The organism is Paenibacillus faecalis, from assembly GCF_900289175.1.
Taxonomy (GTDB): domain Bacteria; phylum Bacillota; class Bacilli; order Paenibacillales; family Paenibacillaceae; genus Paenibacillus_AQ; species Paenibacillus_AQ faecalis.
This window is the reverse complement of sequence record NZ_LT985747.1, coordinates 1167193-1224863: the sequence shown is the minus strand read 5'-3', so window position 1 is coordinate 1224863 and position 57671 is coordinate 1167193. Positions and strand designations below refer to the sequence as shown.

54 protein-coding genes and 2 pseudogenes (1 of these 56 running past the window's edge) are annotated in these 57671 nt (G+C 46.6%); 49 read left to right on the top strand and 7 right to left on the bottom strand.

Going from position 1 to position 57671, the window contains the following annotated elements; genetic code table 11:
* The 13 genes from C8268_RS05940 to C8268_RS22905 all read left to right on the top strand — a co-directional run.
* On the top strand, positions 1-773 hold the 3' portion of the coding sequence (locus C8268_RS05940; protein WP_106766827.1) for a hypothetical protein. The gene continues 994 nt to the left of window position 1, outside the view; only the last 773 of its 1767 coding nucleotides appear in the window; its start codon lies off the left edge, out of view; the stop codon is at positions 771-773.
* Positions 774-794: 21 nt separating this feature from the next.
* Positions 795-1433: a LysM peptidoglycan-binding domain-containing protein gene (locus C8268_RS05935; RefSeq protein ID WP_106766826.1), complete on the top strand. Its 639-nt coding sequence runs from the start codon at positions 795-797 to the stop codon at positions 1431-1433.
* The gene (locus C8268_RS05930) at positions 1430-2407 is read left to right on the top strand and encodes an XkdQ/YqbQ family protein (RefSeq protein ID WP_106766825.1); all 978 of its coding nucleotides are present in this window, start codon (positions 1430-1432) and stop codon (positions 2405-2407) included. The genes C8268_RS05935 and C8268_RS05930 overlap by 4 nt, the downstream gene beginning before the upstream one ends.
* Positions 2400-2789 carry a hypothetical protein gene (locus C8268_RS05925; RefSeq protein WP_106766824.1) on the top strand — a complete coding sequence of 130 codons (390 nt, stop codon included), beginning with the start codon at positions 2400-2402 and terminating at the stop codon, positions 2787-2789. The genes C8268_RS05930 and C8268_RS05925 overlap by 8 nt, the downstream gene beginning before the upstream one ends.
* A complete protein-coding gene (locus C8268_RS05920) occupies positions 2782-3240 on the top strand; it encodes a DUF2634 domain-containing protein (RefSeq protein WP_106766823.1) in 459 nt (152 codons plus the stop codon). The genes C8268_RS05925 and C8268_RS05920 overlap by 8 nt, the downstream gene beginning before the upstream one ends.
* Positions 3240-4394 carry a baseplate J/gp47 family protein gene (locus C8268_RS05915; RefSeq protein ID WP_106766822.1) on the top strand — a complete coding sequence of 385 codons (1155 nt, stop codon included), beginning with the start codon at positions 3240-3242 and terminating at the stop codon, positions 4392-4394. The genes C8268_RS05920 and C8268_RS05915 overlap by 1 nt, the downstream gene beginning before the upstream one ends.
* Positions 4395-4401: 7 nt before the next feature.
* Positions 4402-4953, top strand: coding sequence for a YmfQ family protein (locus tag C8268_RS05910; RefSeq protein WP_106769855.1), 552 nt, complete (start codon positions 4402-4404; stop codon positions 4951-4953).
* Position 4954: 1 nt separating this feature from the next.
* Complete coding sequence (locus C8268_RS05905) at positions 4955-6487, top strand: phage tail protein (protein WP_106766821.1); 1533 nt, start codon at positions 4955-4957, stop codon at positions 6485-6487.
* Between the two features lie 15 nt (positions 6488-6502).
* Positions 6503-6898, top strand: coding sequence for a hypothetical protein (locus C8268_RS05900; protein ID WP_106766820.1), 396 nt, complete (start codon positions 6503-6505; stop codon positions 6896-6898).
* Positions 6898-7074 (top strand): hypothetical protein, encoded by a 177-nt coding sequence (locus C8268_RS22630; RefSeq protein ID WP_158702689.1) that lies wholly within the window; start codon positions 6898-6900, stop codon positions 7072-7074. Before C8268_RS05900 ends, C8268_RS22630 begins: the two co-directional genes overlap by 1 nt.
* A 72-nt stretch (positions 7075-7146) precedes the next feature.
* A complete protein-coding gene (locus C8268_RS05895; protein ID WP_106766819.1) occupies positions 7147-7953 on the top strand; it encodes a hypothetical protein in 807 nt (268 codons plus the stop codon).
* Positions 7954-7967: 14 nt separating this feature from the next.
* Complete coding sequence (locus C8268_RS05890) at positions 7968-8285, top strand: hypothetical protein (protein ID WP_106766818.1); 318 nt, start codon at positions 7968-7970, stop codon at positions 8283-8285.
* Positions 8286-8389: 104 nt separating this feature from the next.
* Entirely contained in the window at positions 8390-8527 is a 138-nt protein-coding gene (locus C8268_RS22905) for a hypothetical protein (RefSeq protein WP_199794815.1), read from the top strand.
* Between the two features lie 94 nt (positions 8528-8621).
* Here C8268_RS22905 and C8268_RS05885 read toward each other — a convergent pair whose 3' ends face one another.
* Positions 8622-9137 (bottom strand): stalk domain-containing protein, encoded by a 516-nt coding sequence (locus C8268_RS05885; RefSeq protein ID WP_106766817.1) that lies wholly within the window; start codon positions 9135-9137, stop codon positions 8622-8624.
* 150 nt (positions 9138-9287) lie between these two features.
* Between C8268_RS05885 and C8268_RS05880 the strand changes: the two genes are divergently transcribed.
* The 6 genes and pseudogenes from C8268_RS05880 (at position 9288) to C8268_RS05860 (ending at position 13997) form a co-directional block, all read left to right on the top strand.
* Complete coding sequence (locus C8268_RS05880; protein WP_106766816.1) at positions 9288-9737, top strand: phage holin family protein; 450 nt, start codon at positions 9288-9290, stop codon at positions 9735-9737.
* Complete coding sequence (locus C8268_RS05875) at positions 9724-10512, top strand: glucosaminidase domain-containing protein (RefSeq protein WP_106766815.1); 789 nt, start codon at positions 9724-9726, stop codon at positions 10510-10512. Before C8268_RS05880 ends, C8268_RS05875 begins: the two co-directional genes overlap by 14 nt.
* Before the next feature lie 118 nt (positions 10513-10630).
* The gene (locus tag C8268_RS05870; protein ID WP_199794814.1) at positions 10631-12055 is read left to right on the top strand and encodes a deoxyguanosinetriphosphate triphosphohydrolase family protein; all 1425 of its coding nucleotides are present in this window, start codon (positions 10631-10633) and stop codon (positions 12053-12055) included.
* Positions 12056-12078: 23 nt separating this feature from the next.
* Positions 12079-12539: pseudogene (locus tag C8268_RS23505) on the top strand (MsnO8 family LLM class oxidoreductase).
* Entirely contained in the window at positions 12536-12970 is a 435-nt protein-coding gene (locus tag C8268_RS23395; protein ID WP_337441781.1) for an LLM class flavin-dependent oxidoreductase, read from the top strand. Before C8268_RS23505 ends, C8268_RS23395 begins: the two are co-directional and overlap by 4 nt.
* A 61-nt stretch (positions 12971-13031) precedes the next feature.
* On the top strand, positions 13032-13997 hold the full coding sequence (locus C8268_RS05860) for a TRM11 family SAM-dependent methyltransferase (protein WP_106769853.1): 966 nt from the start codon (positions 13032-13034) through the stop codon (positions 13995-13997).
* Between the two features lie 575 nt (positions 13998-14572).
* On the opposite strand, the gene C8268_RS05855 is transcribed toward C8268_RS05860, so the two are convergent.
* Positions 14573-15526, bottom strand: a complete 954-nt coding sequence (locus C8268_RS05855; protein ID WP_106766814.1) for a D-2-hydroxyacid dehydrogenase — start codon at positions 15524-15526, stop codon at positions 14573-14575.
* Between the two features lie 319 nt (positions 15527-15845).
* Here C8268_RS05855 and thpR point away from each other — a divergent pair, with 319 nt between their 5' ends.
* From thpR to C8268_RS05840, 3 genes are all read left to right on the top strand, one after another.
* On the top strand, positions 15846-16427 hold the full coding sequence (gene thpR, locus C8268_RS05850) for an RNA 2',3'-cyclic phosphodiesterase (protein ID WP_234032679.1): 582 nt from the start codon (positions 15846-15848) through the stop codon (positions 16425-16427).
* Positions 16428-16522: 95 nt separating this feature from the next.
* Positions 16523-17437, top strand: a complete 915-nt coding sequence (locus C8268_RS05845) for a cell wall hydrolase (RefSeq protein WP_106766813.1) — start codon at positions 16523-16525, stop codon at positions 17435-17437.
* A 44-nt stretch (positions 17438-17481) separates the two neighbouring features.
* Positions 17482-18165, top strand: a complete 684-nt coding sequence (locus C8268_RS05840) for a metal-dependent hydrolase (protein ID WP_106766812.1) — start codon at positions 17482-17484, stop codon at positions 18163-18165.
* Between the two features lie 88 nt (positions 18166-18253).
* Here C8268_RS05840 and C8268_RS05835 read toward each other — a convergent pair whose 3' ends face one another.
* Positions 18254-19423 (bottom strand): MGDG synthase family glycosyltransferase, encoded by a 1170-nt coding sequence (locus tag C8268_RS05835; protein ID WP_106766811.1) that lies wholly within the window; start codon positions 19421-19423, stop codon positions 18254-18256.
* 583 nt (positions 19424-20006) lie between these two features.
* Between C8268_RS05835 and gltB the strand changes: the two genes are divergently transcribed.
* Positions 20007-24605, top strand: coding sequence for a glutamate synthase large subunit (gene gltB, locus C8268_RS05830; protein ID WP_106766810.1), 4599 nt, complete (start codon positions 20007-20009; stop codon positions 24603-24605).
* A 396-nt stretch (positions 24606-25001) separates the two neighbouring features.
* The gene (locus C8268_RS22625) at positions 25002-25154 is read left to right on the top strand and encodes a hypothetical protein (RefSeq protein ID WP_158702688.1); all 153 of its coding nucleotides are present in this window, start codon (positions 25002-25004) and stop codon (positions 25152-25154) included.
* Positions 25155-25221: 67 nt separating this feature from the next.
* Here C8268_RS22625 and C8268_RS05825 read toward each other — a convergent pair whose 3' ends face one another.
* Positions 25222-25590, bottom strand: a complete 369-nt coding sequence (locus tag C8268_RS05825; protein ID WP_106766809.1) for a helix-turn-helix domain-containing protein — start codon at positions 25588-25590, stop codon at positions 25222-25224.
* A 216-nt stretch (positions 25591-25806) separates the two neighbouring features.
* Between C8268_RS05825 and C8268_RS05820 the strand changes: the two genes are divergently transcribed.
* From C8268_RS05820 to C8268_RS05805, 4 genes are all read left to right on the top strand, one after another.
* Positions 25807-26241: a hypothetical protein gene (locus tag C8268_RS05820; RefSeq protein WP_158702687.1), complete on the top strand. Its 435-nt coding sequence runs from the start codon at positions 25807-25809 to the stop codon at positions 26239-26241.
* A gap of 273 nt (positions 26242-26514) precedes the next feature.
* Positions 26515-27408 carry a UTP--glucose-1-phosphate uridylyltransferase GalU gene (galU, locus tag C8268_RS05815; protein ID WP_106766807.1) on the top strand — a complete coding sequence of 298 codons (894 nt, stop codon included), beginning with the start codon at positions 26515-26517 and terminating at the stop codon, positions 27406-27408.
* 10 nt (positions 27409-27418) lie between these two features.
* Positions 27419-28117: a sugar transferase gene (locus C8268_RS05810; protein ID WP_106766806.1), complete on the top strand. Its 699-nt coding sequence runs from the start codon at positions 27419-27421 to the stop codon at positions 28115-28117.
* A 42-nt stretch (positions 28118-28159) separates the two neighbouring features.
* A complete protein-coding gene (locus C8268_RS05805; protein ID WP_106766805.1) occupies positions 28160-29104 on the top strand; it encodes an LCP family glycopolymer transferase in 945 nt (314 codons plus the stop codon).
* Positions 29105-29219: 115 nt separating this feature from the next.
* Here C8268_RS05805 and C8268_RS05800 read toward each other — a convergent pair.
* Positions 29220-29447: pseudogene (locus C8268_RS05800) on the bottom strand (helix-turn-helix domain-containing protein); the annotation flags it as partial.
* 221 nt (positions 29448-29668) lie between these two features.
* Here C8268_RS05800 and C8268_RS05795 point away from each other — a divergent pair.
* From C8268_RS05795 to C8268_RS05695, 20 genes are all read left to right on the top strand, one after another.
* Positions 29669-30430, top strand: a complete 762-nt coding sequence (locus C8268_RS05795) for a tyrosine-protein phosphatase (RefSeq protein ID WP_106766803.1) — start codon at positions 29669-29671, stop codon at positions 30428-30430.
* 23 nt (positions 30431-30453) lie between these two features.
* Positions 30454-31227 carry a YveK family protein gene (locus C8268_RS05790; protein ID WP_158702686.1) on the top strand — a complete coding sequence of 258 codons (774 nt, stop codon included), beginning with the start codon at positions 30454-30456 and terminating at the stop codon, positions 31225-31227.
* Positions 31184-31873, top strand: a complete 690-nt coding sequence (locus tag C8268_RS05785; protein ID WP_106766801.1) for a CpsD/CapB family tyrosine-protein kinase — start codon at positions 31184-31186, stop codon at positions 31871-31873. The genes C8268_RS05790 and C8268_RS05785 overlap by 44 nt, the downstream gene beginning before the upstream one ends.
* 231 nt (positions 31874-32104) lie before the next feature.
* A complete protein-coding gene (wecC, locus tag C8268_RS05780; RefSeq protein WP_106766800.1) occupies positions 32105-33346 on the top strand; it encodes a UDP-N-acetyl-D-mannosamine dehydrogenase in 1242 nt (413 codons plus the stop codon).
* 34 nt (positions 33347-33380) lie between these two features.
* On the top strand, positions 33381-35474 hold the full coding sequence (locus tag C8268_RS05775; protein WP_106766799.1) for an alginate lyase family protein: 2094 nt from the start codon (positions 33381-33383) through the stop codon (positions 35472-35474).
* The gene (locus tag C8268_RS05770) at positions 35413-36762 is read left to right on the top strand and encodes a phenylacetate--CoA ligase family protein (protein WP_106766798.1); all 1350 of its coding nucleotides are present in this window, start codon (positions 35413-35415) and stop codon (positions 36760-36762) included. The genes C8268_RS05775 and C8268_RS05770 overlap by 62 nt, the downstream gene beginning before the upstream one ends.
* A complete protein-coding gene (locus C8268_RS05765; RefSeq protein WP_106766797.1) occupies positions 36759-37877 on the top strand; it encodes a glycosyltransferase family 4 protein in 1119 nt (372 codons plus the stop codon). The genes C8268_RS05770 and C8268_RS05765 overlap by 4 nt, the downstream gene beginning before the upstream one ends.
* The gene (locus tag C8268_RS05760) at positions 37867-39351 is read left to right on the top strand and encodes a lipopolysaccharide biosynthesis protein (protein ID WP_106766796.1); all 1485 of its coding nucleotides are present in this window, start codon (positions 37867-37869) and stop codon (positions 39349-39351) included. Before C8268_RS05765 ends, C8268_RS05760 begins: the two co-directional genes overlap by 11 nt.
* Complete coding sequence (locus tag C8268_RS05755) at positions 39348-40478, top strand: GNAT family N-acetyltransferase (protein ID WP_158702685.1); 1131 nt, start codon at positions 39348-39350, stop codon at positions 40476-40478. Before C8268_RS05760 ends, C8268_RS05755 begins: the two co-directional genes overlap by 4 nt.
* A 3-nt stretch (positions 40479-40481) precedes the next feature.
* On the top strand, positions 40482-41600 hold the full coding sequence (locus C8268_RS05750; RefSeq protein WP_106766794.1) for a GNAT family N-acetyltransferase: 1119 nt from the start codon (positions 40482-40484) through the stop codon (positions 41598-41600).
* Positions 41590-42804: a hypothetical protein gene (locus C8268_RS05745; protein WP_106766793.1), complete on the top strand. Its 1215-nt coding sequence runs from the start codon at positions 41590-41592 to the stop codon at positions 42802-42804. The genes C8268_RS05750 and C8268_RS05745 overlap by 11 nt, the downstream gene beginning before the upstream one ends.
* The gene (locus C8268_RS05740) at positions 42805-44073 is read left to right on the top strand and encodes a glycosyltransferase family protein (RefSeq protein ID WP_106766792.1); all 1269 of its coding nucleotides are present in this window, start codon (positions 42805-42807) and stop codon (positions 44071-44073) included.
* Between the two features lies 1 nt (position 44074).
* Positions 44075-45271, top strand: a complete 1197-nt coding sequence (locus tag C8268_RS05735) for an O-antigen ligase family protein (RefSeq protein ID WP_106766791.1) — start codon at positions 44075-44077, stop codon at positions 45269-45271.
* Between the two features lie 25 nt (positions 45272-45296).
* Positions 45297-46685: a glycosyltransferase gene (locus C8268_RS05730; protein WP_106766790.1), complete on the top strand. Its 1389-nt coding sequence runs from the start codon at positions 45297-45299 to the stop codon at positions 46683-46685.
* A complete protein-coding gene (gene cps2T, locus C8268_RS05725) occupies positions 46682-47914 on the top strand; it encodes a beta 1-4 rhamnosyltransferase Cps2T (protein ID WP_106766789.1) in 1233 nt (410 codons plus the stop codon). Before C8268_RS05730 ends, cps2T begins: the two co-directional genes overlap by 4 nt.
* The gene (gene rfbA / locus C8268_RS05720) at positions 47847-48734 is read left to right on the top strand and encodes a glucose-1-phosphate thymidylyltransferase RfbA (protein ID WP_106766788.1); all 888 of its coding nucleotides are present in this window, start codon (positions 47847-47849) and stop codon (positions 48732-48734) included. Before cps2T ends, rfbA begins: the two co-directional genes overlap by 68 nt.
* A gap of 145 nt (positions 48735-48879) precedes the next feature.
* Entirely contained in the window at positions 48880-51045 is a 2166-nt protein-coding gene (locus C8268_RS05715; protein WP_106766787.1) for a right-handed parallel beta-helix repeat-containing protein, read from the top strand.
* A gap of 102 nt (positions 51046-51147) precedes the next feature.
* Complete coding sequence (gene tdh / locus C8268_RS05710) at positions 51148-52245, top strand: L-threonine 3-dehydrogenase (protein WP_106766786.1); 1098 nt, start codon at positions 51148-51150, stop codon at positions 52243-52245.
* A gap of 442 nt (positions 52246-52687) precedes the next feature.
* Complete coding sequence (locus tag C8268_RS05700; protein WP_106766784.1) at positions 52688-53599, top strand: ABC transporter ATP-binding protein; 912 nt, start codon at positions 52688-52690, stop codon at positions 53597-53599.
* Entirely contained in the window at positions 53592-54359 is a 768-nt protein-coding gene (locus tag C8268_RS05695; RefSeq protein ID WP_106766783.1) for an ABC transporter permease, read from the top strand. Before C8268_RS05700 ends, C8268_RS05695 begins: the two co-directional genes overlap by 8 nt.
* A gap of 143 nt (positions 54360-54502) precedes the next feature.
* Here the strand turns inward: C8268_RS05695 and C8268_RS05690 are convergent, their stop codons facing one another.
* Positions 54503-54916 (bottom strand): bactofilin family protein, encoded by a 414-nt coding sequence (locus tag C8268_RS05690; protein ID WP_106766782.1) that lies wholly within the window; start codon positions 54914-54916, stop codon positions 54503-54505.
* A 21-nt stretch (positions 54917-54937) separates the two neighbouring features.
* Positions 54938-55912, bottom strand: a complete 975-nt coding sequence (locus C8268_RS05685) for a M23 family metallopeptidase (RefSeq protein ID WP_106766781.1) — start codon at positions 55910-55912, stop codon at positions 54938-54940.
* Between the two features lie 221 nt (positions 55913-56133).
* Here C8268_RS05685 and cls point away from each other — a divergent pair, with 221 nt between their 5' ends.
* Entirely contained in the window at positions 56134-57564 is a 1431-nt protein-coding gene (gene cls, locus C8268_RS05680; RefSeq protein WP_106766780.1) for a cardiolipin synthase, read from the top strand.
* The last annotated feature ends 107 nt before the right edge of the window (positions 57565-57671 follow it).

Here is a 57671-nt window from a genome sequence, read left to right as displayed (position 1 = left end):
AAGAGCGGGCCAAGGCAATCGGCTCTACGGTGCTGGGAGGTGCCGGTGCTGCCGTCGGCGGCTTCTTTGGATCGATCATTCCAGGTGCAGGGACGTTGGTAGGGTCTACTTTAGGCGGAGCGGCAGGCAGCTGGATTGGTGAAAAGGCAGGTGCCTTGGTTGCAGACGCTGGCAACAAGATCAAAGAAGGGGTATCCAAAGTATCGGATTGGTTCTCAAGTAAATTTTCTTTTGGCAAAAAGAAGAAGCCTGCCGAGGAGCCTGCTGTTACCCCGACACTTGCTAGAAAACCTGCGTCTGTTGCTGTCCCTCCCGCAGTACCAGGCATATCGAAAGGTGCTGCGGCTGCTGCATCTGTTCCATATATTCCGCAGTCGGTTCCTCCAGCAGGTTTTGTCCCGCCACCTTATCATGGACCTGTTGTTCCATACGGACCGATCTCTCCTGCGATGATGGCTACGCCTCCAAGCGGCGGCACCAGAATGGGCCCGGCCGTCAACGGAAGTCCGAATGCTGATGGGAAAAACAAAATGACACCGCAGATCGTCCAGATCAGTCCGGAGCAGATGACAGCCTTGTCAGGCTATTTGAAGGATTTTAAGACGGAAACGACGATGAACTACAATCTTCCGCCGGGAGCGGTGCAGGTGACGGTGCATGAGGAGTATCCGGTCGATGTAGAAGGGCTGATTTTGCAGATCGGACAGCGTTTGAGAGCCGAATTTGCCAGAGCGGCACAAAACCGGAAGCCCGTCCCTAGGGCGTATGTGTAAACAGAAAGGAGGGAGGCGGCGGTGGAGTTTATTTTAATAAACGGTAAGGGCAAAAAATTTACATTCCCGGTCAATCCGGAAGAGGTGACGATCTCACGGCAAAAGGGCTTGGACACGGCCATGATTTTGTCGCGCGGGGAGTTTGATTTTCCACAAGGGAACAAGATTAAGGAGATATCTTTTTCATCTTTTTTTCCAATGGAGTATGACGAATCCTTCTGCAAGGGGACAGAGGGCAGCTTGCCCGATCCGCAAACCGCGATGAACCAGCTGAATGAATTTCTCGTATCGAAAACCCCGCTGCGCTTTATTATTACCGAGACAGCAGTCAATGTGCCCGTGTTCGTATCCTCCCATCAGTCGATTTTTCGGGGCGGGGAACCGGGGGATGTGCATTTTGACATTACGCTCCGGACCTGGAGTGAGATGAAGGTGGCGAAAAAGAGCAGCAAGGGCGCAGCAGCGAATAAGAGACCTCGGACAGATATGAAGGAAAAGAAAAAGACCTATACCGTCAAGCCGGGTGACTCGCTTTCCAAAATCGCCAAGCTGGAGCTGGGGGACAGCTCTAAATGGAATCAGATTTACAAGCTGAATCAGAAGGTGATCGGGAAAAATCCGAACGCCATCAAGCCCGGACAGAAGCTGGTGCTGCCATGAGCTACAAGGTGATTTTGCAGGATAAGTATGATTTGTCGCCCTTGGTGGAATCGATTCAATTGCGGGATTCTTTGGAGCAGATCGCGTATCAGGGAACGGTCGATCTCGTAGTGACGCCGGACATGCCCCCTGTTTCGCCGGGAATGGCGATTCGGGTCAGCGGTATACCTTACGGGAAGAAGGATTATGTTTATCTTCTCCATCCGGCTGTCATCTGGGAGGTGTCTACCTCTAATAACGGGGTCAAGCGAATGAGCTTGACGCTGTACGACCGCACGGTGTACCTGGATAAATCCGAGGAAGAATATTTGTTTCCGGCCAAGCAGACTGCAACGCAGCGTTTTAAAAAATATGCCGCTGACTGGAATTTGAAAGTGGCTGCTTTGCCCGATACAGAGAAGAAGCTCGGTCGCAGTGTATACCGGACGCAGTCTATTTATGCCAGTATGCTTGCCGATCTGCGCGAGACGGCCAAAGCCGGAGGAAAGCTGTATCATCCCCGGATGATCCCATCCGGTCTGGAGCTGTATGAGATTGGGAGCAACAAGGATGTGTATGTGCTTGAGGCGCTGACAGATACGACGCAATCGCGAACCCTTGAAGGCGCTGCTACGCTGGTTAAGGTGTTGGCAACAACGGCAAGCGAAAGCGGGAAAGAAGTTCCTTCCAAGGTTTTGGCGATAGAGAAGAAGGATATTGAGAAATATGGACAGCTGCAGGCGATTATCCAGGACGATGAGGTCAAGTCAAGTGCGGCAGCCCGCCAGCTGGCCAAGAGCAAGCTCCGCGGTATTCAGGAGACCATTTCTTTGAACGCGCCGGATATCAATACCATTCGGGCCGGAGATGCTGTCATGCTGGGCTCGATGAAGCTGATCGTCATTTCGGTCAGTCGAGAGCTGGGCAACCCGGGAAGCATGTCGCTGGAGCTGGGGACCTATGGCGATGTAAAAAGGAGGTTTTACCTTGAATAATGACCCCTACGGACAATTGGCGTCTTCCCTCTATTCTTCGCTGAATAAGCAGACGAGGCAAGCTTTGGGCGGTGTTGGGGCGGTGCTGGGAACAGTCACTTCGACCGGACTGAAGCTGGATGATTTCAAGCATGAGTTTCAGGATTATATGGTTGCAGAACTACCCGGCTTGTTATCTCTGCCCCGGCGGACAGTGACGGGGCAGACGACGTGGGAAGGCAAGCAGGTGGAACTGTCGTTTGATTTTGAAGAAAGTGAAGTGGAAGAAGCGCGCCTTGAGCCAGGAAAAGGACTGAAGCCCGGAGATCGCGTGCTGGCGATTCGGGTGAACGGCGGCAATGACGTTGTTGTCGTCAGCAAGGTGGTGAATGCTCATGGCTAGTTTGTTTCCTGAAACGGAAGATATGGTTTGGGCGGAACAATATGAACCGGAGATGGAAGAGGAAAGCGGGGCTGTCTTCGGACGGAGCTGGCGTTTTGATTTTGAAGCTGGGGAGTTTGTCATGTCCCCTACTCGTAAAGTGGCGGCTGTAGATGAGAAGGAAGCTTGGGTCATCTGGTGTGAGAAAGCGATCCGTACCCCGCGCTACCGCCACCTGATCTATTCCCGCGATTATGGCAGTGAGCTGGAGGAATTGATCGGCAGCGATGACGACCATGCGCTGCTGGAAAGCGAGATCCGGCGCATGGTAACGGAGACGCTGATGGCCGATGCACGTACGGAGAGCGTGGATCAGTTTCTTTTTACATGGGAAGGGGAAGCGTGCCGCTTCAGCTGTCAAATTACAAGTGTCCGGGATGAGACAGAAATGATTGAAGGGGTGGTGATGTAATGGCACAATTGCCTCAATATTTGCTGGACCAGACGGAAGAGAGCATCATGAACCGTATGCTCGAGAGAGTTCCTTCGGATATCGACAAGTCGGAGGGCTCTTTTATTTGGGATGCGCAGGCGCCGGTTGCGTTTATGCTGTCCGAGGCGGCCCTTTGGGCGCAGGAGCTGCTGCGCCGGGGGTTCGCCAGTACAGCGGCGAGCGATAACCCGGATTTTCGTTCGGCCGAGCTCGATCTGAGGGCCGCTGAGCATGGGATTACAAGGCGGCAGGCGGTTGCCTCGACCGGGAGCGTTTTATTTACAGGGAAACCGGGCACTGCGGTTCCGGCAGGAACTTATGTGGCGACGCCTGCGGATGAAGGCTCCGGGGAGTCCTCGGTAGAGTATGTGACAACAATGGCAGTTACGCTCAGTGATCTTGGCACAGGTACAGCGCCCATTAGGGCGGTTACCCCCGGCAAGAACGGCAACGTTCCCGCAGGCGTGATCCAGCTTATGTCGACATCCGTTAGCGGCGTATCGTCAGTTACGAATCCCGAGCCCACGAAAAGCGGGACGGATATCGAGACGGATCAATCGCTGTTGGAGCGTTTTTTTGCCAAGGTTCGCAGTCAGGGGACGAGCGGCAACAAAGCGCAGTATATGCAGTGGGCCAATGAGATTGCCGGTGTTGGGGGTGTCGAGGTCGTTCCTTTGTGGAAAGGAGCGGGCAGTGTAGGATTGTATTTGCTGGACACGGACAAGCGTGCGGCAAGTCAGGATATCGTGGATGCCGTTCAGCGGCACATCGACCCGACTCAGGACGGGCAGGGAGAAGGCGTAGCCCCGGCAGGCCCGGTGATTACTGCGATGCCCGCAGAGGAAGTGGCGATTAACATCTCGGTGAAAGTGCAGCGCACGCAGGAACAGCCTTCAACGATGGATGAAATCCGGCAGCTGATCGAGGAAGGGGTGCGCACTTACTTGCAGCAGATTGCTTTTAACCGGAAAGATCCTTTGGTGCGTTATACGAGGATCGCCGCCGTTCTGCTGGATATCCCGATTATTGTGGACTATGCAGATCTGACCATCAACGGCAACACCTCACAGCAAAACATCGAGATCGGCCTCGGTCAGGTCGCGGTACTGGGGACGGTGAGCGTTAGTGAATAATGCGAAAATGAACAGCTTGCGTGGTCGCGAGCTGTTTTCTTATCTTCCGGCCTATTATGAAATGTCCCGCGTTATGCAAGCGGATATGGACGCCAAGGGAAGCGAGTTGGACAGCTTCTACCAGGCGCTGAACTCAGTGGCAGATCAATTCTTTGTGCGTACAGCTACCTGGGGGTTAGATCGCTGGGAAACGGAGCTGGGCATTCCTATTGATCGCACCAAGCCGATCGAGCAGCGGCGGGCCGTGATTGAATCGAAGCTGCGCGGAGCGGGTACTTTTTCAGGCCAACTCGTTAAAAATGTGGCAGAAGCTTATGACGGAGGTGCGGTCGAGGTATCCTTCCAGCCGCAGGAGTGGAGCTTTACCATAAAATTTATGGATACTTTGGGGATTCCGCCAAATTTAGACGATTTGAAGGCCGCGATTGAAGAGATTAAGCCAGCGCATCTGGCGGTAGTGTATGAATTCAATTATTTGCTCATTCGTGACATTCATGATGTGGTGACGCTACATGAAATGGAACAAATTCCATTAAATAAATTTGCAGGAGGTGCTTGAGTTGTCAAGTAACACACCGAATTTAGGACTGCTAAAGAAAGACCCGATGGTGGATGGCAGTGAGACGTTTAATATCAAAACGATGCTGAACGACAACTGGGATAAGATTGATGAGGCGGTGGGGAATATATACATCCCAGACGCTTCTCTAACAACAAAAGGTATCGTACAACTCTCTAATGCTACAGATGGAAATAGGGAGGATGTAGCCGTTACGGAGAAGGCCGTAAAGGATGCTGCTCTTCAGGCAAAGTCATACACCGACCAACAGATCAGCCTAGTTACGGAAACAGGCATCCCGAAGCTGGTCAGCTACCCGCTATTGGTGACGGCTACAGCCGATAATCAGAAGGTGTTCGATATTCCGCTTGATCTTTTTGACGCAAACACTGACACCTTGCTAGTAGCAATTAACCGGGCAGTATTGGATTCAACTCAGTACACCGTGACCAACACGGTTCGGAACGAAGCCGGAGAAGTCACGCAGCGGGCGAAGATCATCCTTCTATCTGGTGTAGCCGCAACATCTGAGGTGACGATGGTAGTCCTGAAAAATGTCCCGATCGGACCGGAGGGCGCGATCAATGGTGCAGTGTTGGCGGCTAATAGCGTGCCTATTAACAGGGTGAGTGGGCTGCAAGATCAATTAGACGAGGCTTTTCAAGCTGCAGTTACGGGGTGCTACGGGGAAAGTACCAACAGCGGTAACGCATACAGCGTAACCCCATCACCTGTGCCTTCAGCTCTTGAGTCCGGATTAAGGGTTACTGTAAAAATCAATGCAGCCAACACCGGATCAGCAACACTGAATGTAAATGGACTTGGAGCCAAAACGATTAAGAAAAGCAATGGAAAGACTCTATCATCAGGTAATCTCAAAAAAGATTCTATTTATACATTCGTTTACGATGGGGTATCGTCTTTTATCTTACAGGGTGAAGGGGGTGAGTACGGGACAGCTACCGCCGCCGATGTAGCCGATGGCAAAACTATTGGTACCGAAAATGGGATTGTGACGGGAACGTTAATACTGCCGACTAGGACTATCGTAAACAAAACCGTTCCAAAACAGAACTTACCAGGCGAATCTAACTCGTTTTTAGTTCAAGATATTTTCCAGATTCCAGCGAGCCCAAAATTTGTCGATGTGTACACGGCGCCGTTATCAACAACACAGCTTAAACTTGACGCTGCTATTTGGTCGGAGTTTTATACCATTGAGTCAGGATCGAGTGTGGCAACTCTGGAGCTAATTGATAGTGAAGGCGTGGCGTATCCCATCTTAGAGAGGTCAGTGGTTGGGTGGTATAGTATGTTTAGTCTTGGGTTGTCTAGTTTTAGTATTGATCGTCAGGTTAAGAAAATAACATATGTTGTTAAGCCATTGGATGCGCCGATTTCAGCCGACCTGCCCTCAAATTTTAATGCTACTGGCGTAATACGACTTGCGGCGAGGCTGGTCAAAACCAACTCAGGGGGTACTGGGCCAAGTATAAAATCTGAGGTTCAAAACGCATTCATCATAACGATTTAAGGAGGTTTAAATAATATGCACATAGTGTACCAACCTGAGAACGTCAAAATCGGCAGGGTGACTGAGATTCTTTCACGCCGCGATGCTGATCGGGAATACAAGCACATTGTTGATATGGGCGACGACGCTCTAATGATCTACCCTGACAATATTCCAGGAATGACTTCTGTTCTAAAAGTTGATTTAACTAAAAAAACTTTATTTTATGATTATTATGCTCCTGAGACACTGGAAACAAAAATTCAAGCTTTAGAAAAAGAGAACGCCGATCTAAAAGCTCAACTAACCGAGGCGCAATCTGCAACACTGGAACTACACGAAGGCCAAACGCAGCAAGACGCTAAGATTCAAGAGGCTAACAACGCAACGCTGGAACTTTACGAATTAATCGCAAAGGGAGGAACAGTATAATGGCAGAGATAAAAGTTATGTACATTCACCGAGTCTACGCTACTGTGATCATTGACGGAGGACGGACATATAACAGTGTGATGGAGAGAGATAAGGAACCGGTTAAGCTTGCTCTTGGGGAAAAAGGATATAACGTAGACGATGCGGGGGATATTCACCCGATACAAACGGTATAACAAACACGCTTTCTTATGGGAGTGTGTTTTTTAATGCCCGACGATATTTTGTAACAAAGGAGATGAACATATATGGCAAAGGGAATAACAGCGCAGGAGATGGATTCAGCGACGGCATCGGGCCTTGTCCCACACCTTGGCACAACAACCAATAGTGGCAATGCGTACAGCATAGCAACAAGCGCAGAGGTCAAGCCGAACACCAAATTCACGCTTAAGATCAATGCAGCAAGCACAGGAGCGCCTACGCTAAAAGTCAATGAGAGATCAGCAGCACCTATCAAGAGAGCTGGCGATAAGGACGCCAAGTTACTCGCTAGTGTGTACACTCTATTCTGGGATGGAACGGTTTTTACCTTACAGGGTGAAGGAGGTGAGTATGGAACGGCGGTAGCAAGTGATGTTAGATCTGGGAAAACCATTGTCACGGAAAACGGGTTGGTAACAGGTAATCTACCAGTAAGAGCAACTGGACCGACAACAGTAAACCCAACTTCATCTAATCAAACTTTATATTCCGGTATTTATGATGGTTCCATCACAATTAAAGCGGGCGGAAGAAAGGCTAGTGGCTATATAGGTAGCTATAACGACAATCTAATACAGGTTACAGGATTGGAGTTTCAGCCGAGTTTAGTAGTTATCCAGTTTATTTCTATTGGTAGGTATCGCACTGTTTATTTAAATAGTAGCTCAGGTCCTGTCGGGTCTAAAATGGGAATGGTCGCAGGTGCTTATTGTGATGCTACAGGCGCTGAAGCAATCGGTAGATTGGCAGATGATGATTACTCCGACAGAAAAGGGGCCGTATCTGGAAACTCTTTTCGGCTTAGATTTTATGGCGACAAGACTGATCTCAGATGGTATGCCTATGAATAGCAAGGAGGATAATAATGGCTGGAATTAAACGTAAGAGGAAGCTCTTTTATAACTTAGCTGATGGAGCTGCAATCCAAATAGTAGATGGCGATATTGTTTATGCAGGTGCAAGAGAAACGACAATCGAAGAAGCATTCACCTACTATAAGTCATTAGCAGAGCGTGTACCAGAAACAGTGGGATTGTTGGAATTGGAGTATGATGACTATTTACAAGATTTCAACGAAGGGGTATGGACAGGCGTTGATCTAGGGACACTCAAACCACTGTTTACCTATCCTGATCCCACAAGTCCGGAAACACCACCAGATCCACAACCAGCTTTATCTTAACAGGTAGCTGTGCTAAAATCCGAAAACGGAGCGCTCAAACAAGCAGTAGCAGAACTAACAATGTTGGTGGCTACTCCAAAACCCTAGAAAGGAGGTGATGCACGATGACATTTACAAAAGACAGTGGTTTGGTAAAGGTATGGGTTAGCTTGGTTATGATAGGGACATATTCACTTCATGAAGTACCGCAATTATATAATCTTAAAGTAGTTGTCACAGAAGTAGTAAACGGAACAATATAAAAACAGCTAGCGCCGCTAAGGCGTTTTTATTTTGCCCTCAGTTACCTGGGGCCTAAATTCAAAGGGACTGTCCAATGAACAGTCCCTTCACTAATTACAACAAGCCAGCGGCCTTTAAATCTTCTGTGTTTAACATCAGTGAACCTTTAATTTTGGTAGAGTAAATGACAATGCCGCTTTGAGAGGCCACGCCTCTTTCTTCATTTTCGTTTAAATCCCGTGCGTTGAGCGTGAGAATGGTATCTTTACCTTTGATAACATGGTAGACGTCCTTTTTCTCTTTATCGGCTTCAACCTTTAAATTTGAGATTTCAGAAAATTCCGCTAGAGAGATCCATTCCTGATCTTGATGAGTAAAATGAATGGTCTTATTCGGGCCATCAAATTTGGTCTTGTACCCGAAAAGTGAAGCAGCTTCACGTAACTGTATATATGTATTCCCTTTATAAGATAGCTGATTCGAGGAAACGGATTTCGGTTCCCCGTTAACCATCATCTTATATTTTACAAGCGTAGCCTTAACGGTAGGGGAAGTCGCTGCAAATGCGACAGTTGAAGAACTAATTAACATGCCGAGTGTAAGACCAATCACCATCTTTTTCATTTTCATTATCGCACCATCTCCTTGTTAAATGAACTGATATAAAGATTAATACCTTAAAATTCTACTTTTGGCAATACGTTCACAAGATTATATCTTTTCAGGACCTCCGGAATTCCGGGGGTCTTTTTATATCACAATACCAAAGGAGGAAAACTTATGCATGAGCACATCGGTCAGTGGTTCAAGATGTTTATGGCGGGTGTGGGGGCCGTGACCGGGTATTTCTGGGGCGGTTGGTCGCTGCTGCTTCATCTGCTGCTATGGTTTGTCGTTATTGACTGGCTGACCGGATGGGCGGCTGCCTGGATGAATGGTGAGCTTCGGAGCCGGATTGGTTATATCGGCATCGCCAGAAAAATAACTATCTTTATAATTATCGCGATTACGCACCTGATCGATAAGGTGCTTGGAGAGATGAATTATGTTCAAAATACGGTAACCTTCTTCTATTTAGCCAATGAGCTTTTGTCGATTATTGAGAACGTCGGGCGGATGGGGGTTCCGATTCCGCAATCATTGCGTAAAGTCGTCAAAGTCTTCCACACGAAATCAGAGGAGGATCGCTACACGGAAAGGAAGGAGGAGAACAAAGATGAAGCCTCATGAATTTATTGCAAAAATAGTACCTGCTGCTGTAGAAGACATGCGCCGCCACGGTGTGCCAGCCTCTTTGACGATCGCTCAGGCGATTTTGGAATCGAACTGGGGAAAGAGCGGTCTGACGCAAAAAGCGAACAATCTGTTTGGCATCAAAGGCACTGGCCCAGCCGGGAGCATTACCATGCCCACGGTCGAATACAGGGGGCAAACACGTTACACAACGAACGCCAAATTTCGAAAATACCATTCCTGGGACGAATCGATCGAAGACCACACCCGTTTGATTTTAAACGGAACACGTGACAACCCGAAACGCTATCATGGCGTGCTATGGGCTGACTATAAAACAGCTGCTACAGAAATATGGAAGGGCGGTTATGCAACCGATCCAGGCTATCCGCAAAAACTCATTTCGATTATAGAGAAATATGATCTGGATCAATATGATCGGCAGGGACGAGAAGAGGAGGAGGATATGATGAAAATCGAGACGTTAACGGCTGAGGTGAAGAAGCTGCAGGAGCAGGTGCGTTTGCTCACGGATCAACAGTCCAAACAAGGGAAACTTGTAGATAAGCAGGAGTCTCAGATCAAGAAGCTGCAAAAAACGGTGGATTCATTACAGAAGCGGCATACGTATGAATCTGTACCAGTCTGGGCGGAGCTTGGGGTAGAAGCTGCGTTAAAAGCTGGCGTTATTCAGGACAAAGAAGGCAGTTATGACTTTTACCGGGTGATCACCGTTCTTTACCGACTGGGCCTTTTGAACAACACAAAATAAGGTTGATCGCGCCCATTTCATTTCCTTATTTTCGTTTCCATGCTGTGATGACTTATAATGGATGAAACAAAAATTGAAGGTTAATGGAAGGAAACAGATAAATAGGGGTGGAGACAGCATGGAAACGATCAAATTGAAGGAGCTAAGAGAACATCGTCAATACCCGGAGCAGACGAAGGTGGACGCATCCCGGGCAGTATATGAGCGGGATTATTCCCGTCTCATTCATTCCCCGACCTTTCGGCGTTTGCAGGGGAAATCCCAAGTGTTCGGGGCTGGGACGGGAGACTACTACCGCACCCGTCTTACCCATTCCCTGGAAGTCGCGCAGATCGCCCGCGAAGCGGCCCGAAGTCTGGCCCGAGCATACCCCGAGGTGCTTCCGGAAGCCGCGGATAATGCGGGGCTTATAATCGATTCCGAGGTCGTGGAATGCGCTGCGATTGCGCATGATTTCGGTCATCCTCCGTTTGGTCATAAAGGCGAGGAGGTGCTGCAGGGTATTTTGGAACGGCTGATTGATCAAAGAACGGAAGAGGAACTGATCGAGTTGCCGGGTGTGCCTACTGCGGAACAGGTCGCGAGCGTTCGGGAGCCTATTCGCCGGAAGTATGAGCATTTTGAAGGCAATGCGCACAATTTTCGCCTGATCATGTTTTTGGAAAAAAGGGAGGATGTCAACGGGCTCAACCTGTCTGACGCGGTGCTGCTCGGCATTAATAAATATCCGTTTTCCGGGCTTGAAAATCCGAAAGGGATGTACCGTCACGAATGGGAATATATTTCTCATATTCGCCGGGAATGGGGCATTCCGAATCGAAAAAGGACGTTGGAAGCCCAGCTGATGGATCTTTGCGATGACATTGCATATTCGGCACATGATCTGGAGGACGGTATCAAGGCTGGAAAAATCGAGGTTCATGAGCATTTTTTGCGTGATGGGCATTTGAATCGGCTCATTGTGGAGAAGATTATGACCTTGGAGGACGAGTTTTGGAAGGGCTGGACCAGGGAGCAAGTTGAGTTAAAGGTGGGGCAGGTGCTCGATTCTTTTTTGCGGATATGGAATGAGAAAATGCCGGTATGTGAGAACGATTATTCCCGTACCCGGCGTGAGGTAAAGGCTTATTGGGTCAGTCTTTTTGTCGGGAGCCTTGGCGTTATTTCGGACGGGGACTGGAAGAAGGTCACCTTTGTGAGAGAGGGTGTGGAGGATGAGGATATGCTGCGCACCGTGAGCGTGTTGAAAAGCTTTGCCTGGGTCACGATGATCCGTGATCTGAGAGTCCAGCGTTTGCAGAAACGAAGTGAGTGGATCATCAAGCGGCTGTGGGAGGCCTTCATGGACCCGATTGCTTCCAAAGCCATTATTCCGCCGGATTGGCTCCGCCGTTATGAAGCTGACCAGCGGCGACCGAATCCGATCTGGACCTGGGAGCATATGGTTATCGATTACATTGCCGGGATGACCGATGCCTATGCGGAGAAAATCTATAATGAATTGTACGGTCTTAAGGTAGGCTCTATTTATGAGCTGGATTAGGAGATCAGCGAAAAGGAGAATACATGATGAGCGAGATCAGACTAAGTGTACTGGACCTAGTCCCGCGGTTTGGGGACACCCCTTTTGAAGAGGCGCTGGAGCAAGCGGCAAATCTGGCAGTTCATGCGGAAAAATGGGGCTACGGGCGCTACTGGGCAGCCGAGCATCATGATATGAAGGATCTATCCTGCGCCTCGCCCGAGGTGCTGCTGGCACATATCGGTGCCCGTACCCGCAGCATCCGCCTCGGCTCAGGTGCGGTTCTTTGCCCCATTACAGTCCTCTTAAGGTAGCCGAAAATTTTCACATGCTGGCATGTTTGTATCCGGGGCGGGTTGACCTCGGCATTGGCCGTGCGCCTGGCGGGTCTGCACATGCATCGAAGGCGCTGAGCGGGAACTTTTTAAGCCATGTTGCCAACATGCCCAACAAGGTGCACCATCTGATCGAGCTGCTGGAGGACAGCTATCACTACGAAGTATGAGTGACAAGAACGGCGCAGAGGTGCTTGAAGCTTACCGGGAGGCATTCCGGCCTTCGTCTCTTATGGACAAGCCGAGAAGCATCGTGGCGATAGGAGTCATTTGTGCGGAGACTTCGGAGGAAGCTTTGCGTCTGGCCAAACAGGTAGCGAAGCCTGATCATGGGTTCAAGGCAGCGGTTCAAAGCAGCAGTGATGCTGGGTCACAGCCTAAGAAAGCAGATGATGACAGCAACAACCGTTCCGAAGCAAGGGAAGAGCTTGAGAGTGACGGCGATAATCGTCTTCTTGTCGGCACACCAGAACAGGTGTGGGACAAGCTAAAGCGTATGGCGGCGCAATATTCCTGTGATGAATTTTTGATATTCTCCCCTATAAATGATTATAAGAAGCGGTTGGAATCTTACCGTCTGCTGGCGAAAGGTCATGTCTAAAGTAATCTTGGGGCAAGAGCGATCGTAAGAATAAATTGACGAAAGAATGATGACAGACATGATAAACAATGAAATTTTAAACCTTACACCCGATCGCCGTTATCGTTATCTATATACCTTTGCATGTCATGAAACCGAGCGGGAACTGTGCTTGCTGGAGATGCGTGAACTGTTGGGGGAGAAAGCCGAAGTCGGAAACTCATGGGTTTTCAGTGAACAAAGGATTGACCCTGACCGCAGCCCGTTTCTTTCTGCGAGGGTGGATGTGCTGTATACCGGCGATACGATTGAAGAAATTGCTGAGCAAGCATCCAATATTCGGCTTGAGGATTCCAGCTTTAAAGTCGTTTATATTAAGGCAGGGGACAAGCTCAGCTACGATGAACAGCGGTCAGTGGAGCGTTTTGTAGGGGGATGCATAACCGGAAAGGCAGATATGAAGCAGCCGGATATGACGTTCGGAATAGGGTCCCTTGGCGGAAGCTGGCTATTTGGCGTATGTCATTATCCGCAGCGTGCCTGGCTGGTCCATAAACAGAAACCGCAAAATTACTCCACCGGGCTCAGCTCCCGGGTTGCACGCGCTCTTGTGAATATTGCCGCTCCCGAGACGGAAGGCGTTTCGATGCTGGACCCCTGCTGCGGTATGGGAAATGTGCTGATTGAAGCTTTATCTATGGGACTGAGCATACAAGGTTGTGATATGAATCCGCTCGCCGTCCGGGGAGCCAGAGTAAATCTGCGGCATTATGGATATTCCGATACGCTCGTTACGCTCGGAGATATGAACGATCTACAGGGAAGGTACACCACCGCATTGCTGGATCTTCCTTATAATGTGTGCTCTGTGTTTCCGCTGGAAGACAAGCTTCGGATGCTTGGCAGCTTGCGGAAGCTGGCGAAGCGAGCGGCCATTGTGAGCACCGAGCCTTTGAAAGACGTATTGAAACAGACGGGATGGCAGGTCATCGGACAAGCACAGGTCACAAAAGGGACCTTCGTGCGTGATGTATGGCTATGTAATTAATGCACTCGTAATTGAAGTGAAGTGAGAGGAAATGTAGGGGGAGAAGCGAAAAGGGGGGGAAATGGAAGTGAACAGGGGTTGCTATTAAAAGTGTCTCGTTAGTTGAAATTACTCTAATGGAGAAGGGAACATCCAAAAATTAAATTTAAAGTTACGCCAACGAAGAGTGTAGTACCTAGAAAAATTTTATATCAATGGAGAAGGGAGTGCCCAGAAATTTGAAATTACTTCAATGGGGAAGGCAGTATCCAGAAATATTGAAGTTACACCAATTGAGAAGGAAGTATCTAGAAGATATTGAAGTTACTCCAATAGAGAGGGTTGTATTTAGAAAATCGTAAAATTGCGACAACGGAGAAGGCGGAATTATTTTGGAGAAGCGAAGCGTTCGCCCGAAAGCTTTCCGAAGGAAAGCTCGCATCGGAAGCATAAGCTGTCCCCAGATTTCATCGAATGTAAAATACTTAAAAAGAAATCTGGGGGCAAGAGCGATCGTAAGAATAATCCGCATTCGTAGTGATGCTTAGGCAAAGGATCTTTTCATCTTTTAATATGTAACTTCTTCTAACTACAACTTAATACGCCTTCTCATAATCAATCACATTGCGAGGCAAAGGCTTGCCTTGACGATAAGCCTTCAAATTTTCCAGGAAAATTTCCAGTACACGTTCGGCGTAATGAATCGTGTCACCGGCCGTATGCGGTGTAATGATCACATTGTCCATTTTCCATAACGGATGATCGCTTGGCAGCGGCTCCTGTTCGAAGACGTCCAGTCCCGCGCCGGCGAGCTTGCCGGATGTTAACGCCTCAACAAGTGCCTCTGTATTGACGCTCGGACCTCTGCCCATATTGATAAAAAATGCCCCGTCTTTCATCGCCTCAAAACGCTCCCGATCATATAAACCTTTCGTTTCATCCGTAAGCGGCAGGATGTTGATCACAAAATCGCCCTCAGCTAAAGCCTTGTCCAGCTCATCCAATGAATACATGATGTCGATATTCGGGTCGGGTTTACCGGACTTCCGAACTCCAACGGTCTTCATGCCAAAGGCTTTGGCCGCCTTGGCTGTGGCGCTGCCGATTTGTCCGACACCAACGATGACAGCGGTTGCACCGAAAAGCTCGCGGAATGTCCCGGATCTGTCCCATCGGCTTTGGGATTGCTGCCGGATCGCATGATGCAGGTTTCGGGTATAGGCCAGAAGCATCGAAAAGATTTGCTCTGTAATCGGTATCGCGTGCACGCCGCTGGCGTTGGTTAGCGCAATATTTTTTTGGTTCAGCTCTTTAAGCGGCATTCTATCAACACCGGCGGACCAGATTTGAATCCAGCGGACCTGGCTGTTATCTCCAAGCGCTTCTTCCGTGGCGGCAGAGGTCCATCCAAGCACGATGTCGGCCTGGGCCAGGGTGCCGGAAGGCAGCTCTTTATACTTGCCCATAATAAGCTCATAATCTGGAGCGATATCGTTAATTTTTTTCATTTGTTCGGTTGTGAGTTCATGAAGAGCAACAATTTTTTTCATGAAAAATAGCCTCCTGTCGGTGTATTGAAAAAAATGCCAAGCTTTCACCATCATCTTATCAGATTTAAAAGGGATGCGCATGTCCGAAAAATGACTGAAATGGCTGATCTAAAGCGATGGAAGATGGAATGATCGGCATGTTTTTTGGACCTGAAAAGTTTGCAGAAAAATACATTTTCCTCATAAAACCTAAGATGAAAATTTGATTAATGTCATTTTTTTGCATTCACTTTTATCGATTTTATGGTATCATGTTAAACTTAGTGCGGGTTTTGTACAAACTAAAGGCATCAAATCCATTGCATAAGCAGGAAGAAGGGTGTATTTATTGGTGGCCACAGATACAGAATCAGTTATGCGCTTGTTTATCGCGGTCCCTCTGCCGGAAGTGGTGTCAAACCGCATTGCACGGTGGGCGGAAGCGCTTCGGACAGATGTTTCTTTTCGAAAATGGGTTCATCCGCAGGATTATCACATTACGCTCCAGTTTCTTGGGGACACGAAAACAGAACGTGTGGAATCCGTGTTAACATCGCTGCGCAGGATTGCTGACGAACAAGAGGCTGTTCAATTAAGGCTTCAGGGCGCGGGCGTTTTTGGGCCGGCATCTGCTCCGCGCATATTATGGGCAGGCATTTCAGGGGAGCTGGAAAAGCTAGGACTTTTGCAGCAACGGGTATCCTCTGTGATGGCTCCGTTAGGCTTTACAGTGGAAGACAGGCCTTACAAACCGCATATTACAACAGCGAGAAAATATACCGGCGGTAACATCACCGCCGACCTGGTTAGAACAGGGCCAGAGCCGGTAAGCTGGAAAGCCGATCGCTTGGTGCTGTTTCGAACCAAGATGCATTCTAATCCTATGTACGAAAGACTGGGCAGCATGGAGTTTAAACGGTAAGCCGATTTATTTATCGATTTGGCATAGCCGTGTTTTCATCTCCTGGATTTCTGGTTACATAGTGTAGGAATGTGCCGACATATAGGAGGAACAATATGGGGATCAAAATGTTACGACAAAACCGCTGGGTGGCCCTGTTGGTTGGGGCCCTCTTTGTGAGTTTGTCTTTAATAAGTCTGCTTGGGATGCAGACGAAAGAAAGTCAAGGGGAGAAGGAGCAGCATACACAACATAACGTTGCTGCAGCTATGCCGAAGGCTGAAGAAGTGAATCATGCAGGACAATGGATCATTGAGAATCATGAGAAGATTTTGTCATCTTTTTTAACTTCAAATCAATTCCAAGAGTGGAAAGTGAAAGAAGACATGATGTTGTCCTTTCCAGAATCAGGGCTAAAGGAAAAACAGTTCGCGGTGAATACCGCAAGCCAGACTTCCAAGAGCAAGTCCGAGGCTGAGGCAAAGTCAGTGCCTGTAAAAAAAGACAAGCCCAAGACCAAACAAGCGAAGCCCAAGAAGAAACAAGAGGGGACAACAGCTGTAAATTCTCAGGCTAAGAGCCTACAACCCCCCACAACATTATTCTTCACGAGAACGGAGACATTGACTCAGGCAGAAAAAGAAAAAGCGACCTGGGAATATGCTTTGTCAGCTGAAGAACTGCTGCTGCTCCAGAAGATTGTGATGGCAGAAGCAGAAGGCGAACCGTACGAAGGCAAAGTGGCAGTTGCCAATGTTGTCTTAAACCGGCTGCGGTCAGCCAATTTTCCCGATACGATTACAGATGTTATTTATCAAAAGCATCAATTTAGTCCGGTAGGAAACGGGCGTCTTGAGCGTGTCCATCCCAATGAGGAAACCGTTCAAGCTGTTAATGCTGCCCTACACGGCGATAAAGCAGTAAGTGATGACACTTATTTTTTCCTGTCTTTACAGCTTGCACAGGATCTTACGGTGCATCATTCAAGAACTTTTGTGAAGAAGATTGGTAACCACTCCTTTTACAAGTAGCCCAAGTTTTGGGTAAACTATAGTCAGGAGGTGTGTTTCGATCTATGAAAATTACGTATTACGGCCATTCAAGCATGTTGGTGGAGGAAAACGGGGTACGCGTCATTATCGATCCGTTTCTTTCAGGTAATGCCAATTCGGGGATATCGCCTGATGATATCCAGGTTGATGCTGTCATTCTTACCCACGGACATGATGATCATTTTGGAGACAGCATTCAGATTGCCAAGAGGAATGATTGCCCGGTCATTGCTGTTTTTGAGCTTGCCAATTATTGTGCAAGCCAAGGTGTGAAATCCCATGGAATGAATATTGGCGGAAGCCTTGCTTTCAATGGGTTCAAGGTTAAATTTACGCAGGCTTTTCATTCATCATCGATCTCTGTGGGAGATACATGGTTCTATGCCGGACTGCCGGCAGGCGTGCTGTTAACGATGGGTGACAAGACATTCTATCATGCAGGGGATACAAGTCTGTTTGGAGACATGCGCCTCATTGGAGAAATGAATAACATTACGTGTGCGGCACTGCCGATCGGTGACGCATTTACAATGGGTCCTGATGATGCTTTGCTGGCTGCTCAGTGGTTGTGTACCAAGAAGGTCATTCCGGTACATTACGACACATTTCCGCCAATTAAGCAGGATGCGGCGCTTTTCTGTGACCGGCTTTTGAAATCAGGTATAGAGGGATACCCTCTTAAGCCAGGAGAAAGTATAGATATATGATTTTGTATAACAAATGGCGGTGCTCAGGATGTGATCCTTGCACCGCCATTTTCTTTTTTTCGGTCCGTTAAATATGTTAATGATTGCACTAATTCGAATCGGCCAGCAGATGGACAAACTCGGTATAATCTTCTTCAATAAGAGATAGCATTTCAAGGACCTGAATCGCACAGTTGTCCGGGTCGAGGTAAGGCAGTCGCCTTCGAAGCAATTCATGTCGATAGTTTTTAACATCGTCATAGCGGCTGGATAGAAGGTCGAGCCATTTATCCACAACCTCAGGAGATTCCAGTATTTCTCCGAATCCTTCATTTACGAAAAAAAGACAGTTCTCTTCTTCCTGACCGGGAATTGGCTCATAGAAGAGCATAGGGAGCGCTTTGGCGGCTCCTTCGGTACAAGTCATTCCGCCGGGCTTGGTAATCAGAAGATCTGAAACGTCCATCAGCTTGTGAATGTCCTGACGATAACCGAACACATGAATGTTCGGGTGCTGGAACAATGGATCTTCACGCATGCTGGATACCAACTTCTCGTTTTGCCCCATGACGAATACAAGTTGTACATCATTCGCCCGGGCTGCCAGCTTGCCAAGGAAGTCTTGATTGAACACGAGTCCCCAGCCTCCGCCCATAATAAGAACGGTAGGCATATGGCTGAGCTTCAATTCAGCTCGAAGTTCATCCTTGTTCTCCTGATCCCAAAACTTGGGGTGAACTGGAATGCCGGTTACATGTATGTACTCCGGTGGTATTTCACGTTGGATCAACAATTGTTTGACCTGCGGAGTAGGTACAAGATATTCATCGACCTCATCATTCACCCAGGTGCCGTGTGCATCGTAATCTGTAATGAGCGTATATAATGGAACATTCAGCCCCTGGCGCTTTAACCGGGAAACGACAGCGTTTGGAAACGGATGAGTACATATAATGATATCCGGCTTTAAATGATTAATGACATGTTCGGCCTGCGCATAAAAGATACGATGTAGCGCCAGGCGTGTAATCCGGTTCAGCGATTTTTTATATTGTGAACGGTAGAGCTTGCCCACCAGCCGTGGACTTGTGCTGACTGTTTTACGATATGCCGATACAATCAGCGGGCCTACTGTCGGGTTCAGGAAATTACCGAGCTCAATGACGCGGCACTTGATGTTGGGGTTTTTTCGCATCAGCCCCTCACCTAAAGCATACGCCGCCTGCGTATGACCTGTGCCGAATCCCTCCGAAAAAAGGAGCACCCTGGTTTTTCGCATAATTTCACCTACTTCTTTCTCCCTCTATCTTACAAAATAGGAATCATTTTTTGAAGAGCGGCGGTAAAAAACACATGTATAGTAATATACGTTCCAATTCCTAAAGCATTTCATTTTTTCATCTATATCTATTTATTAGACGAATCATCTAATCAGTCCCCCTGCATATAAAAGAATACTTCTTTTAAAAGGTATATTGCAATGTAGCTGGTATATCCTGATTCAGGTTTTCTTGGATTTTTTTATCTGCTAAGTTCCTGATCTTGAAAGATCGGAATGTCTTTTTTGACATCTTTTTTGCATTATAATACATAAATTTTTTCGGGTTTTAGAGAGCCGAGTGACAAAAACAATTCTTATCACATTTATAAAAAGATTGAATTATGCAGATATCATGCACGGTGATAAAATAATTCCACAAAATTAATTCGTTATATTTATGAATGATCCTCAGATTTTGTTTGCATAAAATTGCATTACATTGTCTATGTCCTTCCGATTGAACAGCTGAAACAGCCTGATTCTCCTCATGCTGTCCTATCCAGGCACGGCACTACTCTATAACAGGAAAGGTTGCATATGTATGAAACATACCGAATTTCCTCGACAACAAGGGCTTTATGATCCTAAGTTCGAAAAAGACGCTTGTGGAATGGGTTTTATTGCTCACATTAAAGGAAGGAGGTCCCACCAAATTGTAAGTCAAGCCCTTGCGATGCTTGGCCGAATGGAGCACCGGGGCGGTCAAGGAAGTGAACCGGAATCGGGTGACGGTGCGGGCATCATGATCCAAATTCCGCATGCTTTTTTCTCAGCAGAGGGGAAGCGTCTCGGATTTGCACTGCCGGAGCAGGGATGCTATGGAGCGGGGATGTTATTTCTGTCTCATGACCCGATTGTTCGGGAGAATCACGAGAAGCAGCTGGCTGATATCATTGCCGAGGAAGGCCAGAAGTTGCTTGGATTCCGCGATGTGCCGACAAACGATGAGATGCTTGGTAAATCCGCGAGGGCAGCCAAGCCGTATGTCCGTCAAGTGTTTATCGGACGCAGCAAGGATATTCAGGATGATCTCAGCTTCGAACGAAAGCTTTATGTCATCCGCAGAAGAGCGGAACACGCCATTCGTTACAGCGGTACACCGGAGGGGGAAACCTTCTACGTATCCAGTCTGTCCTCCCGCAAAATTGTATATAAAGGTATGCTGACGACCTTCCAGTTGGGACCGTTTTATGTGGATCTGCAGGATTCACGCGTTGAATCGGCGATTGCCCTGGTTCACTCCCGTTTTAGCACGAATACTTTTCCTAGCTGGGAGCGTGCGCACCCCTATCGCTTTATGATTCACAACGGTGAAATCAATACGCTTCGGGGGAATGTGAACTGGATGCATGCCCGTCAGTCTCTCTTTGAGAGCGAGCTGTTCGGAAGCGATCTGGACAAAGTAAAACCGATCATTAACCCGGACGGCTCCGATACAGGGATGTTTGATAATACGTTTGAATTTCTGTATTTGAGCGGACGTTCTCTGCCCCATGTTGCCATGATGATGGTACCGGAGCCGTGGAACAACCACGAAAGCATGGATGAGACGAAAAAATCATTTTATGAATATCACAGCATGCTGATGGAGCCGTGGGACGGGCCGGCGGCGATGGCGTTTACCGATGGCATTCAGATCGGCGCTACACTGGATCGTAACGGGCTTCGTCCATCCCGTTACTATGTTACCAAGGACGATTTGATTGTTCTGTCTTCTGAAGCGGGTGTACTCGATATTCCTGCTGAAAATGTGCTGTATAAGGACCGTCTTCGTCCCGGACGGATGCTTTTGGTTGACACGGAGGAAGGACGTATTATATCTGATGAAGAGGTGAAGGCCAGTATTGCCGCCGAGCTGCCTTACCGGGATTGGCTTAACGAGCATCTTGTGAATTTGGAAGATCTTCCGGAAGCGAAGGAATTGCCGAACCCGAAGCATGAAAATGTGCGCCAGCTGCAGCAGGCATTTGGCTATACATTCGAGGAGCTGCGCAAGGTTATTGAGCCGATGGCTCTGACTGGAGCCGAAGCGATCGCATCCATGGGATATGATGCGCCGCTTGCTGTGCTGTCGGATCGTCCGCAGCGTCTGTTTAATTATTTCAAGCAGATGTTTGCACAGGTGACGAATCCGCCGATCGATGCGATCCGTGAGGAGCTGATTACATCTACGGCTACCACCATCGGACCAGAGCGAAATTTGCTGGAACCGGAGCCTGAGAGCTGCCGTCATATCCGGCTGGATTGCCCGGTGCTCTCCAACGAGGATTTTGCTAAAATCCGTCACGTTCATCGTCCCGGTTTCAAGGCCATGACCATTCCGATTTTCTTCACAGCAGCTGATGGCGCAAGGGGGCTTCGTCAAGCTTTAAACGTATTGTGCGAGGCAGCGGATCGGGTGATTGCGAAAGGGCATAACATTCTGATCCTGTCTGACCGCGGTGTTGATAAGGAAAATGCGGCGATTCCCTCGCTCCTTGCAGTATCAGCGCTTCATCACCATCTGATCCGTCAGGGCACACGGACGAAGGTCAGCCTTTTGCTGGAGTCCGGCGAGCCTCGTGAAGTACATCATTTCGCACTCCTGCTCGGATACGGTGCCAGTTCGGTGAATCCATACCTGGCATTTGAAACGTTGGACGATATGATTCAAGAGAAGATGCTGCGCGGCATTTCCCGTGAGAAGGCCATTAAAAATTACATGAAAGCGGCAAGCAAGGGCGTTGTCAAAGTGTTGTCCAAAATGGGAATCTCCACAATTCAATCGTATCGGGGCGCACAGATTTTTGAAGCTGTCGGTCTTAACTCGGAGTTTGTCGACAGCTACTTTACGTGGACTCCGTCGCGGATCGGCGGGATTGGTCTGGAAGAGGTCGCTGCTGAGACGCTGGCACATCATGAGCGGGCATTTTCCGATAAGGACGGCAATGACAAGGTGCTTGATTCCGCCGGGGAATATCAGTGGAGAAGCGGCGGGGAAGAGCATCTGTTTCACCCGAGAACGATCCATCTGCTTCAGCAGGCGGTCCGCACGAATGATTACGAACTATATAAGCAGTATGCCAAGCTGGTGCAAGGTGAGAGTAAGCGGCATCTGACCTTGCGCGCATTGCTGAAGATCAAGCCGGCAGGAGCGCCTGTGCCGCTTGAGGAAGTGGAGCCAATCGAGAGCATTATGCGCCGCTTCAAAACCGGCGCGATGTCATTTGGCTCCATCAGTAAAGAGGCCCACGAAAGCCTCGCGATCGCGATGAACCGAATCGGAGGCAAGAGCAACACGGGTGAGGGCGGTGAAGATCCGGGGCGATATGCTCCGGATGCGAGCGGCGATTCGCGCCGCAGTGCAATCAAGCAGGTCGCTTCTGGACGGTTCGGCGTAACCTCCAACTATTTGGTGAATGCCGATGAAATCCAGATCAAGATGGCACAAGGAGCCAAGCCGGGTGAGGGTGGACAGCTGCCCGGACGGAAGGTATACCCTTGGGTCGCGGAAGTTCGCGGCTCAACGACGGGAGTCGGGTTGATCTCGCCTCCGCCCCATCACGATATTTACTCCATTGAGGATTTGGCGGAGCTGATCTATGACTTGAAAAATGCGAACCCGCGCGCGGATATCAACGTCAAACTGGTGTCAGAGGCTGGCGTAGGAACCATTGCGGCTGGTGTAGCCAAGGGACGGGCCGACATTATTCTGGTCAGCGGTTACGATGGAGGCACGGGAGCTTCTCCGCAAGGCTCTATCCGCCACGCCGGCATGCCGTGGGAGATCGGGCTTGCCGAAACCCACCAGACGCTCATTCTGAACAACCTCCGCGACCGTGTCGTGCTGGAGACCGACGGGAAGATGCTGAGCGGACGTGATCTGATCGTTGCTGCTATGCTGGGAGCCGAGGAGTACGGCTTCTCCACAGCTCCGCTTGTCGCAATCGGCTGTGTTATGATGCGTGTCTGTCAGATGGACACCTGCCCGGTTGGGGTCGCGACCCAAAATCCGGAACTTCGGAAGAACTTTACCGGCGATCCGGCACATGTCGTCAACTTCATGACTTTTATCGCACGAGAGCTGCGCGAGCTGATGGCTTCGCTTGGCTTCCGAACGGTGGAGGAAATGGTTGGCCGCACCGATTGCCTGGATGCAGTGAAGGCGGATGATCATTGGAAGAAGAGAGGGATCGACATCTCAGCTCTTCTGCATTCGCCGCAGCTCCCCGAAGGCAGCTCCAGATTCCGCACTAAACGTCAAAACCACGCTTTGGAGGAAACGCTGGATATGCGCTGCCTGCTCGTTCATGCGGCTCCTGCGCTGGAATCGGGAGCTAGAGTTCAAGGCCGATTCCCGATTGCGAATGTAGATCGCGCAACAGGCACGATCTTGGGCAGTGAAGTTACTCGTAAATACGGAGCGGATGGATTGCCTGAGGATACGATTCAGTTTACTTTTGATGGCTCGGCAGGTCAGAGCTTTGGAGCGTTTGTACCGAAAGGAATAACGCTTATCGTGGAGGGGGACAGCAACGATTACATCGGAAAAGGACTTTCCGGAGGCAAGATCATTGTCAAGCCATCTTCAAAATCAACCTTCGCGGCGGAAGAGAATATTATCGCTGGAAACACGGCGTTTTACGGGGCAACGAGCGGAGAAGCTTTTATACGCGGTATCGCCGGAGAACGTTTTGCGGTTCGAAACTCGGGCGCTCACATCGTGGTAGAAGGCGTAGGGGATCACGGCTGCGAATATATGACAGGCGGGCGGGTTGTCGTTCTGGGAGAGACAGGGCGCAACTTTGCAGCTGGAATGTCAGGCGGCATTGCTTACGTATATGACCCGAGGGGCTTGTTGGTAAACCGTTGCAACCTGGAAATGGTGCTTCTGGAACGGATGGAAGATCCGAAGGAAGCTGCAGCTTTATTCGCAATGATTCAGCGGCACTCGATCTATACGGATAGCAGTTTGGCTCAGCGCATATTGGCAAATTGGGATCAGGTGCTTAAACAATTCGTTCGCGTGATTCCGAAGGATTACAAGCGGATGATGCTACTGATCCAAAAGGCTCATCAGCAGGGGCTAGAGGGAGATGCTGCACTGCTGGCGGCCTTTGAGGCGAACATGCGTGAGCCGGCCCGAACAGGCGGCAGATAAATATAATCGGGGCGTTATCATACGGACAGGTTCACTTGAATAAAATATGATCATAAAAGGGCGGTATCAGAAGCTACTTCTGTACCGCCATTTTGCATTTCATGTTATTTTCAACCATTCGATTTCTCGCGGGGAGAATACAATGAATCATGCTTTTGTGATTCTTATAACAGAGAGATGGTGATATCCCGAATGAAAGGACTTTTTAAGACAATCTGATATATTGTTTCGACAAAAATAGAACCTAACGCTTAGGACAATGGTTCCAACAGACGACAGTACTATGGATGTTGATCAGGTATAATATCCATTAGTAAGATAAAAGTTTAAAAATATCAGCTGAGTAATTACATTAGGGATGGATAACTAAAAGTTGACGATAAGCGAGGTTAGGGAATGATGAATGTGGAGAAAGAGACCGGATCAGGAGAATTTGAAAGACAATTGCAGCAGACTAAAACGGACTTGGACATCTACAAGCTCCTGAACCAGATGGGAATCCATCCCGATAAATGGTTAGAGTTTCAAGCGAAAAAAGAAGAAATGTAATATACATAGCTATGATCGTTCAATATAAATCCCCGGTACGCGTTATTCGCGAGCCGGGGATATTTTTTTACTTCATCATGCGTTCCATTCGAACAAAAGCAATGAAGCGTTTGGCTTCTTCCTCAGTCAGTTTCCGTCCATCCACTGTAAGATTATAACGCTCGAGCAGGTCCTCATCGGAAAGCTCCAGATTGTCAACAAATTCACGGACCTCGGAATCCAGTGAGACCTTGTCTTGTTTTGTTCTACCGATCAAATAATCGATCGTAACATCAAAACGATCAGCCAGGCGGGTGAGAGTTTCAAAATCCGGTTTGCGTCGGTTTTTTTCGTAATGAGATAAAGCGGCGCGAGTAATGCCCACCATTGTGGCTAATTCTTCCTGGGTCCAGCCTTGCTTTTCGCGTAATTCAGCTATTCGATTTCCGTAATTCATGCGCGGGTCCTCCTCCGATTGCTTGGAAATGCTCTTTAGAAGATGATGTTTAAATTCAGAAGGTTTATCCGAATGTATTTCATATTGACTAGATACACTTTGTATCGTAATATTGGAGATATTATAGGATACGAAATGTATCCATATGTGACGATTAGTATCATTTTATCTTTTAACGAGATGTCTTATACCCAAAATCACAGAAAAAGGAGTCAAATGAATATTTGTATGCTTAATACTGGACAGCATTCAATAAATGTCAGGATATCGGTTTCGGCAATCGGACAGTTAGACATTCAGGGTCGAAGACATCAGGTGATTCCACTTGAGCTGAGCCCGGAAAGACTTCTTTTTCTATGCCCCTGGAACATTCCGTTATCCTTGAATGTAAAGCTCTGTTATGAGTTGAACGATTCCTATGATCACTTGAGAATTCAAGGAAAATCCCTGACAAAAGAGCATTGGAAAGACAGCGGTCTGTATACAGCTATGCTCCAAGCTTCCGAGAATGAGAAGCTGAGGATCACAGGTATGCTAAACCGGATGATATGCCACTACTTTTTGAATTCCCCGATTAACCTATACAACAAGAGCGGAACGGGGTTACATGCCAACCCGTCCCGTCGACTGCAGAACAATATGATCCAATAATTTTGGTTACAAACATTTTACTATATTTACGTTGCTTGGTCATTAGTTCTTTTACCTTATATCCTGGCCCCTTCTTTAAACGAAAGGTGTTGGACTTTTTTAATAGGGAGGTACCAGAAAACAGAAAGAGCGAGCGATGGAGTAGTTCATATTGTCGATACAATCTGTTTCTTTTATGGGAAGAAACTACCATTTTTATATAATGAGAACCATATCTACTGTGATACAGGTGCAGGAAATGCGGTTTTTAAGGATTAGGGGAGGTAAATAAATATGGCGACAATCAGAAAGGCTATCATTCCTGCAGCCGGGCTCGGAACAAGGTTTCTCCCAGCGACGAAGGCGATGCCAAAAGAAATGCTGCCTGTGGTAGATAAACCTACCATTCAATACATCGTGGAAGAAGCGATAGAATCCGGGATTGAGGATATTATTATCGTTACAGGGAAAGGAAAGCGGGCAATCGAGGATCATTTTGATCATGCGTTTGAGCTGGAGTATACGCTGCAGCAGCGCAACAAAATGGATTTGCTGTACGAGGTTCAACGTCCTTCACGGATGGCGGATATACACTATATTCGGCAAAAGGAGCCGAAGGGCCTTGGGGACGCCATATTTTGCGCACGAAAATTTATTGGGGATGAGCCTTTCGCCGTGCTGCTTGGAGATGATATCGTGCTGGCTGAAAAGCCGTGCATCAAGCAGTTGATCGAACAGTATGAAGTGACCAAGAGCTCGGTACTCGGGGTCAAAAACGTGCCTGGCCATGAGGTGAGCCGATACGGCATCATAGAACCTTTCAAGAAGACACCAGCAAGGGGGCTTTCCCGGGTTAAGGGATTGATAGAAAAACCATCACCTGAAATGGCGCCTTCCAATATGGCTATCATGGGCAGATATGTGCTTACCCCGGCCATTTTTCATTATCTCGAACAGATCAGCACCGGCATTGGCGGAGAGATTCAACTGACGGATGCCATTCAACGCTTGACGGAAACCGAAGAAGTGTATGCTTATCCATTTGAGGGGATTCGTTATGATGTTGGCGAAAAGCTTGGTTATATACTTACTTCGGTGGAGTTTGCATTAATGAAAGAAGATATGCGTATTCCGCTGTTGCATGGTTTGGAACAGATGATCCATTACAATCGACGACTTGTAAAGTAGGGGATAGGCGATGACTATAAAACCGTTGAAATCAACCCCGCATATCGAAGGAAATCCAGGAGAAGTGCCTCAAGCAGCCGTACTATATCCGGTTTCTAAGTCCATTCGGCTTTTTAAATTAAAACGGATGCTGGACCTGGTGATGGCTGGCTTCGGCCTGCTCCTATTAGTGCCGTTATTTTTCGTGATCTATATCATTATAAAATGGGAAGACCCGCGCGCGCCTGTGTTTTTTTCTCAGACTCGGGTAGGTAAAGATGCCAGAACATTCAAAATGTATAAATTCCGTACGATGGTTGTCAACGCAGAGCAAATGAAGGGAAATCTGCTCCATTTGAATGAGATTTCCGGTGCTATGTTCAAAATGAAAAATGATCCGCGTATTACGAACATAGGACGCATACTACGCAAGACCAGTCTTGATGAGCTGCCGCAGCTGTGGAATGTGCTTCGGGGCGATATGAGCATCGTTGGTCCGCGTCCCCCACTGCCGGAGGAAGTGGCGGAATATACAGCCTATGATGTACAGCGGCTTGCAGTTATGCCGGGGTGTACGGGGCTATGGCAGGTAAGCGGCAGAAATGATGTCGGTTTTCGGGATATGGTTGAGCTTGATCTTCAATATATCCGGGAGCAATCGTTATTTATGGACTTGTATATCATAGTAAAAACCTTCAAGGTGATGTTCGGGGCCAAGGATGCCTTTTGATCGATTTTTCGGGTTGATTCGTGAAAGGCAGGCGATGATTTCATGCCCAAAAAACTGAAAATTACAGTTGGGGTAGTGGCACTTTTTCTTATATTCGTTGCTGGTTACGGGGTGTACATATATCAGTCGGTTAAGACGACAGCGGATCATATATATGAAGAGAGGAAGCCGGCTAATATAGTAGCTGACGCCAGGATTCAGGTTGAACAGGCACAACTGGCTCAGTGGAAGCAAGAGCCGGTCAATAAAGAGAAGCTTACCCCGTTTACGGTACTTGTGCTTGGGGTGGATGAAAGGGCGCATGATCGGGGACGCTCGGATGTTATGATATTACTTTCTGTCAGCCCGGCCCAAAAATCTATATTGATGTTCAATATCCCCCGGGATACGCGAACAAAGATCGTTGGACACGGAACGACAGACAAAATCAATCATGCCTACGCCTTTGGCGGTGTCGATATGTCGATTCGCAGTGTCGAAAATTTTTTGCAATTTCCGATAAATTATTACATTAAGGTTAATATGGAAGGATTTTCGCGGATCATTGATTCCCTTGGGGGAGTTACGGTTATGAACACATTGGCATTTGATTACGAGGGCTTTCATTTTCAGAAAGGCGAAATAACCCTTGGGGGAGAAGAAGCGCTCGCTTTTTCACGTATGAGATACGAGGACCCTAGAGGAGATTTGGGACGCAATGAGCGGCAGAGAGAAATTCTAAAGGAACTTATTGATAAGTCTTTAAATATTTCGACGGTGTTTAAACTCCAAACGATTTTGGATGAAGTTGGCTCAAGCGTCAAGACGGATATTTCGTTTGAAGAAATGAAAATATTCATCAAGGATTATCGGACGAAACTGGAAAAGATCGAACAGGTTGAAATCCAAGGCTATGGAAGCAGAATAAACGGCATTTGGTATTATAACGTTAGTGAAGAGGAACGAAGCAGAATCCATTCTCTGTTGAAAGCTCATATGCAGGAATAGGATTATTATGTTTTCTAGATTTATTTATGCAAAGGCCCCCCTTACTTTATTTCATAAGGGAGGCCTTTGTTTGTCAGGAGAATCGTAGGGATCGTGTTATTTAATCTTTAAGCTCCAAAGTCTTTTGTGTTAGTTCAGACGAGGGCGGATTTTTTCTTCCAATCATGTAATCAATGGAGACGTGAAATATATCAGCCAGACGTGTCAACGTTTCCAAATTTGGCTTTCTGCGGTCCTTCTCATAATGTGATAATGATGCCCGGCTGATACCAATCGCCACTGAAAGCTCTTCTTGAGTCCACCCCTTGTTTTCTCGCAGTTCTGCAATTCGTTGTCCATACAACGTTCATCTCCACCTCCTTTGTCATTATTCGTTTTCTGATATGTGACATAATTAACGCTTGACATGATACAAAATGTATCGTAAATTAACGTTACCGTCAATACGAATTGTATCCTATTTTTCGAAAAATGAAACATATTGTATCAATAAACTTTGTAAAATATGCTGTTCAGGCCTTTTTAAAGCAAGTACGAGAGTAAGAGGGGAAAGGAAGGGGGCAGATGATTGATATCCATTGTCACATCCTACCCGGAATCGATGATGGACCGGGAGCGATGAAGGCTTCCCTGTCTATGGCTAGGCTGGCCGTGGAGCAAGGGATTCATACCATAATCGCCACCCCGCATCATAGAACCAGGCGTTACAGCAATCCGGCTTCTCGAATCAAGCGCAGAGTTAATGCCTTTAATGCCATGTTGAAACAAAGCGGCATCCCGCTGACGGTGTTGCCCGGACAGGAGTTTCATTTAACCAGTGGCTACAGCAAAGAACATAAAAAGGGCCGGCTGCAGACGTTGGGGAACACGTCATATGTATTGGTTGAGCTTCCGTCGCGAACGTTTCCGGCACATTTTCCACAGTTTTTATCGTACATGAAGCGGCATCAGCTGCGCGTTGTTCTCGCCCATCCGGAGAGAAACGCTGCCTTTGTTCAAAATCCGGATTTTCTTTACGAATGGCTGCAGCAGGACGTACTGCTGCAAATTACAACGCAATCTTTAGTCGGGTACTTTGGGCGCCGGATTCAAAAAACGGCCGCTTATATTTGCCGGAATCGATGGGCCCATTTTTTGGCCAGTGATGCACACAATTCGTTCCAGCGGAGCTTTTATTTCAAGGAAGGATACGAGATGGCAGAGCAGCTTGGAGGTCTAGAGTTTCGCGATAAGCTGCAATCTAATGCAGCTAATTTGATTAGCGGTAAGGACATTTCGGGGCTTCATTCATTCTCATGGCAAGTCAGACACTTGGAACAAAATTAGAATGCCTTCTGGGGGTTGAACAGATGGAGATAAAGTTATTGATGTCCATGTTAAGAAAGAGGATATGGCTGATCGCAGGTTTTGTTCTGGTGTGCACAATCGGAGCAGGATATTTCAGCAAATTTGTCATGACCCCGGTCTATGAAGCGTCTGCGACATTGATTGTTAACAAATCAAATCTGGATAGCAGCGGCAACCCGGCTTTGGACATCAATCAAATCAATTCGAACATCATGCTTATTAATTCCTACAAAGTCATTCTAAGCTCCGCTTCGATCATGGATAAAGTCGTGGAAAAGCATCCGGAGCTGGGTGCTACTTCTGAAGATTTGAGAGAACGGCTTAACATTATTACTACACAAAACTCCCAGATCATCACCCTAAAAATTCAGGACCAAGCGTATGAACGAGCGATGCTCATCGTTAATGCCATATCGAAGGTGTTCAAGGAAGAGATTCCCCAAATTATGAAGGTCGATAATATTTCCATACTGGATACTGCCAAGCCTCAAGAGTCACCGGTGCCGATCAGTCCAAGGGTGACCTTAAATATCATCATTGCATTTATAGCCTCACTGATGATATCCGCTGGAATTGCTCTGCTTGTGGAATATTTGGATGATACCGTAAAGACGGAAGCGGATATTGAGAAATACCTGGAGCTACCTACCCTTGGCGCAATAGGGAAAATCAGAAAGAAAGACATGCGTCCAAAGCTAAAGTCGTCATCAAAACAACAGGCAGGTGAACCTTATGCATCGGTCAGCCAACGATTCGAAGCTGATTATGAACGTTAACCGGCGATCGCAAATCTCTGAGGGATATCGGAACATTCGAACGAATATTCAATTTTCGGAATGGAATCACAGGCTGCATGTCATTGCCGTGGTATCAACACAAGCCGGAGAAGGCAAGACAACGACCATCGGCAATTTGGCCGTGGCATACGCGCATGAGGGAAAGAACGTATTGCTGATTGATGCGGATCTGCGGCATCCTTCCATTCAGTCATTATTTAAAGTATCCAACAGAACGGGACTCTCGAAGCTGCTCGCCAATCAATGCTCTCATGAGGAAGCGGTGCAGCTGTCTGGTATCGAAAATCTGTCGCTCGTTACGGCCGGTCCGATCCCTCCCAATCCGACGGAGCTTTTGTCTTCGGGAAAGTTACAGGAGCTTATAGAGGGTTGGAAAGAGAGCTACGACGTTATTCTGCTCGACACTTCACCTATTATGGCCGTTGCCGACGGCTTGATCGTTTCTTCCATCAGCGACGGCGTCATCCTTGTTGTTAAGTCCGGGAAAGTGAAGCGGGAATATATACGTAAAACGAAAGAAAGGCTGGAGCACGCTAAGGCTCAAATCATCGGTGTGGTATTGAATCATAAAAAAATTAGCAAGTCCGAGGCCCGTCATTACAATTACTACGGGTATCGAGATTAGTCAACTATATACTCGTTCATTTCAGGTCATGTCTACTGCACCTTTATCACGGTAGGCACTCGGTCATGCTGTGGGTACTTGAATTACCTTAGACGTGTATCGTCAAGAGTGTGATGTGAGGGAGGGTTCAATGCCCGTTTCATACTTCTGGATAGAAGTATGAGCTGTATTGGTATGCGTGCCGATATAGCTGATACTTTTTTTCAAAATTAGAAAAAGGCAGGGACGTTCATGGCTAAGAAGGTATGCGTTATAGGTCTTGGATATATCGGACTTCCAACGGCCAGTTTACTTGCGATTAAAGGATTTCAGGTGCACGGAGCCGATGTAAACCGGCACGCCGTAGATTTAATTAATCAAGGTGAGGTTCATATTTATGAGCCCGATTTGGACATTATGGTCAAAGCGGCTGTGCAAAGCGGTCAGCTGCATGTATCATGCGAGCCAGTGGAAGCGGATATTTTTGTTCTGGCTGTTCCCACTCCATTTCAGGACGATCAACGGCCGGACTTATCGTATGTGCATCAAGCGACCATGTCCATTGCTCCGCTTGTCAAACCGGGAAATCTGATCATTCTGGAATCGACAAGCCCGGTCGGCACGACGGAGAAGATTACCCGTTGGATTGTGGAGTCAAGACCGGAACTGAACGTTTCGGAGTCGCTGCATTCGATTTGCAGTCGTATTTATGTAGCCCATTGCCCGGAACGGGTCATGCCGGGTCAAATATTGCGGGAGCTTGTGGAGAACGACCGGATTATCGGAGGGATCGACAGACCGTCCACTGAAAAGGCTGTGGAGTTTTACCGCCAATTCGTCAGCGGGAACTTGCTGGAGACAAATGCGAGAACGGCAGAAATGGCAAAGCTGACGGAAAATTCTTTTCGTGATGTGAACATCGCCTTTGCTAATGAACTCTCACTCATATGTGATCATCTTGATATCAATGTGTGGGAACTGATCCGTCTGGCCAATCATCATCCTCGGGTGCATATTTTGCAGCCTGGACCCGGCGTAGGGGGACACTGCATCGCGGTCGATCCTTGGTTTCTTGTAGATGCGGCTCCAGAGCAGACGAAGCTGATTCATACAGCTCGGGCCGTGAACGACTATAAGCCGGGCTATGTTGTTGAACGGGTAGCCGAAAAGGCGGCACGGTTTAAAGAGCCGATTATTGCCTGTCTAGGGCTCACCTTTAAAGCTAATATCGATGATCTCCGAGAAAGCCCCTCGGTTAAGATCGTGGAGCATTTAACGAGAAGGCAGGTCGGCAAGCTGAACATCGCCGAGCCTCACATTCAAGAATTGCCGGGCACTCTTCAGCTGGAGCATGTAAGCTTGATGCCAACAGATGAGGCGATTAAAAAATCGGATATTGTGCTGTTGCTGGTGAATCACGATGTCTTTCATGCGATCGATCGAAATTTGCTGAAGGAGAAAATAGTGATCGATACACGGGGAATTCTGAATTGATCATCCCTTGGCGATCAAGCCTGGAGTGTGAACCATGTCTTCGATGATGGAGAAAATACGAAAGCTGAGCGACCTTCCGCGAGATAAAGCGGCAAAGCTGGTCATGTTCAAAGCCTTTGCCTATTTCAAGAACAGGTTACGGAAATATCGTTTGTTAGCGGCTCCGATTCATTTGAATTCTGTTCATTTTATCGACTTTCAGAGCAAGAATTGTTTTCTTTACGAGGAAAAGGACCGTGAATTATATTCACAGCTTCTTCATGATCTGAAGCGAGATCAGAGCATTGTTCAGGATGCGGACCGCATATGCCTCCACAAGTTCAATTTACTTGGTTCGGGAGATGTGCAGCTGGGTGACAAGCTGCCCTGGAATACCGATTTTAAAGTGAATTACACCTGGAAGAATGATTTTTACAAACTGATCCCAATCGTTGACCTGTCCAACCATGCGGACGTGAAGGTTCCTTGGGAGCTGTCACGGTTCCAGCATGTTTTTACACTCGGAAAAGCTTACTGGCTGACCAATGATGAAAAATACGCTCGGGAGTTTCATTCTCAGGTAGAGGATTGGATACGTCAGAACCCGGTTGAAATGTCGGTTAATTGGACGTGTACGATGGACGTAGCTATACGGGCGGTCAACTGGATCGCGGGGGCATACTTTTTCAAAAAGAGTTCTGGTATTGAACCGTCGTTCTGGGGAAGATTTCATGCCTCGCTTTATTTGCATGGGTCGTTTATTATGAACAACCTTGAAAATAGAGGGGAGCACACCGGCAACCATTATCTATGCAATTTGGCAGGTCTTGTGGCGCTGGGACTTTATTTCGATGGCTTTTCGATTGGCCAGATTACAAGCCGTCACGGCATGCCGCAGGAATGGCTGAATTATGGGCTGCAGGAGCTGGAGCGGGAAATGTTCGTACAGGTAAATCCGGACGGATCAAATTATGAAGCATCGACCTCATATCACCGGCTGGTTACAGAATGTTTCTTGGTCATGACGGTACTGTGCAGCCGTAATGAAATTGTTTTTCCGGAAAACTATATGGAGCGTTTGGAAAAAATGTGTCAGTTTCTCTTCGATACGATGAAGCCAAATGGACTTACTCCTGTTGTTGGTGATGCGGATGACGGACGGTTGCTGATTCCGGCCGATTACGGCACATGGGTAAGAAATGACTTCAGGCATTTGCTGGTGATTGCGGGTGAATTGTTCAACCGGGAGGACTTTCGCTATGCTGGCCGGGAATATGCGGAAGATGCGTTATGGATTACCGGACCGCGGGTGATGTCTGCGGCCCCGTCGGCGCTTATTCATCAACCTCAGCGATGGTCCGCAGCGGCGGCATATCCGGACGGGGGCTATTATGTGCTCCGTCAAGGGATGGCTTATTGCCTTATCCGCTGCGGGGAGTTGTCTTTTCACGGACACGGGGCGCATAGTCACAATGACCAGTTAAGCTTTGAGCTGAACATTGAAGGTCAGGACTTTATCGTTGATCCGGGTTCATATGTGTACACCGCGGATTATCGAATGCGCAATCTGTTTCGAAGTACAGCGATGCACAATACGATTGAAATCGATGGGAAAGAACAGAATGACTTTGAAGAGAAGGTGCTGTTTCTTATGCGAGAGCAGACCTTTGCACATTGTGATCGGTTTGGCAGGGGGTATTTTGCCGGCAGTCATCAGGGATATGTGAAAAAATGCGGCGTATTACATAAGCGAGAAATAACCTTAACAGAACATTCCGTGGAAATCATGGATAAGCTGGAGAGCTTGCCTGGACACTCCTTTGCGGACGTGCCTCCTTACTATGCCACGTTTGTATTTGCACCTGGTGTAGAAGTAGAGAAGCATGGGGACAAGGTACTGCTTCGTCAACAGGAAATATCAGCTGAGATGACTTTTGTGAATGCGGAACATATCAAGATTGATACATGCTCGGTATCACGCCGCTATGGCGAGAAGGAAATGAGTCTCCTGCTTCGGGTCAAAGGGGCAGACCGGACGCTGCGAACGTTCATGTATTGGTCAACAAGTGAGAAAAGAGGGAATGTAGATGAGCTTTACCAAAGAGATCGCCAAACAGATCCTGTCCTATTTTCCTTACCGATATATTAATGTGGGAAAGGAATTTTACGTATGGCTGAACAAGTTCGAGCGCATGAAAACGATGACTTCCGAGCAGATTCGTGAGGCTCAATTCCAATCTTTCGTGAACATGGTTACGTATGCTTACCAGGAGACGACATTTTATCAGCAATTATATGATGCGCATGGTTTTCATCCCGGACAGCTGAAGGATTTTTCGGATATACGGCGCATTCCGCTCATCAACAAACAGATGGTCAAAGCGTGCGGAAGGGACATTATAGCAGACAGACATAAGCATAAACGTCTGCTTATCGGCGCGACAAGCGGTTCAACAGGCAAGTCGCTGACGCTGTATTCCAACCGGGCAATCAATCAGCGGGAGTGGGCGGCTACCTGTTTTATGTGGCAGGACGTTGGGTATCGTCCGGGGGATGGAAGAGTGGAGCTCAGAGGTCTTTTTGCTGGTGAGGAAGAGTACAAGATGGACCCGTATCACCGGGTTCTTCGTGTGAATGTTTCCAGATTGTCTCACTATAATATTGAAATGATCATGAAGCGGATACTGGAAACCGGGTATGAATTCATCCATGGTTATCCTTCGTCAGTCAGTCTGTTTTCCAGGCTTGTTCTTGAGAACAATCTCGTTAACCACTACCGTCCCAAAGCGATTATGCTGGCCTCGGAAACCGTGTACGATTATCAGATCGATACGATACGCAAGGCTTTTCCGGTTGCCAAGTTAAACATGCATTATGGTCAGTCGGAAAAGGTAGTGACAGCCTGCTGGGATGTTGATGGCATCGGCTACAGCTTTAATCCTTTATACGGGTATACGGAGATCGATCCAGATACGAACGCGTTGATCGGAACCTCTTTCATCAATGATGTCACTCCGTTTATCCGCTATGAGCTGATGGATGTTGCAACCGTTACAGACACCTCTATTCATCCAGCAGACAGTTATTTGTTGCCGACAATCCGATCCATTGACGGCAGGGTTAGCGAAATTATGTACAGACCGAGCGGAGATATGGTTTCGTCGGCTTTGGTCGCGATCGCGCTTCGGGGCACAGCCTCGGTCACCGCGTGTAAATTAATACAGCATCAGTTGAATGAAATCGAAATGGTTGTAGAGACGACCCGATCTGAAAAGGAATTGATGGATGAAATCAAGCCGATTCTCAAGCGGTTGCAGGTCATTTTTACGAATGAGATGTCATTCAAAATAACGTTGGTCACGCATATTCCGAAAGAACCTTCAGGGAAGCTTAAAACGGTGGAGGTACTCATAGACCGGGAAGGTGTTCCCGTATGAAAATCGTATTGGTCGGTCCTTATCCGCCACCGATCGGAGGCATATCCATTCACATCCAAAGGGCTGCAGGGCATTTGAGACAGCATGGTTGGGATTGCGATATTTACGATGAATCGAGTGGAAGCAATCGCCCCGAAGGAGTGTATCCAATTCATAGCTATACATCGTTCATTATGAGATTTCCTTGGCTTCAAGGGGATCTTTTTCATTTTCATTCCATTAGTAGAAGCTTTCGGATCATGTTGGGGCTGTTTAAAATGTTCGGTAAAAAGATAATGCTTACCGCTCATGGCGACAGCCTTAAGCGGCAAATTGAACAGTCGAACCCCGCTTCCCGATTTCTATTCATAAGAAGTCTTCGCATGATCGATCACATTGTATGTGTCAACAAAGCAGACAGGGACATGCTGCTGAGCTTCGGCTTTAGATCGAATCAAGTGACAGCACTTCCTTCATTTATCAAGCCGATCGAGACCGAGCAACACCTTCTACAGATACCAAGAGAAGTGACAGACTTTATGGAAGCGGGCGAGTTTACGATCACAGCAAACGGCTGTATCCGGCTTGATCAGGGACGTGATTTATATGGTGCCGATCTGCTTGTTCAACTGCTGCAGGATTTAACGGTGAAGGGATATAAAGCCCGAATTTTATTTGCCCTTCTGGGCTCTTCGGAGCAAAGTGCAGAAGAGAGGCGATATTATAATGAGCTGAAAGAGCGATTGAGGGAATGGGGATTGGAATCTCGTTTTTACTTTTATGAAGTCGATCAGACGGAGCTATACCCACTTTTGAGAAAAAGCCATTTATTTGTCAGACCTACGCTGACCGACGGATTTGGTGTCTCCATCGCGGAAGCTTTAGCTTGTGGCATCCCTGCTCTTGCTAGCGATGTTTGCAGGCGGCCGGAAGGCGCGACCTTGTTCAAGAGTGGAAATGCAGATGATTTGCTGGAGAAGGTGCAGGATGTGATGGACAACTATTCATCCCGCAAGCAGGAGATTCTCGATTTGCCGATCCCGGATTACATGTCCGAACTTCTGATGCTGTATAAACGAGTCATGTCAAAAACAAGACTGGACAGCAACATGGTCATCGGCCCTGATGGAAAATAAAAAACTGCTCTCCAACGGCTTGATTTACTTATGCTCATCGGTGTTGACGCAAGGTATAAATCTAGTATTGATTCCGCTCTACACCAGAAATCTGACGCAGGAGCAGTTTGGGCAATATGACCTCATTCTTAGCGTTCAGCAGCTGCTGGCTCTCGTCATCTCACTCGGTGTCCATTCAGGGATGGTTCGTTTTTTTAACGAGGTCAAGGACAGCACGATGCTTAAAAATACAGCCATAACCTTCTCGCTCCTATGGGGGGCTGTCTGTATCGGATTGGCGTATATCGTAAATCCCTGGCTGCACCCGGTGTTATTCAACGAGGCACAAGGGGCCGAGCTGTTTATTCCCTTTGTGGTGATGAACGCGATTCTTGTCGGGTTGAATGCGATTTACTCCAGTGATTATGCGATGAGATTCAAAGCATTGAAATCCTCGTTGATCCATTTCAGCACGATTCTTTTGACTCTCATCTTTGCAAGTGTCTTCATCATTGGATGGAAAATGGGGATTACGGGTATTTTTTTAGCGCAGCTGCTTGCGGGGTTTGCCGTATTTTCCTTCTTGTTTATGATTGATATTCGAAATTTCAAGCCAAGGCTTTACTCTAGAGATCTGATGACCATGCTTCGATATGGAACAGGCCTTCTGTTGGGTGACATATCATCATGGGTGCTGATGCTGAGCGATCGATTTTTGATCAAAGGCTATTTGAATCTTTCTTCCGTTGCCGTCTATTCGATAGGCTATAAAGTAGGCATGCTTATTAATCCGGTTTTTATAAACCCGTTTACCTCCATTTTTACTCCGTTCAAGTACAAAGTGTATAACGAGGCCGATGGAGGGAAGCGGATCGGCACCATGTTTCGAATTTACAATTTTATCGGCTGGTTTTGTGTGCTCGGCCTGTCGATCTTTGCCCATTTTGCGGTCAGTCTGATTGCAACGGAGGAATATGCAGCTGCAGGTTATCTCGTGCCGATCATCGCTTTTTCATATTTTTTGGCGGGGGCGATCGATTTTTATTCGTTGGGACTTCATATTGCCAGGAAGATGCGCCTGGCTTCCATGATTACGATTCTGGCAGCTGTTGTGAATGTTGGTGGAAATATGATGTTGATTCCATACATCGGTATTTACGGTTCGGCCATTTCTACCGTCATGGCATATGTTGTTTCCAATGCGGTGTTTTATTATTTTGGTTCAAAATATTATTCGCTGGGCTTCGGATGGTGGTTTCCTTATAAATATCTCGTGATTTTCATTCCGCTGTACGGAGTTTACTGGATAGGCAATCTGATCATAAATTCCATTGTGATCGAAATCTTGCTCAATATTGTACTTTGTATAGCTTACATAGGGCTTAGCTTTGGTCTGAAATTTGTTTCAAAGGAAGAGCTGGATGCTGTATGGGTGCGCTCCCGTTTTGGTCGAACAACAAAAATAGCCGTAAAAGGAGAAAACGAAAAGGTATGAGTACTAGGATTGTTACTGATACTGAAGGCTTTTTAAGTATAAAGGAAGATTGGGAGAGGCTGGAGCAAGTGGACACCAACATTACCTATTACAGCACGTTTCATTTTAATTATACCTGGTGGCTTACTCATGGTCAGGCTCAAGCGAATCAGCTGTTTATTATTTGCTGCTATCGGGATAACAAGTTGGTGGGGATTGCACCGCTTCAAATCCGAATGGTTGATAAGAAAATATTAAAATGCAACGTTCTTTGTTTTTTAGGAAAAGGGGATTATTTCGATTTTATTATCGACAGCCGCCAGTTCTCGGTAGGAACCATTATGAAGAGCTTGTTTGCCGTTATTGAGGAAAATGCAACCAAATGGGACAAAATCGATCTGACTCATCTTCCTATGCAATCACGGCTCCTTGGGTATCTACTAAGGCACGATCAATATAATCCTCATGTGAAGTATCTAACGAGTTGCCCAAGAATCCATATGGATGAGCATAAAACTTATGAGCAATTCAGCGAGGAACATTTCAGCACAAAAATGAGGAAAAAGCTTCAGAAGCTTCGAAAGCAAGCACCCTATCGTTTCAAGGTGATGACCGGAAGGGAAAGCAGCGATATTTACGATAAGATATCTCATGTTCATAAAATGCAAAAGCAATATATGCATCAAGAAAAAGGAAGGACAGAGAGAAGGAGCATATTTGAAGACCCGGGCAATGAGAGGTTTTTAAAACGTTTGTTCAACAACAATGATCATGTCGTCATTTTTCTTCTGGAGCTGGAGGACGGCGAAATTATCATTTATTCTTGCTGTTATTTGTATAACCAAATCCTGTATGACTGGAATTCAGGTTATTCACCGGAATTTTCTCATTTTCACGGCATTTCGGATGTACTGCAAATGGAAATGATGAAGTATTTATATGAAGCAAGGCAGGTGAAACAGATTGATTTGGGAGCTGGAAGCTATTCCTGGAAATTTAAATGGACCCGAAATTTTATAGTCAGTTATTCGTTCACTTATTGGAATACGTCCAATCGCCGCATGATGCCGCTTCGTTTCGCTCTGAGGATAAGAGAGACACTACGGACGGCAACGAAAAAAAATGTCGGTCAAAGGAGTACATTTTAGGCTATGAATACAAAAATATATACAGATATGGAAGGGTTCCGCAGCATCAAAAAAGACTGGGAAAGATTAGAGCAGCAGGATTCAGACGTGACCTATTACAGTACGTTTCATTTCAATTATTCCTGGTGGCTTACCTTTGGCGAGAACAGGGGCAACAAACTGTTTATCATATGCTGTTACCGGGATAACAAACTGACGGGAATCGCACCGCTAATGATCAAGCATATCGACAAGAAGGTGACGAAGCTGGACGCCCTGTGCTTTATGGGTAGAGGGGATTATCTAACATTCCTTCTCGATAAGAAGGACCCTAATGTGCTAAAGACTCTTAAGGCGCTATTTACGGCGATTGAGGATCATTCGGATCAGTGGGACAGGGTGGAACTCACGCATTTGGCGGAGGATACAAGCCTGCTGTACTACCTTTTTCGTCATGATAAATACAATGCTGGGGTGGATTATTTAACGTCTTGTCCTCAATTGGATTTGGGGCAATATTCTACATTCGAAGAGTTTAAACAGATCGGACTTTATCCCCGGGCACGCAAAAGCGTGGAGAAATTTCAGCGAGAGGTGTCTTATCAATTCAAAGTGATCATCAGCAGCGACAATGACCGTCTGTATGACCGAATATCGCATATTCACAAGCTGGAGAAAGATTTTTTACGGTTGCAAAAAAACAGATTGGACCGAAAGAGCATATTTGATGACAAGCTGAACGAAGAGTTTTTAAAGAGGATTTTTCATGACAATGAGCAATTGGTGACCTTTTTGTTGGAAGATGAAGAGGGCGAAATTATTATCTACAGAACCTGTTATCTTTACAAGGATACGATCCATGGATGGAATACGGGGTATTCACCGCGGTATGCCCATTATCACAGCTTGTCCGATGTTTTGATGATTGAAATGATTCAGTATATGTATGAGCATCAGTTTGGCCGCAGAATTGATTTTGGAGCAGGGAGTTATCCGTGGAAATTTAAATGGACCCGTCAATTTATCGTGAACTATTCTTTTACTCAATTAAATATGTCCAGCAAGAGAATGAAGAAATACCGCTTTTTTCAAAAAATGAAAAGAGCACTCGAAACGTTCAGGGGAGAGCGCTATGCACGTTGAAATATGTAAATGGTATGAGGGAGCTCACTCCCCTGTGTTGTTTATGATTGATGACTTGGCTAACACCTGGGTGGACAGCAACGATAACGGCTTGCTGGATTGGGGTGAGGATTGGGGTTATTTCAAGAACGAAGCCAATTCATCATTTCGTTTTCTGACGGAGAACATTCTGGAGCATTTTCCTGCGGTCAAAGTGACGTTTTTCGTTCCTGTCGGCGTGCGCACTGGCATACTGGAAACACCGCTGTTTCCTATAAAATCGTTACCTATGAACTCGGACGAAGAAAGCAAGCGTTTCTTTCGGTTCATTCATCAGCATCCAAACTTTGAGCTTGCTTATCATGGGACGACACATGGAAAGGCTGGGCGATATGCACAGGATTTTGTGCAGGAATGGTCCATGTTTCAAAGCACTGAAGAAGCGATTTGCCGGGTTCAGGAAGGCATCGAAATATTTCAGGATGCGGCAGGGGCGAGGCCGCGCGGGGGAAAGTACTGCGGTTATACGAGCAATGAATATTCGGATGAAAGCATTGATCAAACGGGGTTTTCCTGGTGGTGCAGATATTGGAACCGGGGCATGCTGGAGAGCGGGGCGGAGGATATATGCGGGCAGGATTCGAATCCGTTAACGAACTTCGATGTGAAACGTTTTGGAACCCGCCATGTGATCGATATCCCTTCCACCTTAAACGGGGCGCTCTTGAACGGAGCGTACCGTAAAGACCGCTCTGTAAAGGGAATGCTCAAAAAGGTGCTCAGAAAAGCATTTATCCGCTGGAAGCTTCATCAGATTGACGAACTGTTAAAGCATCGCCTTGTAATCAGCATACAGGAGCATATTGCTCCTTCAAGAGATGACGGGAAAAGACAGAGTCCGAACATATTTGATGATTGTAAAAGTCTTCACGGTATATTTCGATATCTTGCAGATAAAAAGGTATGGTATTGTACCGGGAGTGAGCTGGCGGATTATGTGAATCTGCGTGATCATGTCACTTTAGTGATGAAGGATACGAACCGATTTGAACTGGAACATGAAACGCCTTACCGGAATCAGGTGATTTCTCTTGCACTTCGTGATCATGATCAGGGGTCATACTCGATCAAGCTCCCGAATCAAGGACATGTTGATGCGTCGGGAGGAATCGTGAATTTGCCTGTAATGAAAGGGGAGTATTTCATTATTAAAGGTGGGGGTTGAATGAAGAAAAGCATCATTGTCATCTCGGATTATATGGAAGGACAACCGGTGGTTGCATCTGTCAGATACGCAGGGATCATGCAGTGTTTTGCAGAGAAATATACGTTATTAGCCGTGAATGATCAACGATGCGGCATGAAGAAAACGAAGTTTTCCGATGACAATTATAAATTTCAGACACTTGACAGTGTATTTACGCAACATTTTCAGGGCGATGCTGCTGCTCGCAGTAGACATCGAAGTAAATTAGAGAGATATTTACGGCAGAAATGGCTGCTCTCGATATGGAGAAATTATAAATTAAGCAAATATATATTTATGCAGAAAAATAAAACGCTGTTTCATCAGCTCAAACGTTATCTGAACGAGCATGAGGTGGCTGCTGTTTTTGTAACCGTACCGGATATTTATGGTCTTTACATACTGGATTTTATTAAACAAACGAGCTCTCATATCCCGGCTATCGTCGAAATTCGGGACATTATCAATCATGACATCGGGGAAGGGAACCCGAAATTTTCACTGAAGCGGGCAGAGAAGCTGTTGTGCAAACATGCGGACGGCGTCATCGCCCTCACCTCAGGCATCGAGCGTTATTATCGGAATATGAACCCTATGCTTGACTTACGGGTGATCATGAACGGTTATGATGAGCGGCATTTCTCCGACTGTAATTTTCCTTTAAGTCTAACCGAGAAAGAGCATATAACCTTAGCTCATATCGGCTCCATTTATAAAGGAAGAAATATTAGCGAGTTTATTGAGGGCCTGATGCTGTTCAATAGGCGGACCGGAATCCGTATAACGTTTAACATTGTAGGGCTGCTTGATCAGCAGGCTCTCCAGGATATTCACAGCTTGAAGCTATCCGGGGATGGAGTAACTGTTCAGATCATTGGCAGTGTTGAGCATGAACAGGCTGTCGGATGGTTGAAATCGGCAGATATCGCCGTTATTTTAACCCATGTCAAAGGCAGCGATTATGCGATTCCCGGCAAAACGTTCGAGTATATCGGCGCCTGCAAGCCTGTGATCGCTGTTACGGAAGATCGGGAGCTTACCGCCTTGGTACATGGGAAATACGGGGAGTGTGCCAGACACGAACGAAATGATATTGCGAAGCGGTTAAGCTGTATGCTGACGAAGACATATGATTATGCAGATCGAAGAGCATATTCAAGAGCGGCACAAGCAGGGAAGATACTTCATTTTATAGAGCAAAAGGTGGCAGAGACCAACGATAACAAGCGGTTTGCCAAAGAGGTATGAAATGGAGATCATCATCGCTGTTATTTATGTGTTTCATCAGGCTGTAGGCGCTAATTTGGACCTTTTTTATTTCTTGAGTGCAGCATTGATTGTGATGGAGCTTTCGAAACGAAGAACGATAACCCTTAAAGCCGTCGCCTATATGTATCTCATTGTGCTGTACTCATTACTGCAAATTGTATTGAATGATCACATGGATATTCAGCGGCTTGTCGTTAACGTTGCCAAGGTTTTTCTGTGCGTGTACCTGTTCCTTCAGGTTCGGGAGATGAAGCTGACAAGACTTTCCTTGGGCAAAATAATAAAGACCGCTTCGATGTTCCATCTTTTTTTGCTTCTAATTTCCCTCGTTTACAAGACCGATCTATTATGGCGCTTGGATGATAACGTGAACATCTATCAGAAGGTGAGGCTTTCCCTTCTTTATTTTGAACCGAGCGAGGCGTCCTTTCATGCAGCGATTCTGATCATTATGCTGATGTATCAAGCACTAAGAGAGAATGATCTTAGGAAAAACATGCAAAATGTATTTTTCATCGGGACAAACTTTACGATCGTTATGCTGTCGGCGGGAATGGGAGGCATACTTGGTCTGGGGCTCGCTGCAGTCGTGATGTATTTTTATTATTTGCGCGAGAAGATCAGTGTAGGGAAAGTATTGATGCTTATTGTACTGTCTATCGTGGGTGCGATAGGCTTATTTGTATTTATAGCAAGCAAGAACAGTTTCTACATGCGGCTGATTGATATTTTGAACGGGAAAGATGGGTCAGTCGTCTACCGTTTTGACGTTAGCTTTCAGGTGATGAAGCAGATGCTGATCGAATCGAACTATTTAGGTATCGGGTTCGGGAATTTAAATACAGATGAAACACGTAGCATGTTCTACAGCTTTGGACTGGTAGAGGTTATTTCAAACTCATTTATGTATTTTATTGCCGAGGGCGGGGTTGTGGCATCCATTCTCTTGGTCTGTCTGTTCATTACAATTCTGCACCGGGTTTCTCCCCATGAACGAATACTGAAATATGCACTTTTCGTCTTTATTATAAGTTACCAGATTGCTGGCGGTTATTTTACAAACCCGGTGAACTGGATCATCTACGGATTGATCGCTAATCAGGTATTTATGCGGGAGAATATATATTCCGGCAACCCGGCATCTGTTCGGTATACCCGCTTCGAATCATCTGCTTGATAATTTTCGAAAATGGAGCTGGAATATGAAAATAATGCATGTATCTTTGGGTCTGCCCCCGCTGCGAACAGGCGGGTTAACGAAGTACAGTGTGGATTTAATGCGGACCCAGCAGCAGATGTCGCATGAGGTCTGCCTGTTGTACCCGGGTCACTATACATTAGGGGGCCGTTTGCGAATCCAGAAGAATGATTCATATCACGGCATCGAGGTTTATGAAATCGTAAATCCGCTTCCGGTTTCTTTGCTGGGCGGCATTAAACATCCGGAACCATTCATGCAGCAGGGGGAGCATGAGCCTTATGAACAGTTATTACAACGGGTCAAGCCCGATGTAATTCACCTGCATACGTTGATGGGAATTCATAGATCATTTCTAGAGGCAGCGAAAAGATTAGGGATGACGATCGTATTTACTTCACATGATTATTTTGGAATCTGTCCGAAGGTGAATCTGTTTAATTCTGAAGGGAGACCATGTGACAGTTATCAGCAGGGTCAGGCATGCATTCATTGCAATCAGCACGGATACAGCGCCCGAATGATACGTATAATGCAGTCTCGTATGTACCGACGTTTGAAGGACAGTTCTGTTCTTAAGCCTTTACGCCAAAAGTTCAAGCAGCGTGCTCGCTATAGTCCAAAAGATGTTTCCGGCAAAGTACAGCCTGTCGTGTCTGATCTGACGCTCGCTTCCCGATATGTTGAGCTTCGCCGTTACTATATGGAGATGTTTTCACTTGTCGATCGGTTTCATTTCAACAGTTCCGTCTCGCAGCAGGAGTATGCCAAATATGGGATGACAAACGGAGATACGATTCCGATCCGTCATCGGAATATGAAAGATCAAAGGCGCAGGAAGTCGTTGGATGAGGATAAACCTTTGCGCCTGACTTATATGGGGCCGATAGATTTTTATAAAGGATTTTATTTGTTGAAGGAAAGTTTGGATTTGCTGGAACGGACCAACTCGAAAAGCTGGCATCTTCATATTTATGGAGACACGCCATCATCGATGGAAGGGTACCGTACCGATCGGTATACATTTCATGGACGTTATGACTATAACGATTTGGAAGATATATTCAACAATACGGATTTGCTCATTATTCCAAGCATCTGGAAGGAAACGTTCGGATTCATTGGGATGGAGGCACTCTCACATGCTGTTCCGGTTCTAGTGTCGGATCAGGTAGGGTTTAAAGATTTGATCCATGATGGTTTAACCGGATTCATCGTTCCTCCGGAGGCTTGTCCGTTTGCAGCCTGCCTAGGCGAAATACTGAATAACCCCCGCATTCTAAGGGAGCTGAATCAGAATATGATCGATATACCGATAGATTTTTCTATGGAAGGGCACACGAGAGAGCTTATGCAATGGTATTCCACAGTAAGAGAAGAGGTTAGGGTATGAAGCATGTGTTTGTGATCGGCTCCAAGGGAATTCCGGCGCGGTACGGAGGGTTTGAAACGTTCGTGGATCAGTTGACGGCCAGGAGCAAAAATAAGGATATACAGTATCATGTGGCATGTCTTGATGAAGAGTCCGGGGAATTTGAATATCATGATGCACGCTGCTTTCGAGTGAAAGTACCCAAACTAGGTAGTGCAAGAGCCGTGATTTATGATGTGCTTAGTTTACGGGCGTGCATAAAGTATATTCGCAAAAATAAACTTAATAACAGCATTATTTACATATTGGCTTGCCGGATCGGGCCTTTTTTTTATGTTTACAAAAGAAAACTTGAAAAAATGGGTGTTCGTGTATGGGTGAACCCTGACGGTCACGAATGGAAGCGTGGCAAATGGAATAAAGTTATTAAGCAGTATTGGAAATATTCAGAGAAGCTGATGGTCAAGCACGCTGATCTTCTCATCTGCGATTCAAGGGGGATCGAGGCATATATTCAGGCTGAATATTCTCAATATAAGCCGGATACTGCTTTTATCGCATATGGTGCTGATGTGGAGGAATCCGGTTTGAAGGATGATGATCCTACGTTGCTGCAATGGATGGCACAGCATGAGGTAAGAAGGAAAGAGTATTATTTGATTATTGGCCGCTTCGTTCCGGAAAACAATTATGAGCTGATCATTAGGGAATTTATGATGTCCGATACGAATAAGGATTTAGTCATCGTAACCGGACATACAAACAACAAGTATTATCGTGACTTATTAAACCGAACATCCTTTGATGAGGATCAACGGATCAAGTTCGTCGGAACGGTGTACGACCAGCCTCTCTTAAAAAAAATTCGCGAACAGGCATATGGTTACTGTCATGGTCATGAAGTGGGGGGCACGAATCCATCGCTATTGGAGTCGCTGGCATCGACCAAGCTGAATCTTTTGTATGATGTTGTTTTCAACCGGGAGGTCGGTGCTGACAGCGCTCTTTATTTCACAGCAGAGCCTGGCTCATTGGCCCGATTCATTCGTGAGGCGGATCGTTTCAGCAGCGATCAGATCGATGAGCTTGGACGCCGAGCGAAAGCTCGCATCATGAAGGAGTACGCATGGGAGAAAATCGTGGGAGAGTATGAACGTTTATTCACTGGAAAGGAGCTCGTCCATGAAAGGGATTATATTAGCAGGTGGCAACGGAACAAGGCTTTACCCGTTAACGAAAACCGTCTCTAAACAGCTGCTGCCCATTTACGATAAGCCGATGATTTACTATCCTCTATCCGTTTTGATGCTGGCGGGAATCCGGGACATTCTGATCATTTCAACGCCCCATGACAGCCCTCGTTTTTACGAGCTTCTGGGGACAGGAGAGCAGCTGGGCATTCAAATATCTTATGCTGTTCAGCCGTCGCCAGACGGACTGGCACAGGCATTTATTATTGCGGAGCGCTTTATTGGACAGGATCATGTGGCGCTTATTCTGGGGGATAATCTTTTTTACGGACATGGTCTGACAGAACTGCTGCAATCGGCGGCGAAGCGGGAACGGGGAGCGACGATATTCGGGTATCATGTTCAAAATCCGGAGCATTTTGGTGTCGTTGAATTTAATCATGACTCTGAAGTGATCTCGATTGAAGAAAAACCGAAGTTTCCCAAATCAAATTATGCCGTGACCGGGCTTTATTTCTACGATAACCATGTCGTGGATATTGCCAAGCAGATTTCGCCTTCAGCCCGGGGCGAGCTTGAAATCACGGACGTCAATAAGGCGTATTTGGCGAACGGGCTGCTTAACGTTCAGATTTTGGGCCGGGGTTATTCCTGGTTTGATTCGGGTACCCATGAATCTTTATTGGAAGCGTCACAATTTATCGAAACGATTGAGAAACGGCAAAACCTGAAGGTTGCATGTATCGAAGAGATCGCCTACTTCATGGGATATATATCGGGGGAGGAGCTGCTTGTTTTGGCTGAGCATTTGGGCAAGACGGCATATGCGGCTTATTTGTTGAAGCTTGTCCAAGAAGCTAATCACTCGACTTATATTTAAGTCTGTATACGTGACGGCCTATTTTTTTTCAGAATATATTATAAATATGCTTCAGGAATCGAAATGACCATATCCAATGTCATTGTGCTCGAATACTATATTATCGTAAATACGACTTTTTAGGAGCGAGGGAGGTTGTTATTGTATGGCAAACAAGAAAAGTCGTTATAAAAAGGCACTTAAGACGGTGCTTCCTGCCAGTGTGATGATCTCATCGATTGGACCATCTGCAAATAACAGCCCATTGCCGCCCAATTCTGTTGTTACCGAAAATATAGTAGACGGCGCAGTTACAAGCTCCAAGCTAGCTGATCATTCGGTCGGTACAGAGAAATTAGATGTACCCTGGTTATTGGCTGCGGATACAACTTCTCTTGCCGAATCATTATCAAAGCTGCGAATGAACGGTGGCGGAGTGCTTGTACTCCAAAAAGGAACCTATGTCATAAATCAGAACACCACGATTGATGCGAATATTACACTTCATTTTATGCAGGGTGCTAAATTTAGTGTGCCCAAAGACCGAACACTTATGATTCATGGAAGAATCGAAGCAGGATTTTCAGAGATTTTCACAGGTGAAGGTGTAGTTTCAGGCAATCTTCAAGAGCAAGAATTTATTCCACAATGGTTTGGAGCGATTGCAGACGGGATTCACGATGATACCTGGGCGGTCCAAGCGGCTGTGAACGCGGCCGGCGCCCTAGGAGGCACCGTTATTTTTCCTGCAGGAACGTACAACATCAGTCGTTTGGATTTACGATCCCATGTGAAGCTGACCGGAAAGAAGGGAGCGGTGTTAAAGTCTTCTTCAGGAAGTCAGGATTTCACAATGAATGCGATGGGGATTACCAATTTTGCAATAGAAGATTTAGAAGGAGCTTTTAACTTTAATATTATGAGCAGCTCTGATTTTGAGATTCGGGATATTAAGGTGACCGGAAACTCCGGAACATGGTATGTTTATGAGTCATCAGACGGAAGCTTTATTAACAATCGAATTGAAAATACGAAAAACACAACAGAGCGGATCATTTATATTAATAAAAGCGCCTCGATACTCGTTCGGGGAAATCGAATCAAAAATCAAACGTTGTTCAACAACGTGGGACCGAACCTGAATATCGGAATTAACGTTTCATCCTCGAAATATTGCCAGGTTATGTACAACCATGTGGAAAATGTAGGCGGTCAAGGCATTTTGTTCGATACCAATATCGGCATCAACAATCCGGATGAACGGAAAAACTATAATCATATTGCTTTTGGCAACGTCGTGATTGGCAATGGTCAAGAGGGAATCACCGCTTTTTCCTCCAATCAGTATGAAACGTATGATATAACCATTTCCAATAATATTACGGTCAATAATCGGTATGACGGGATCGAGCTGTGGGGAGTCAGACAATGCATTGTGGAGTCGAACAACGTAAGCGCACCAGATATGAAGGAATATAGTTTTGGCGCGATTAACATCTTTGCTTCTAAAGATATTATTGTGAATGGCAATTCCATTGACGATGTGCCGAATTCAGGAATCGCTACTGCGCACGGAACACAATATCCGGAGCCTTATTCTACGAATATCATCATTACGAACAACAAAATCAGGAACTGGAACAACCTCGATCTGAATCCAGCTGTAAATCATGACCAGAATGTAGGCATTAATTTGTTTGGATCATTATACAGCGTCGTTCAGGGGAATTTCATTTGGGATACGAAGCAGGGAAGAAGGTATCCGGTGAAGGCGATCTCTGTCGTTCAAGGCCGTCACTTGATTCGAGGCAATGTGAATCCCGGCAATTTGTTGATCGATGATCATCTTGAAGCAGACCAGACCTGGACGGGCAGCCAAATAGGTGAACGGATTCCTATGCTTCGTATGTCGCAGCTGCCGGGGGATATTAACAACGGCAATATGTCGGGGATCGATTCCGGGTCCATCTGGTATAACCATGTTAAAAATGCCCTTTATTACAAAGGGTACGTTAAAACGATGATTGCCCCGATCGTTATTGATGAAACAAGCACTTCAGGATATCCGGCAGCAGATGTGACCCCCGGATACTTTCACTATCAGGCAAGAACCGGAAAGTTGTTTTACAGAGGGAACCCCAAGAACTCCAACAGGAAATATTCCGAAGTGGTCATGAAGGATAAATTTATGAATTTAAAACAAAGTGCCGGGGTATCGAAAACACCTGAGGAAGGAGACACCTACTACGATACGATATTGAAAAAACCAGTTTATTACGACGGCTTGAGCTGGAGAGATTATACAGGAGCTATTGTACGAGTCAGGCCTTAAGATTATCGATATTTTTGTAAGAAACGCTTTTCATCCTTTGTGAGGATGTAGAAGCGTTTTTTTTCGAATCTGATGAGTTATATAAAAAGGTGGGATACTCTCTTGGAAAAAACAATGCTTGGATTGGTCAAAGAAAAACGCGAGCCCGGAGCCGTTCTTAAAGAGCTGCCAGTACCTGTCATTCATGATGATGAGGTACTGGTTCGCATCAAGGCAAGCTCTATTTGTGGCACGGATGTACATATATACAATTGGGATGCATGGGCAGCGCAAACGGTCGTGACGCCGAATGTGTTCGGACATGAATTTGCCGGCATAGTAGAAGACATTGGAGCTCATGTGACCAATGTGAACATCGGTGATCATATTTCGGCAGAAGGCCACATCGTATGCGGTTACTGCAAACATTGCCGTACAGGTCATGCCCACGTTTGTTTAAACACGCGAAGTTTCGGGATTACGGTTCCGGGATGTTTTGCAACCTATGCTGTCGTCAAAGCAAGCAATGTGATTCATAATGAGCCGGACATGCCTTTTGAAATTGCTTGCCTGCAGGACCCTCTTGGCAACGCCGTGCAAACGGTACTGGCTGGTGATATTGTAGGAAAATCGGTTGTCGTTATAGGCTCCGGTCTGATTGGGCTGATGTCGATTGCCGTTGCCAAAGCATGCGGCGCTGGTAAAGTGATAGCAGCTGATATCAATTCCTATCGGCTGGGTATGGCTCATAAAATGGGGGCCGATATTGTTATCAACAGTGCTTCAGAGAAGTTGTCAACAGCAATTTATGAGCATACGAAGGGGGAGGGGGCCGAAATCGTTCTGGAAATGACGGGAAATCCGGGTGCAATACAGGAAGGATTCCAGGCAGCTGCAAAGGCAGCACGTATTTCGCTTCTCGGTATCCCTACTGAAAAAGTGGCGCTGGATATGGGACAGATCATATTTAAAGGGATTCGGGTGGAAGGCATTACAGGTCGCCGTATGTATGACACATGGTATCAAATGAAAGGGCTGCTTGCACGCGGCACACTTCAGCTGGATTCACTGATTACACACACATTTACGCTGGATCGTTATAAGGAAGCGTTTGAGCTGATGCAAAGCGGAAATTGTGGAAAAATTATCTTTGTGCATGAGCCTGTCAAGAACAATTCAAAAGAACATTATTCTGAAAGCTGCCCCTCTCCGATCGTTTAGGAAGATTCTCGCTTAACTCGTTACATTCACCACATCTTTCATATTCCCCTCGTTTTCTCCCCGACGGATCATAAGTTCTCTTATAGGTTCATGATGTAGTTGACAAAACTTGTGAGATTATATACATTCCATTTATAAGATACAAAGTGTATCGTTTTACATATCCCTCTGAGAGAGGATGTTGATAGGCATGAATGAATTGAGAATGTACTGTGTCCGTTGTTGTCGAGTTGTGTCTCATGGGGAAGGGGGCAGTCTGTTTCGAACCGGCTTTTTTAAAAATGATATTCCGATGGGAATCTGTCAGGATTGCTCAAAAATTCCTCCGCTTCAGTCTTCGCTAATGGAAACACTCAGGAAGGAAAGTGTGTTACTATAAATAGGCTTATATATATTTGCTAAGGTGTATGGGTATGACAGGTTGTAAAGGAGTAATTCACATATGCAGGAACCGCTTGTAAGGCTGATGGGGGTTACGAAAAAAATCTCCTCTAAAACATTGGTTCAGGATTTGACTCTGGACATTCCCGCGGGACAGGTATTTGGCTTTCTGGGCCCTAATGGTGCGGGGAAAACAACAACGATCCGGATGATGGTCGGATTGATGTCGATTACGAAAGGGGATATTCTGATCGGAGGACACAGCATCCGTGATGATTATGAAAAGGCCTCTTCTCAAATCGGCGCGATTGTAGAAAATCCGGAAATGTATAAGTTTTTGACCGGCTTTAAAAATTTGGTGCATTACGCACGGATGATGCCGGGCATTTCAGAAGATCGTATTTATGAGGTGGTGAAGCTGGTCGGGCTTGAGGACCGGATTCACGACAAAGTGCAAACATACTCGCTCGGGATGCGGCAAAGATTAGGCGTGGCGCAAGCATTGCTGCATCGACCGAAGCTTCTCATTCTGGATGAGCCGACGAACGGCCTTGATCCGCAGGGCATACGGGAGCTTCGCGACTATTTGCGCAAGTTAAGTCGTGAAGAGGGAACAACGGTGTTCGTTTCCAGTCACTTGTTGTCCGAAATGGAGCTGATGTGTGACACGGTTGGCGTCATCCAAAACGGCAGGCTGATCGATATCCGGCAGCTGCGAACCTCGGAAGGGGAACGGTCATTTGAAGAAACAGCCTTTGAGGTGAATGATGTTCAGAGTGCGGTACAGCTGTTAGAAGCTTTTCAGCACAGAGTACATGGGAACCGGATCATTATTCGTGGAGACCGCGATACGATTGCCAAAATCAATGCCGATTTTGTACGCGGCGGTGTTCAGGTTTATGGCATCCAGCCGGTCACGACATCGCTTGAGGATCAATTTTTGGAAATGACGGGAAGTGAAAGCCATGACTGATTTTTTTAAACTGATCGCCAATGAAAATATGAAAATATACGGCCGTGTGCGAACCTGGGTGATGCTTGGGATATTGGCGGCTTTTAACGTGCTTATGCCCGTACTGTTGAACTTGACCGGCGCGCAAATCGACGTATGGACGGCCTTTTCGTGGACTGAGAGCATCACTTTCATGTTGAATGTTTTATTTACGGTAGTGATCGCTGCGGACATCGTAGCTGGGGAATTTACATGGGGAACGATCAAACTGCTGATGATCCGTCCTTGGGGTCGGGGGAAAATACTGCTGTCCAAATTTGTGGCTATGCTCCTGTTTTCTCTGTTTGGCACGATCATCGTGGCTAGTATCGGCATACTGTCATCAGCGCTTCTGTTTTCTGAACCGTCTGCGTTCATAAGTGGTTCGGGCGGTGCGAGGTCTTCGATGCTTCTTTTGCTAACGGATTATGTTGAGCTGTTTGTTATCGCGCTTATCGCTTTCATGATATCGACCGTTTTTCGTTCCAGTAATCTCGCTATAAGTTTATCGATGATTTTGTTGGTTACGAAGGATATTTTTACCTTGCTGTTTAACCCGGAAAAACATGAATGGCAAAAATACATTCTGTTTCTTCATCTGGACCTCAGTGATTATATTCACTCATCCGTTGGTCCGGGCGGCGTTGGGATCGGGTTCTCGATCGCTGTGTTGATTGGATATTGTTTCGTATTTGCCTTTGTATCCTGGTGGGTTTTCTCCAAGAGGGACATTGCGGCATAAAGCGGCACTAGCGGTTGCAAGATCAAAGAGCTCCTTCGGCAGATGTACTGCTCGCAGGAGCTCTTTGGCTTGGATTGGCATGGCACTTCGTATGATTTGATAGAGTCCGGTTTTGATTCCCGGCAAAATCAGCAGGTATGCCATTATCCTGCTTCAGGTCTTTGCAGGGGCACTGCCTCTAAGGTAGAGTCGCTGGATTCCACATCGGCAATCGGGCTTTCCATATGACTTGCTCCATTTAGAACGCCGCCTTCCATAATAATAAGCGATGTAGCGATGACATCCCCGTGCATTTGCCCGGTCGGGGTGATGGTCAGCTTGCCATCGGCTGCAATATCGCCGTATACCTTCCCCGCAATAATGACTTCTTTCGCTGAAATGTTGGAGCGTGCAACTGCGCTTTCACCGATCGTTACATTTCCCCGGCTTTCAATGGTGCCGTCAAATTTCCCTTCGATCCTTAAGTCCGCATCGCAGTTCAGAGCGCCCTCCATATGGCTTCCCTGTCCGATGAGCGTGCTTGTACCCGCAGATTTTTTTCTTTTGGATTTTCCCACACGAAAACCTCCTTGTTTCTGTTATTGAATGTATGGCAACGGGTTAACGGTTTGATCGTTTTTAACGACCTGAAAATGAAGATGTGGACCGGTGCTGCGTCCGGTGCTTCCAAGACTGCCGATCTGCTCGCCTTGTTCCACATGATCTCCAACTTGTACAGCCAGACTGTCAAGATGCAAGTACCAGGTTTCGAGCCCGTTCGGATGACTTACCACGATGTAAAGCCCACGCGCTCCGCTTTGCTCTGCGGTAGTTACTGTCCCTGAACCTGCAGCAAAGACGGGATCGCCTCGCTCTCCAGCAATATCGATTCCAGCATGATAGGCAGAGCGGCCGTTAAACGGGTCGTATCGATAGCCGAAATTGGAGGTAAGACGTTTGGAGATCGTAGGCCATTGCGTTGGATTTCCCTCGCGTATATTTTGAGTTTCTTCCGCTTGATTTAGCGTTTGGGGAATATGGCTTTCCATCGTCTTGATCAGGTTTTGAATCTCTTCAAAATCATCTTTCGTTTCCTTGGCCAAATTCAGCATTTTGTTCTCATGAACGGCAATATACTCTCCACCGACACTGCTGTCTTTGTTCTGGGAAAGGGAAGAGGTATTTTTGCTGCTGGCCGATCCATGTTTCTGAATAAACTGTTCCAGTTCATGTTCCAGCTCCTTTACACGCTTCATCTGTGTTTTCGTTTGTTCCGCTTCGTCTGATAGCTGGATGATCGCTTTGTTCAGCCGTTCAATCGCTTCCTCTTTATTGGTAACGGTAACCTCCATTCTGAGTGATTCCAAGGTTTTAAGTGTCAACTGTTGTTCCAGCTCTGAAATCGTGCGAGCGTTGTTGATCTGCATGGAAACAATCAGACCGGATATCGAAAGGATTGCAGCGACAGGAACGGCGATCATTAAGGGTTTTGACAAGTGAACCTGCTTTACCGAGTGCTGGGCATCACGGAGCACCAGCAGTGTCATGCGTTGTTTCCGGCGCTTGTTCTTCATGGCATCCCCTTTCATTCTTTTTGTGAGTATTAGATATAGATAAAAACTTGGACTTCTCCTTATCCTCTATGTATTCTATTTCTGCGAGAAACATGTCAAAAATTTTGGAAGACGAAAGATAGTGTCATTCATATTGCGGATTGGGTATGTACTGATTAATACATAGTTGAATGGTCAATGATGTAGTTATCATACTTATTTCAAGTTAGGGGGCTGCCGGTATGCTGTGGCTTCTGCTTGCACTTATCGCATTTATATGTCAGATGCTAGCGGTGCTGTTGCTCGAATTCAGAAATCCGTCCAAAACCGTAGCATGGCTGTTTATTTTGTTTTGTTTACCGCTTGTCGGCTTTGTGCTCTATTTTTTCATGGCTCGAGACTATCAGCATCGGCTGATGGTTCGGAATCGTGGAACACGGCTGTTCCAGGAAATCCGGGGGCATTTATGGGAAAAAGCAGCTGTTGTGCGGCGTGCATCCGAAATGCATAACCCTGAATTTCATCATCATTTGCGTCTGTTTAATTTGCTGAGTCATCTTTCGGAAAGTCCGATTACGGGATGTAACAGCACCAAAGTGCTGACGGATGGGGAGCAAACTTATGCGGCTATGCTGGATGCGATGGAAAAGGCGAAGGATCATATCCACGTTGAATTTTATATTTTTCGTCATGATACGATCGGAACGAAGTTTCAGGATGTGATGATTCGTAAAGCGAAGGAAGGCGTTAAAGTGCGCCTTATTTGTGACGGACTGGGCAGCTACAAGCTGAAAAAATCATTTGTAAGGCGGTTTAAAGAGTCGGGGGTGGAATTTCATTATTTTCTCCCGGCGATGATTTCTGTTCTGAACCGAAGAATCAATTACCGAAACCATCGAAAGATTGTTGTCGTTGACGGCACCGTTGGCTTTCTGGGAGGGATCAACGTAGGTGATGATTATTTGGGGAAGTACCAAAAGATGGGGTACTGGCGAGATACTCATCTGGAAGTGGAGGGGGATGCAGTTTATTTTTTGCAGAACGTCTTTCTCCATGACTGGAGGCTTGCATCTGGGGAAAAAATCGTTGATCTAGGCTTGTTTCCCGAGCATCACTGTACAGGTGAAGAGCAAGTGCAGATTTTAAGCAGCGGACCTGACATGAGCTGGAATGCGATACAGGAAATGTGCTTCGGCTCCATTTCGGTAGCCAGGAAGCGGATTTGGATAACGACACCGTATTTTATTCCGGATGAAGGACTGTTTGAAGCGATCAAGACGGCGGCAGTCAGCGGAGTGGATGTACGTATAATTATTCCGGACAAGGCCGACTCAAGACTTGTTAAGCTAGCATCCTTATCTTATGTGGAGGAGCTGCTTGCGGCGGGAGTAAGGTTTTATGAATATCAAAAAGGGTTTATTCATGCAAAGGTGCTGATTGTTGATGATTTGATTGGTTCTGTTGGTACGGCGAATATGGATATGCGGAGCTTTTTCTGCAATTTTGAGCTAACGGCGGTTCTCTTTGATAAAGAGCCGATGGAGCGCTTGGTTTCTGATTTTGAAGAGGATCTTCGTAACAGTCGCATGATCGATGTCGGAAAATTCAAGGATCGGGGAAGGCTGCAGAAGGGTGCTGAAATTTTTTGCAGGATGCTGTCTCCATTGTTATAAGATGTGTGGAGGCGAGTTTGAAATGGTAGTATTTTGCTTTGTAACGGAAGTTTGAGATCGCCCCTTTATTTTGTGATAAAATAGACATATGAATAAAAACGTATTGG

Coding starts and splice junctions, on each gene's coding strand:
- C8268_RS05715 (WP_106766787.1), top strand. CDS start 48,880: ATGGCAAACAAGAAAAGTCGTTATAAAAAGGCACTTAAGACGGTGCTT.
- gltB (WP_106766810.1), top strand. CDS start 20,007: ATGAAACATACCGAATTTCCTCGACAACAAGGGCTTTATGATCCTAAG.
- C8268_RS05900 (WP_106766820.1), top strand. CDS start 6,503: ATGCACATAGTGTACCAACCTGAGAACGTCAAAATCGGCAGGGTGACT.
- C8268_RS05930 (WP_106766825.1), top strand. CDS start 1,430: ATGAGCTACAAGGTGATTTTGCAGGATAAGTATGATTTGTCGCCCTTG.
- C8268_RS05840 (WP_106766812.1), top strand. CDS start 17,482: ATGAAAATTACGTATTACGGCCATTCAAGCATGTTGGTGGAGGAAAAC.
- C8268_RS05810 (WP_106766806.1), top strand. CDS start 27,419: ATGACTATAAAACCGTTGAAATCAACCCCGCATATCGAAGGAAATCCA.
- C8268_RS05740 (WP_106766792.1), top strand. CDS start 42,805: ATGAAGAAAAGCATCATTGTCATCTCGGATTATATGGAAGGACAACCG.
- C8268_RS05845 (WP_106766813.1), top strand. CDS start 16,523: ATGGGGATCAAAATGTTACGACAAAACCGCTGGGTGGCCCTGTTGGTT.
- C8268_RS05805 (WP_106766805.1), top strand. CDS start 28,160: ATGCCCAAAAAACTGAAAATTACAGTTGGGGTAGTGGCACTTTTTCTT.
- C8268_RS05795 (WP_106766803.1), top strand. CDS start 29,669: ATGATTGATATCCATTGTCACATCCTACCCGGAATCGATGATGGACCG.
- C8268_RS05875 (WP_106766815.1), top strand. CDS start 9,724: ATGAAGCCTCATGAATTTATTGCAAAAATAGTACCTGCTGCTGTAGAA.
- cls (WP_106766780.1), top strand. CDS start 56,134: ATGCTGTGGCTTCTGCTTGCACTTATCGCATTTATATGTCAGATGCTA.
- C8268_RS22625 (WP_158702688.1), top strand. CDS start 25,002: ATGATGAATGTGGAGAAAGAGACCGGATCAGGAGAATTTGAAAGACAA.
- C8268_RS05825 (WP_106766809.1), bottom strand. CDS start 25,590: ATGAATTACGGAAATCGAATAGCTGAATTACGCGAAAAGCAAGGCTGG.
- C8268_RS05685 (WP_106766781.1), bottom strand. CDS start 55,912: ATGAAGAACAAGCGCCGGAAACAACGCATGACACTGCTGGTGCTCCGT.
- C8268_RS05915 (WP_106766822.1), top strand. CDS start 3,240: ATGGCACAATTGCCTCAATATTTGCTGGACCAGACGGAAGAGAGCATC.
- wecC (WP_106766800.1), top strand. CDS start 32,105: ATGGCTAAGAAGGTATGCGTTATAGGTCTTGGATATATCGGACTTCCA.
- C8268_RS05870 (WP_199794814.1), top strand. CDS start 10,631: ATGGAAACGATCAAATTGAAGGAGCTAAGAGAACATCGTCAATACCCG.
- C8268_RS22630 (WP_158702689.1), top strand. CDS start 6,898: ATGGCAGAGATAAAAGTTATGTACATTCACCGAGTCTACGCTACTGTG.
- C8268_RS05885 (WP_106766817.1), bottom strand. CDS start 9,137: ATGAAAATGAAAAAGATGGTGATTGGTCTTACACTCGGCATGTTAATT.
- C8268_RS05895 (WP_106766819.1), top strand. CDS start 7,147: ATGGCAAAGGGAATAACAGCGCAGGAGATGGATTCAGCGACGGCATCG.
- C8268_RS05770 (WP_106766798.1), top strand. CDS start 35,413: ATGAGCTTTACCAAAGAGATCGCCAAACAGATCCTGTCCTATTTTCCT.
- C8268_RS05775 (WP_106766799.1), top strand. CDS start 33,381: ATGTCTTCGATGATGGAGAAAATACGAAAGCTGAGCGACCTTCCGCGA.
- C8268_RS05790 (WP_158702686.1), top strand. CDS start 30,454: ATGGAGATAAAGTTATTGATGTCCATGTTAAGAAAGAGGATATGGCTG.
- C8268_RS05745 (WP_106766793.1), top strand. CDS start 41,590: ATGCACGTTGAAATATGTAAATGGTATGAGGGAGCTCACTCCCCTGTG.
- C8268_RS05785 (WP_106766801.1), top strand. CDS start 31,184: ATGCATCGGTCAGCCAACGATTCGAAGCTGATTATGAACGTTAACCGG.
- C8268_RS05855 (WP_106766814.1), bottom strand. CDS start 15,526: ATGAAAAAAATTGTTGCTCTTCATGAACTCACAACCGAACAAATGAAA.
- galU (WP_106766807.1), top strand. CDS start 26,515: ATGGCGACAATCAGAAAGGCTATCATTCCTGCAGCCGGGCTCGGAACA.
- rfbA (WP_106766788.1), top strand. CDS start 47,847: ATGAAAGGGATTATATTAGCAGGTGGCAACGGAACAAGGCTTTACCCG.
- C8268_RS05700 (WP_106766784.1), top strand. CDS start 52,688: ATGCAGGAACCGCTTGTAAGGCTGATGGGGGTTACGAAAAAAATCTCC.
- C8268_RS05765 (WP_106766797.1), top strand. CDS start 36,759: ATGAAAATCGTATTGGTCGGTCCTTATCCGCCACCGATCGGAGGCATA.
- C8268_RS05910 (WP_106769855.1), top strand. CDS start 4,402: ATGAACAGCTTGCGTGGTCGCGAGCTGTTTTCTTATCTTCCGGCCTAT.
- cps2T (WP_106766789.1), top strand. CDS start 46,682: ATGAAGCATGTGTTTGTGATCGGCTCCAAGGGAATTCCGGCGCGGTAC.
- C8268_RS22905 (WP_199794815.1), top strand. CDS start 8,390: ATGACATTTACAAAAGACAGTGGTTTGGTAAAGGTATGGGTTAGCTTG.
- C8268_RS05760 (WP_106766796.1), top strand. CDS start 37,867: ATGGAAAATAAAAAACTGCTCTCCAACGGCTTGATTTACTTATGCTCA.
- C8268_RS05820 (WP_158702687.1), top strand. CDS start 25,807: ATGAATATTTGTATGCTTAATACTGGACAGCATTCAATAAATGTCAGG.
- C8268_RS05835 (WP_106766811.1), bottom strand. CDS start 19,423: ATGCGAAAAACCAGGGTGCTCCTTTTTTCGGAGGGATTCGGCACAGGT.
- C8268_RS23395 (WP_337441781.1), top strand. CDS start 12,536: ATGAGTGACAAGAACGGCGCAGAGGTGCTTGAAGCTTACCGGGAGGCA.
- C8268_RS05695 (WP_106766783.1), top strand. CDS start 53,592: ATGACTGATTTTTTTAAACTGATCGCCAATGAAAATATGAAAATATAC.
- C8268_RS05890 (WP_106766818.1), top strand. CDS start 7,968: ATGGCTGGAATTAAACGTAAGAGGAAGCTCTTTTATAACTTAGCTGAT.
- C8268_RS05735 (WP_106766791.1), top strand. CDS start 44,075: ATGGAGATCATCATCGCTGTTATTTATGTGTTTCATCAGGCTGTAGGC.
- C8268_RS05880 (WP_106766816.1), top strand. CDS start 9,288: ATGCATGAGCACATCGGTCAGTGGTTCAAGATGTTTATGGCGGGTGTG.
- C8268_RS05730 (WP_106766790.1), top strand. CDS start 45,297: ATGAAAATAATGCATGTATCTTTGGGTCTGCCCCCGCTGCGAACAGGC.
- C8268_RS05750 (WP_106766794.1), top strand. CDS start 40,482: ATGAATACAAAAATATATACAGATATGGAAGGGTTCCGCAGCATCAAA.
- C8268_RS05755 (WP_158702685.1), top strand. CDS start 39,348: ATGAGTACTAGGATTGTTACTGATACTGAAGGCTTTTTAAGTATAAAG.
- C8268_RS05920 (WP_106766823.1), top strand. CDS start 2,782: ATGGCTAGTTTGTTTCCTGAAACGGAAGATATGGTTTGGGCGGAACAA.